At 70.0% G+C, this 57,671-nt stretch carries 49 protein-coding genes and 3 pseudogenes (2 of these 52 cut by a window edge); 34 read left to right on the forward strand and 18 right to left on the reverse strand.

What is annotated here, in order from left to right:
• On the reverse strand, positions 1-168 hold the beginning of the coding sequence (locus tag Rai3103_RS04210; protein WP_153571529.1) for a hypothetical protein. 186 nt of this gene lie to the left of the window's left edge; 168 of the gene's 354 nt are visible here — the first part of the coding sequence; its start codon is at positions 166-168; the stop codon falls past the left edge of the window.
• A 112-nt stretch (positions 169-280) separates the two neighbouring features.
• Between Rai3103_RS04210 and Rai3103_RS18350 the strand changes: the two genes are divergently transcribed.
• Complete coding sequence (locus Rai3103_RS18350; RefSeq protein ID WP_153571530.1) at positions 281-1,876, forward strand: HNH endonuclease signature motif containing protein; 1,596 nt, start codon at positions 281-283, stop codon at positions 1,874-1,876.
• A gap of 23 nt (positions 1,877-1,899) precedes the next feature.
• Here Rai3103_RS18350 and Rai3103_RS04220 read toward each other — a convergent pair.
• The 4 genes and pseudogenes from Rai3103_RS04220 to Rai3103_RS04230 form a co-directional block, all read right to left on the reverse strand.
• A pseudogene (locus Rai3103_RS04220) lies at positions 1,900-3,149 on the reverse strand (IS256 family transposase).
• A 95-nt stretch (positions 3,150-3,244) separates the two neighbouring features.
• Entirely contained in the window at positions 3,245-3,670 is a 426-nt protein-coding gene (locus Rai3103_RS17440) for an NAD-binding protein (RefSeq protein ID WP_239022429.1), read from the reverse strand.
• A 15-nt stretch (positions 3,671-3,685) separates the two neighbouring features.
• A pseudogene (locus Rai3103_RS18955) lies at positions 3,686-4,107 on the reverse strand (NAD(P)-binding domain-containing protein); the annotation flags it as partial.
• A gap of 120 nt (positions 4,108-4,227) precedes the next feature.
• A complete protein-coding gene (locus tag Rai3103_RS04230) occupies positions 4,228-5,706 on the reverse strand; it encodes a DEAD/DEAH box helicase (RefSeq protein ID WP_228489155.1) in 1,479 nt (492 codons plus the stop codon).
• 236 nt (positions 5,707-5,942) lie between these two features.
• Here Rai3103_RS04230 and Rai3103_RS04235 point away from each other — a divergent pair, with 236 nt between their 5' ends.
• The 3 genes from Rai3103_RS04235 (at position 5,943) to Rai3103_RS04245 (ending at position 9,201) form a co-directional block, all read left to right on the forward strand.
• Positions 5,943-6,212 carry a DUF2249 domain-containing protein gene (locus Rai3103_RS04235; RefSeq protein WP_194793259.1) on the forward strand — a complete coding sequence of 90 codons (270 nt, stop codon included), beginning with the start codon at positions 5,943-5,945 and terminating at the stop codon, positions 6,210-6,212.
• Positions 6,213-6,299: 87 nt separating this feature from the next.
• Positions 6,300-7,793 carry an SDR family oxidoreductase gene (locus Rai3103_RS04240; RefSeq protein WP_228489156.1) on the forward strand — a complete coding sequence of 498 codons (1,494 nt, stop codon included), beginning with the start codon at positions 6,300-6,302 and terminating at the stop codon, positions 7,791-7,793.
• Between the two features lie 10 nt (positions 7,794-7,803).
• Positions 7,804-9,201 carry a dihydrolipoyl dehydrogenase family protein gene (locus Rai3103_RS04245; protein ID WP_153571534.1) on the forward strand — a complete coding sequence of 466 codons (1,398 nt, stop codon included), beginning with the start codon at positions 7,804-7,806 and terminating at the stop codon, positions 9,199-9,201.
• A gap of 10 nt (positions 9,202-9,211) precedes the next feature.
• Here Rai3103_RS04245 and glgX read toward each other — a convergent pair whose 3' ends face one another.
• From glgX to Rai3103_RS04260, 4 genes and pseudogenes are all read right to left on the reverse strand, one after another.
• Positions 9,212-11,413, reverse strand: coding sequence for a glycogen debranching protein GlgX (gene glgX, locus Rai3103_RS04250; RefSeq protein WP_153571535.1), 2,202 nt, complete (start codon positions 11,411-11,413; stop codon positions 9,212-9,214).
• Positions 11,414-11,429: 16 nt separating this feature from the next.
• Positions 11,430-12,476: an aldehyde dehydrogenase family protein gene (locus Rai3103_RS18360; protein WP_277873015.1), complete on the reverse strand. Its 1,047-nt coding sequence runs from the start codon at positions 12,474-12,476 to the stop codon at positions 11,430-11,432.
• The gene (locus tag Rai3103_RS18365; protein ID WP_277872996.1) at positions 12,392-14,875 is read right to left on the reverse strand and encodes a bifunctional proline dehydrogenase/L-glutamate gamma-semialdehyde dehydrogenase; all 2,484 of its coding nucleotides are present in this window, start codon (positions 14,873-14,875) and stop codon (positions 12,392-12,394) included. The genes Rai3103_RS18360 and Rai3103_RS18365 overlap by 85 nt, the downstream gene beginning before the upstream one ends.
• A pseudogene (locus Rai3103_RS04260) lies at positions 14,865-16,750 on the reverse strand (glycoside hydrolase family 15 protein). Before Rai3103_RS04260 ends, Rai3103_RS18365 begins: the two are co-directional and overlap by 11 nt.
• Positions 16,751-16,782: 32 nt before the next feature.
• Here Rai3103_RS04260 and Rai3103_RS04265 point away from each other — a divergent pair.
• The 8 genes from Rai3103_RS04265 (at position 16,783) to Rai3103_RS04290 (ending at position 23,240) form a co-directional block, all read left to right on the forward strand.
• On the forward strand, positions 16,783-17,952 hold the full coding sequence (locus tag Rai3103_RS04265) for an amidase family protein (RefSeq protein WP_153571536.1): 1,170 nt from the start codon (positions 16,783-16,785) through the stop codon (positions 17,950-17,952).
• 159 nt (positions 17,953-18,111) lie between these two features.
• The gene (locus tag Rai3103_RS04270) at positions 18,112-19,524 is read left to right on the forward strand and encodes a PTS transporter subunit EIIC (protein WP_228489157.1); all 1,413 of its coding nucleotides are present in this window, start codon (positions 18,112-18,114) and stop codon (positions 19,522-19,524) included.
• Positions 19,521-19,994: a PTS sugar transporter subunit IIA gene (locus Rai3103_RS17450; RefSeq protein WP_228489158.1), complete on the forward strand. Its 474-nt coding sequence runs from the start codon at positions 19,521-19,523 to the stop codon at positions 19,992-19,994. Before Rai3103_RS04270 ends, Rai3103_RS17450 begins: the two co-directional genes overlap by 4 nt.
• A gap of 18 nt (positions 19,995-20,012) precedes the next feature.
• Entirely contained in the window at positions 20,013-20,720 is a 708-nt protein-coding gene (locus tag Rai3103_RS18370) for a glycoside hydrolase family 1 protein (RefSeq protein ID WP_277872997.1), read from the forward strand.
• Positions 20,675-21,442, forward strand: coding sequence for a family 1 glycosylhydrolase (locus tag Rai3103_RS18375; RefSeq protein ID WP_277873016.1), 768 nt, complete (start codon positions 20,675-20,677; stop codon positions 21,440-21,442). The genes Rai3103_RS18370 and Rai3103_RS18375 overlap by 46 nt, the downstream gene beginning before the upstream one ends.
• A gap of 36 nt (positions 21,443-21,478) precedes the next feature.
• Positions 21,479-22,327: a PRD domain-containing protein gene (locus tag Rai3103_RS04280; protein WP_153571537.1), complete on the forward strand. Its 849-nt coding sequence runs from the start codon at positions 21,479-21,481 to the stop codon at positions 22,325-22,327.
• Positions 22,328-22,422: 95 nt separating this feature from the next.
• Entirely contained in the window at positions 22,423-22,647 is a 225-nt protein-coding gene (locus tag Rai3103_RS04285; RefSeq protein WP_153571538.1) for a hypothetical protein, read from the forward strand.
• A 437-nt stretch (positions 22,648-23,084) separates the two neighbouring features.
• Complete coding sequence (locus tag Rai3103_RS04290) at positions 23,085-23,240, forward strand: hypothetical protein (RefSeq protein ID WP_153571539.1); 156 nt, start codon at positions 23,085-23,087, stop codon at positions 23,238-23,240.
• Positions 23,241-23,324: 84 nt separating this feature from the next.
• Here Rai3103_RS04290 and Rai3103_RS04295 read toward each other — a convergent pair whose 3' ends face one another.
• Entirely contained in the window at positions 23,325-23,639 is a 315-nt protein-coding gene (locus tag Rai3103_RS04295; protein ID WP_228489159.1) for a hypothetical protein, read from the reverse strand.
• A gap of 23 nt (positions 23,640-23,662) precedes the next feature.
• A complete protein-coding gene (locus Rai3103_RS04300) occupies positions 23,663-25,372 on the reverse strand; it encodes a sodium:solute symporter family protein (protein ID WP_153571540.1) in 1,710 nt (569 codons plus the stop codon).
• A 243-nt stretch (positions 25,373-25,615) separates the two neighbouring features.
• Between Rai3103_RS04300 and galK the strand changes: the two genes are divergently transcribed.
• Genes galK through Rai3103_RS04320 form a run of 4 tightly spaced genes read left to right on the forward strand, consistent with a single transcriptional unit; the run spans position 25,616 to position 30,186 of the window.
• Positions 25,616-26,812 (forward strand): galactokinase, encoded by a 1,197-nt coding sequence (galK, locus tag Rai3103_RS04305; RefSeq protein ID WP_153571541.1) that lies wholly within the window; start codon positions 25,616-25,618, stop codon positions 26,810-26,812.
• Between the two features lie 37 nt (positions 26,813-26,849).
• Positions 26,850-28,250, forward strand: coding sequence for a UTP--glucose-1-phosphate uridylyltransferase (locus Rai3103_RS04310; RefSeq protein WP_153571542.1), 1,401 nt, complete (start codon positions 26,850-26,852; stop codon positions 28,248-28,250).
• Entirely contained in the window at positions 28,247-29,182 is a 936-nt protein-coding gene (locus Rai3103_RS04315) for an aldose 1-epimerase family protein (RefSeq protein WP_153571543.1), read from the forward strand. Before Rai3103_RS04310 ends, Rai3103_RS04315 begins: the two co-directional genes overlap by 4 nt.
• Positions 29,179-30,186 (forward strand): LacI family DNA-binding transcriptional regulator, encoded by a 1,008-nt coding sequence (locus tag Rai3103_RS04320; RefSeq protein ID WP_228489160.1) that lies wholly within the window; start codon positions 29,179-29,181, stop codon positions 30,184-30,186. The genes Rai3103_RS04315 and Rai3103_RS04320 overlap by 4 nt, the downstream gene beginning before the upstream one ends.
• Before the next feature lie 148 nt (positions 30,187-30,334).
• Here Rai3103_RS04320 and Rai3103_RS04325 read toward each other — a convergent pair whose 3' ends face one another.
• Both Rai3103_RS04325 and Rai3103_RS04330 read right to left on the reverse strand, forming a co-directional pair.
• Entirely contained in the window at positions 30,335-30,733 is a 399-nt protein-coding gene (locus Rai3103_RS04325) for a DUF2237 family protein (RefSeq protein ID WP_153571544.1), read from the reverse strand.
• A 9-nt stretch (positions 30,734-30,742) separates the two neighbouring features.
• Entirely contained in the window at positions 30,743-31,381 is a 639-nt protein-coding gene (locus Rai3103_RS04330; protein ID WP_194793260.1) for a TIGR03085 family metal-binding protein, read from the reverse strand.
• A gap of 126 nt (positions 31,382-31,507) precedes the next feature.
• Here Rai3103_RS04330 and Rai3103_RS04335 point away from each other — a divergent pair, with 126 nt between their 5' ends.
• Positions 31,508-31,954 carry a VOC family protein gene (locus tag Rai3103_RS04335; protein ID WP_153571546.1) on the forward strand — a complete coding sequence of 149 codons (447 nt, stop codon included), beginning with the start codon at positions 31,508-31,510 and terminating at the stop codon, positions 31,952-31,954.
• Here the strand turns inward: Rai3103_RS04335 and Rai3103_RS04340 are convergent.
• Complete coding sequence (locus Rai3103_RS04340) at positions 31,939-32,457, reverse strand: hypothetical protein (protein WP_194793261.1); 519 nt, start codon at positions 32,455-32,457, stop codon at positions 31,939-31,941. The genes Rai3103_RS04335 and Rai3103_RS04340 overlap by 16 nt on opposite strands.
• Positions 32,458-32,566: 109 nt before the next feature.
• Here Rai3103_RS04340 and Rai3103_RS04345 point away from each other — a divergent pair, with 109 nt between their 5' ends.
• Positions 32,567-33,064 (forward strand): methyltransferase family protein, encoded by a 498-nt coding sequence (locus Rai3103_RS04345; protein WP_153571547.1) that lies wholly within the window; start codon positions 32,567-32,569, stop codon positions 33,062-33,064.
• Between the two features lie 52 nt (positions 33,065-33,116).
• Here Rai3103_RS04345 and Rai3103_RS04350 read toward each other — a convergent pair whose 3' ends face one another.
• Positions 33,117-34,043 carry a metallophosphoesterase family protein gene (locus Rai3103_RS04350; RefSeq protein ID WP_153571548.1) on the reverse strand — a complete coding sequence of 309 codons (927 nt, stop codon included), beginning with the start codon at positions 34,041-34,043 and terminating at the stop codon, positions 33,117-33,119.
• Between the two features lie 188 nt (positions 34,044-34,231).
• Here Rai3103_RS04350 and Rai3103_RS04355 point away from each other — a divergent pair, with 188 nt between their 5' ends.
• The 7 genes from Rai3103_RS04355 (at position 34,232) to Rai3103_RS04385 (ending at position 42,998) form a co-directional block, all read left to right on the forward strand.
• Positions 34,232-36,070 (forward strand): AAA family ATPase, encoded by a 1,839-nt coding sequence (locus Rai3103_RS04355; RefSeq protein ID WP_153571549.1) that lies wholly within the window; start codon positions 34,232-34,234, stop codon positions 36,068-36,070.
• Positions 36,071-36,137: 67 nt separating this feature from the next.
• A complete protein-coding gene (locus Rai3103_RS04360; protein WP_153571550.1) occupies positions 36,138-36,998 on the forward strand; it encodes a ParA family protein in 861 nt (286 codons plus the stop codon).
• On the forward strand, positions 36,998-37,723 hold the full coding sequence (locus Rai3103_RS04365; protein WP_153571551.1) for a hypothetical protein: 726 nt from the start codon (positions 36,998-37,000) through the stop codon (positions 37,721-37,723). Before Rai3103_RS04360 ends, Rai3103_RS04365 begins: the two co-directional genes overlap by 1 nt.
• Before the next feature lie 123 nt (positions 37,724-37,846).
• Positions 37,847-38,710, forward strand: coding sequence for a ParA family protein (locus Rai3103_RS04370; RefSeq protein WP_153571552.1), 864 nt, complete (start codon positions 37,847-37,849; stop codon positions 38,708-38,710).
• Positions 38,711-38,814: 104 nt separating this feature from the next.
• Positions 38,815-41,898: a DEAD/DEAH box helicase gene (locus tag Rai3103_RS04375; protein ID WP_153571553.1), complete on the forward strand. Its 3,084-nt coding sequence runs from the start codon at positions 38,815-38,817 to the stop codon at positions 41,896-41,898.
• A 162-nt stretch (positions 41,899-42,060) separates the two neighbouring features.
• Positions 42,061-42,570, forward strand: a complete 510-nt coding sequence (locus Rai3103_RS04380; protein ID WP_153571554.1) for a L,D-transpeptidase — start codon at positions 42,061-42,063, stop codon at positions 42,568-42,570.
• Between the two features lie 47 nt (positions 42,571-42,617).
• Positions 42,618-42,998: a hypothetical protein gene (locus Rai3103_RS04385; protein ID WP_153571555.1), complete on the forward strand. Its 381-nt coding sequence runs from the start codon at positions 42,618-42,620 to the stop codon at positions 42,996-42,998.
• On the opposite strand, the gene ppgK is transcribed toward Rai3103_RS04385, so the two are convergent.
• Complete coding sequence (ppgK, locus tag Rai3103_RS04390; protein WP_153571556.1) at positions 42,980-43,831, reverse strand: polyphosphate--glucose phosphotransferase; 852 nt, start codon at positions 43,829-43,831, stop codon at positions 42,980-42,982. The genes Rai3103_RS04385 and ppgK overlap by 19 nt on opposite strands.
• 172 nt (positions 43,832-44,003) lie before the next feature.
• Between ppgK and Rai3103_RS04395 the strand changes: the two genes are divergently transcribed.
• The 9 genes from Rai3103_RS04395 to Rai3103_RS04430 all read left to right on the forward strand — a co-directional run bounded on the left by Rai3103_RS04395 (position 44,004) and on the right by Rai3103_RS04430 (position 56,341).
• Positions 44,004-45,041, forward strand: coding sequence for a LacI family DNA-binding transcriptional regulator (locus Rai3103_RS04395; RefSeq protein ID WP_153571557.1), 1,038 nt, complete (start codon positions 44,004-44,006; stop codon positions 45,039-45,041).
• The gene (locus Rai3103_RS04400; RefSeq protein WP_153571558.1) at positions 45,038-46,042 is read left to right on the forward strand and encodes a LacI family DNA-binding transcriptional regulator; all 1,005 of its coding nucleotides are present in this window, start codon (positions 45,038-45,040) and stop codon (positions 46,040-46,042) included. Before Rai3103_RS04395 ends, Rai3103_RS04400 begins: the two co-directional genes overlap by 4 nt.
• A 130-nt stretch (positions 46,043-46,172) precedes the next feature.
• The gene (locus Rai3103_RS04405; protein WP_194793262.1) at positions 46,173-47,456 is read left to right on the forward strand and encodes an MFS transporter; all 1,284 of its coding nucleotides are present in this window, start codon (positions 46,173-46,175) and stop codon (positions 47,454-47,456) included.
• Between the two features lie 30 nt (positions 47,457-47,486).
• Positions 47,487-50,150: a glycoside hydrolase family 78 protein gene (locus Rai3103_RS04410; protein ID WP_153571560.1), complete on the forward strand. Its 2,664-nt coding sequence runs from the start codon at positions 47,487-47,489 to the stop codon at positions 50,148-50,150.
• A 30-nt stretch (positions 50,151-50,180) separates the two neighbouring features.
• The gene (locus Rai3103_RS04415) at positions 50,181-52,670 is read left to right on the forward strand and encodes a beta-glucosidase family protein (protein WP_153571561.1); all 2,490 of its coding nucleotides are present in this window, start codon (positions 50,181-50,183) and stop codon (positions 52,668-52,670) included.
• 82 nt (positions 52,671-52,752) lie between these two features.
• A complete protein-coding gene (rhaI, locus tag Rai3103_RS04420; protein WP_153571562.1) occupies positions 52,753-53,937 on the forward strand; it encodes an L-rhamnose isomerase in 1,185 nt (394 codons plus the stop codon).
• Positions 53,938-53,940: 3 nt separating this feature from the next.
• A complete protein-coding gene (locus tag Rai3103_RS17455) occupies positions 53,941-54,663 on the forward strand; it encodes an FGGY family carbohydrate kinase (protein ID WP_228489161.1) in 723 nt (240 codons plus the stop codon).
• Entirely contained in the window at positions 54,660-55,433 is a 774-nt protein-coding gene (locus tag Rai3103_RS17460; protein WP_228489162.1) for an FGGY-family carbohydrate kinase, read from the forward strand. The genes Rai3103_RS17455 and Rai3103_RS17460 overlap by 4 nt, the downstream gene beginning before the upstream one ends.
• Before the next feature lie 74 nt (positions 55,434-55,507).
• A complete protein-coding gene (locus tag Rai3103_RS04430; RefSeq protein WP_228489163.1) occupies positions 55,508-56,341 on the forward strand; it encodes a class II aldolase/adducin family protein in 834 nt (277 codons plus the stop codon).
• Positions 56,342-56,489: 148 nt separating this feature from the next.
• Here the strand turns inward: Rai3103_RS04430 and Rai3103_RS04435 are convergent, their stop codons facing one another.
• Positions 56,490-57,338, reverse strand: coding sequence for a phosphatase PAP2 family protein (locus Rai3103_RS04435; RefSeq protein WP_153571563.1), 849 nt, complete (start codon positions 57,336-57,338; stop codon positions 56,490-56,492).
• Positions 57,335-57,671, reverse strand: the 3' portion of a protein-coding gene (locus tag Rai3103_RS04440) for a GNAT family N-acetyltransferase (RefSeq protein WP_153571564.1). 137 nt of this gene lie beyond the right edge of the window; the window shows 337 of its 474 coding nt (coding positions 138-474); its start codon lies beyond the right edge, outside the window; its stop codon occupies positions 57,335-57,337. The genes Rai3103_RS04435 and Rai3103_RS04440 overlap by 4 nt, the downstream gene beginning before the upstream one ends.

Here is a 57,671-nt window from a genome sequence, read left to right on the forward strand (position 1 = left end):
GAACCACTTCGCGTACTCCAGCTTGCCCTCCTTCTCGAGGAAGCGGCTGAGCTCCTGGGTCGACGGCGCGTCCTCGCTCCAGTCGTCGCGCTGGTCCGCGACGAACTTCCCGTCCCGGATCAACGCCTTGGCGTGGTCGTACGCCCGCTTGTTGAGCTTCACGGTCATGGTCGACTCCTCTCGGGATCGCGATACTTCCACCGTACCCAGCAGACACCCGGCCACCGACAGTCGTACGTGTGATCGGTTGATGTCTGTGGGGTGCCCTAGCGTTGGTTTCATGCAAGGAGAACTGTTCGACGGGCCCGATCCGGGCCCGGAGCGTACGGGCCCGGAGTTGGACACCGGCCCGGTCGACGCGGCCGATCCGACGATGCTGGACGTGGTCACCCCGCTCGCGTTGAGCCCGCAACGGCTGCTGCCCGCCACCATCGACGAGGCGATGGAGGAGATCGACGCCCTACGCACCCTGCAGGCCACCGTGGAAGCCCGCCAGTTCGCGATCACCGCCCACCTCACCGCCCTCGCCCCCACCCCTGCGCCCGAGCAGGCCCTGCTGCCCGGCGGGGAGGGCGTGGTCGACCTCGGCGGGGACGGCTGCCCCCCGGTCGCGGAGTTCGCCGTCCTGGAGATCGCCGCCCTGCTCCACACCACCCACCAGGCCACCCGCGGCCAGATCGCCGACGCCCTCTCCGTGCGCTGGCGCCACCCCCGCCTGTGGCAAGCCGTGATGAACGCCCACCTACCCGTATGGCAGGCCCGCAAGATCGCCCAAGCCGTCCGCTGGGCCGGCCTCGACCGGGCCCAGGCCCTCCGCGTCGACAAAGCCATCGCCCCCGCGCTCGGCGCCCTGTCCTGGACCCGCCTCGAGCAGCTCGTCGAGGGCGAGATCGTCGCCGCCGACCCCGCCCGGGCCGCCCAGGCCGAAGAACGCGCCCGCACCGGCCGCTACGCCCACGTCCACCGCGACGAAACCGGCACCGCCGGCGTCCGCACCGTCCTCGCCCGGATCGCGACCCCCGACGCGACCCAACTCGACGCGACCCTCACCCGCCTCGCCACCCGCCTCGCCACCACCGACGGGAAGGACGAGAGCCTGGACGAGCGCCGCGCCCGCGCCCTGGGCATCCTCGCCACCCCCGAACGCGCCGCCGCCCTCCTCGCCGGCGACACCACCACCGCCGACCGACTCAAAGCCCCCGTCCGCCTCTACGTCCACGTCAACGCCGACCGCCTCGGCCCCGACGGCGTCGCCCGCCTCGAAGGCGAAGGCGCCGTCCCCGTCCAGAGCCTGCGGGCGTTGCTGTCCGACTCGACCGTGCGGGTCACCGGCGTGATCGACCACCGCACCTCCGAGCCCGTCGACGCCTACGAGATCCCCGAACGCATGCGCGAACAAGTCATCCTCGCCAACCCCTACGAAATCTTCCCCTGGGGATCACGCCGGGCCCGCCACACCGACCTCGACCACACCACCCCCCACAGCCACGGCGGAGAAACCAGCCCCGCCAACCTCGGCCCGCTGGGCCGCACCGCCCACCGGGCGAAAACCCACGCCGGCTGGCGCTGCCACCAAACCCGCCCGGCCACTGGCTCTGGCGCACCCCCTACGGACGCACCTACCACGTCGACAACTGGGGCACCCACACCCCGACAACCCCACCACCGACCAGCACTCCACCACCGAACTCGACGCCCTCCTCCACCTCACCCACCCCCAACCACCAGCCCCACAGCCACCCGAGCCCAGGCGACACCGACCGAACCGCCGCAAGAGGCGACGCTGCGGTGCCCGCCGCCCGGGTCGGCGAGCGCGGACCAGGACCCGGACGCGAGCCCGGATGGCCCGGCGGCGCTGATCGGGTGTGTCAGATAAACGGTGTGTGGGGCCGGGCGTTTTCAGTGAGTGGTTCTCTCGAACCGGCCTGCGAAGGTGATCGCGAACGCGTTCAGCGCGGGCTTCCACCTGATTACCCAGCGTGCCTTTCCTCCGCCGGTGGGGTCAAGTGATCGGGTGACGAGATACAGACACTTCAGGGCGGCCGCCTCGTTGGGGAAGTGGCCCCTGGCGCGGACCGCCCGCCGGTAGCGGGCGTTGATCGACTCGATCGCATTCGTCGTGCAGATCACCCGCCGGATCTCCACGTCGTACTCCAGGAAGGGCACGAACTCGGCCCACGCGCTCTCCCACAGCTTGATGATCGCCGGGTACCGGTCACCCCACTCGGCCGCGAAGTCGGCGAAGCGGTCCTTCGCGGCCTGCTCCGACGGGCGGTGTAAACGGGCTTGAGGGCCTTCACGATCCCGTCGCGGTGCTGGCGGCCGGCGTAGCGGAAGCTGTTGCGGATCAGGTGCACGATGCACTGCTGGACGACCGTGTGCTCCCAGGCCGTGGTGATCGCCTCCGGTAGGCCCTTCAACCCGTCACAGACCGCGATGAGCACATCCTGGATGCCGCGGTTCTTCAGCTCCGAGAAGACCTGGAGCCAGAACCTGGCGCCCTCGGCCCCGTCACCGGCCCAGATCCCCAAGATCTCGCGTTCCCCGGACACGGTGACGCCCATGACGACATAGAACGGGGTGTTGCGGACCTGTCCGTCGCGGACCTTGACCACGATCGCATCGACGAAGATCACCGGGTAGAGCGGATCGAGCGGGCGCGACGACCACTCGGCCAGTTCGCCCGCGACCTTCTCGCTGATCCTGGAGATCGTGTCCTTGGAGACCCTGGCGCCGTAGACCTCCTCGAAATGCGCCGCGATCTCCCCGGTCGTCAGCCCCCGCGCGGACAGCGACAACACGATCTGGTCGATCCCGTCCAGGCGTCGCTTCCGCTTGGGGACGATCACCGGCTCGAAGGAGCCGTCGCGGTCGCGGGGAACCTCGATTTGGACCGGGCCGATCTCGGTCAACACGGTCTTCGACCGGGTCCCGTTACGCACGTTGGCCCCGAGCGGGGTCTGTCCGTGTTCGTGGCCGAGATGCTCGGTCAGTTCAGCCTCCAGAGCCGTCTCCAGCACCTGCTTCGTCAGCCCGGACAGGAGGCCTCCTGGCCCGACCAGGCTGATGCCCTGCTCCTTGGCCTGGGCGAGCAGCAGCTCGGCCAGGCCCTTCTGATCGATGATCTCCCCGGTCACGGGATCGATCATCACCTCCGGTGTTGCTCCGGTCGTGTCCGACACGGCCATCTCCTCTCGGATCAGACCGGTCCCCTACACACCGTTAATCTGACAGTCTCCGCTGATCAGCCGAAGACGCGGTAGACCGCGGCGATGTCCTCCTCAGCCCCGCCCTGCTCATCGGCCTTCGCGTAGAGGGCTCGCACGGCGTCGAGGATGGGGAAGGCGCCGGCGTCACCGGTGGCGCTCTGCGCCAGTTCGAGGTCCTTGAGCAGGCCGCGGACCTGGAAACTGGCCGGCTGGTAGGTGTCGGCGAGCATGAGGTCGCCCTTGAGGTGGGCGTAGACGCTGTCGGTCTGGCCGCCAGCGATCGCCTCGAGGAAGAGCTTCTCGTCCAGGCCGAGGCTGCGCATCATGGCGAGGGCCTGTCCGGTGCCCGCGGTGACAAGACCGATCCAGGTGTTGCAGACGAGTTTGAGGCGGGTGCCGTCACCAACGGAGGTGCCCACCGTGAGGCGCTTCTTGCTGACCACGTCGAGCAACGGGTCCACGGCTGCGAGGCGGTCGGGGTCGCCGGCCGTGAGCAGGACGAGCGTCCCTTGCTCGGCCGGCCCGGCTGTTCCCAGCATAATCGCCTCGACGAGCGCGAGGTCGTGCTGGGCCGCGACTGAGGCGACCCGCCGGGTCCCGTCGACCCCGATGGTGGACATCTGCACCCAGGTGGCGCCCGCGGGGCCGCCTCGGCGGCCTCACCCATGACCGACTCCACGGCCTCGGCATCGAAGAGGGTCAACAACACGACATCGGCTCCGGCCACCGCCGCCGCTGGGGTGTCGGCGACCGTGGCACCCAACTCAGCCAGCGGCTGGGCACGCTCGGCCGTACGGTTCCAGACGGTGACCTCGAGGCCCTGGCCGATCAGACGCTCGGCGAGCGCTCTGCCCATGATCCCTGTGCCGAGGATGACGACCTTGCCGAATCCGCTCATCAACTGACCTCCCGACGTCTCGTCGGCGAGCCACGGTGGCCTGCACCGACTCCGCCCACCGTACGCGCCGAGGTGGCGCCGTGACGGTGGGCGGATCGAGGAGTCAGGCTGGGACGGACGTCAGGCTGTGGTGGACGGGCGCTCGGCGTGACGATGACGCCGCCGGCCCTGGCCCTGTCCCTGGCCCTGCTGGCCGGGCTGGCGCTGCCCGGGCTGGCTGGGCTGACGCTGCGAGGCCTGCGGGGAGGCGGCGTGCCCACCCTCGGACCGCTCGCCACGGCCTCGGCCGCCACGGGACCGACCCCCACGCGACCCGCCACGGGACGCGGAGCCCGAGGACTCCTGGCCACGGCCACCGCCGGAACGGCTCCCGTTGCGCTGGGGCGTCACCTGGGCCTGCGGCGGGGCGACGAGTGCGCGGGCCTCGTCGAGGCTGAGCACTACGCGCTCACCCGGGGCGAGCGTCTCGAGGACGGAGCGCTCGGGCTCCGCCACCGCGGGTGTGATCCCCGCCTTGCGCATCATCTGGCGGACCTCCTGGCGCTGGTCCGGCGTCACGAGCGTGACCACCGTGCCGGACTGGCCGGCCCGAGCGGTACGGCCGGAGCGGTGCAGGTAGGCCTTGTGCTCGACCGGCGGGTCGGCGTGCACGACCAGGGCCACGTCGTCGACGTGGATGCCGCGGGCGGCGATGTCGGTCGCCACCAGCGTTTCGACGGTGCCGGACTCGAACGCCGCCAGGTTCCGCGTACGCGCGTTCTGCGACAGGTTGCCATGCAGGTCGACGGCCGGGATGCCCCGGTCGACCAGCTGCTTGGCCAGCTTCTTGGCCCCGTGCTTGGTGCGGGTGAAGAGGATCGTACGACCGGGGGCGGACGCCAGATCGGCCAGGACACGACCACGGCTGTCCTTGTCGACGCGCAGCACGAAGTGCTCCATCGTCGACACCGGTGACTGCGGCGAATCGGCCTCGTGGGTGACCGGGTCATGCAGGTAGCGCTTCACCAGCACGTCGATGCCGTTGTCGAGCGTCGCGGAGAAGAGCAGCCGCTGGCCGGTCGTGGGCGTACGGTCGAGGATCTTGCGGACCATCGGCAGGAAGCCCATGTCGGCCATGTGATCGGCCTCGTCGAGGACCGTGACCTCCACCTCGTCAAGGGAGACGGCGCCCTGGCCCATCAGGTCGAGGAGCCGGCCGGGGCAGGCGACGAGCACGTCGACACCGCGGGCCAGCGCCTGCACCTGCGGGCCCTGTCCGACGCCGCCGAAGACGGTCCGGCTGGACAGGCCGACAGCGGCCTCGAGGGGCTTGAGCGCCTCCTCGATCTGGGTGGCGAGTTCACGGGTGGGGGCCAGCACGAGGGCGCGCGGGCGCTTGGGACGAACCTTGCGCGGGGTGGCGATGAGTCGGGCCACGGTCGGCAGCAGGAAGGCGTACGTCTTCCCGGAGCCGGTGCGGCCCCGGCCGAGGACGTCGCGACCGGCCAGCGAGTCCGGCAGCGTGGCCGCCTGGATCGGGGTGGGCGCGGTGATGTCGCGCTCGGCGAGGACGTCCGAGAGGGACGCGGGCACACCGAGGCGCACGAAAGCTGAAGTCAAGGAGGATTCCTTCGAAAGTGTCTTGCCGGGGGATCGCATCGCCCACAGGGACAGACACGGCGCATCGTCGGGAGGGTTCCCGGGCGCCCAGCGGCCCGAGGCAAGACTCGGCGGGCCGACTCCCTCGAACCTACCCGGTGGGTCGCCCGAACGCCAACTGCCGGACCGCGGTGCGGTCGGCTACCACTCCACCAATAAACATGGTTAGAGTGTGTAAAAACAGATCGGAGGAATCCATGTCCAACTCGACCGGGTGCCGCTGCGGCGAGCACAACGAGACCACCGTCCCGTCGATCAACGTGCTCGACATCCCCCACGCCGTCCGTCACGGCGCGGTCATCGGCGCCATCACCCAGCTGCCCCTCGGCGGCGAACTGGACGTCGTCGCCCCGCACAACCCGCTGCCGATGATGGCCCAGCTCGAGGACGTGGCTCCGGGGCAGTTCGCCCGTACGTACATCACCGAGGGCCCCGAGCAGTGGACGGTGCGCTTCACCCGCCGCTGACCCGGCCCCTCGGCCTTCCTCTCCACTCCATCGCACCCCGGCGACGACATCTCGCGGATGTCTGCACCGGGGTGCGATGCTGTTCCCATGCCTGAGACTCACAGGGTCGGGACACCCGCTCCCCTCGCCCTGGTCACCGGCGCGACGGGCTACATCGGCGGCCGGCTCGTGCCGGAACTCCTGGGGGCCGGTTTCCGGGTCCGCGCGATCGCCCGTCATCCGGAGAACCTGCGCGGCCGCGCCTGGGCCGAGCAGGTCGAGATCGTCCGGGCGGATGCCGGCTCCCCCGACGACCTGACCGCCGCGATGCGCGGCGTCGACGTCGCCTACTACCTCATCCACGCCCTCGGCTCCGGCCCGCGGTTCGAGAGCACCGACCGGCGGACGGCTCTGCTCTTCGGCCGCGCCGCCCGCGAGGCCGGCGTAGGGCGGATCGTCTATCTCGGCGGCCTGCACCCGGATGTGGAGGACCTCTCCCCACACCTCGCCTCACGGCGCGAGGTCGGCGAGATCCTGCTGGCCTCCGGAGTCCCCACCACGGTGCTGCAGGCGGCGGTGATCCTCGGGTCGGGCAGCGCCTCGTTCGAGATGATGCGCCACCTGACCGAGCGCCTGCCCGTCATGGTGACCCCGAAGTGGGTGACCAATCGGATCCAGCCGATCGCGATCCGCGACGTGCTGCGCTACTTGGTCGGCTCCGCCTCGATGCCCCCGGAGGTGAACCGTACGTTCGACATCGGTGGCCCGCAGGTGTTGACGTACGCCGACATGATGCAGGGCTACGCGCGGGTCGCCGGGCTGCCCCGGCGGATCATCGTTCCCCTCCCGGTGCTGACGCCCTGGTTGGCGAGTCACTGGGTCGGCATCGTCACCCCGGTCCCCGCCGGTCTGGCCAAGCCCCTGGTCGGGTCACTGATCCATGAGGTGGTCTGCCGGGAGAACGACATCAGGGCGTACGTCCCCGATCCCCCCGAGGGGCTGCTCGACTTCGAGGCCGCCGTACGCCTCGCCCTGCGCCGGATCGCCGACAAGGACGTCACCACGACCTTCTCCTCCGCCCTCGGCCCGACGGCACCCAGCGACCCGCTTCCCGAGGACCCGGACTGGGCCGGCGGACGCCTGCGGGTGGACGAGCGGGCCTCGGTCGTCACCGCGAGCCGGGAGGAGCTGTGGAGCGTCCTGGAGGGCATCGGCGGGAGCAACGGCTGGTACTCCTGGCGGCTGGGCTGGGTGGCGCGCGGAGTGCTGGACCGCGTCTTCGGCGGCCCGGGGCTGCGGCGGGGCCGGCGCCACAGCTCCCGGCTGCGCGTCGGCGACGAACTCGACTGGTGGCGGGTGGAGGCCGTCGAGGAGGGCCACCTGCTGCGGCTGCGCGCCGAGATGCGGCTGCCTGGCCTGGCGTGGCTCGAGCTGCTGGCCGAGGAGGACGAGGCCGGCCGGACGATCTTCCGGCAGCGGGCGCTCTACCTGCCGCGGGGCTTGCCGGGGCTGCTCTACTGGTGGGCGGTCACACCCTTCCACGGCATCGTCTTCGGCGGGATGCAGCGCAACATCGCCGCCGCGGCCGAGCATCGGCCCTAGGGTTGGCCCCATGACCACGTACGACGTCATCGTCCTCGGCGGTGGCGCCGCCGGGGAGAACGCGGCGGACTACGCCATCCGCGGTAGTTCCCGCACGGCCGCGATCGTCGAGGCGGAGCTCCTCGGCGGTGAGTGCTCCTACTGGGCATGCATCCCCAGCAAGGCGCTGCTGCGCCCCCTCGACGTGGCGGAGACCGCCGCCAATCTCTCCCCGCTGTCGGTCCCGGCCCTGGACCGGGCCGCCCTGCTGACCCGCCGGGACGCCTGGGTCTCGCAGTACGAGGACGCCGGCCAGCTGCGCTGGGCCGAGGGCGCCGGGATCACCGTGATCCGCGGAACCGGGCGGCTGGCCGGGGAACGGGCCGTCGAGGTGGTGGACGAGTCCGGGGCGGCCCGCAGGTTCGAGGCGCGGACCGCCGTGGTGCTCGCGACCGGCAGCGTGCCGACCATCCCGGACGCCTTCGCGTCGGTACGCCCCTGGACCACCCGGGACGTCACGGCCGTGGCCGAGGTGCCGCGGCGGCTGGCCGTCGTCGGTGGCGGGGTCGCCGCGTGCGAGGCGGCCCGGTGGATGACCGCGTTGGGGTCGGCCGTCACCCTGCTGGTCCGCGGCGAACGCCTGCTGACGAAGTTCGAGGATTTCGTCGGGGAGGACGTCCTCGACGGGCTGCGGGCGGCAGGGGTGACCGTACGCCTCGACACCTCGGTCACCCGGGCCGAACGCGAGGGGGCCGATCACGCCCCTGCCGTCGGCAGGATCCATGGTGGCCCGGTCACGCTGACCCTCGACGACGATTCCGACGACCTCGAGGTCGACGAGGTGCTGGTCGCCGCGGGGCGCCGGCCGAACACCGACGACATCGGCCTGGCCTCCCTCGGCCTGGCGGCCGGCGAGCTCAAGGGGCGTACGCACGGAGGCGCCCTGCCGCCCTGGTTGTTCACCGTCGGCGACATCAACGGCGAGGCGATGCTCACCCACTGGGGCAAGCACCAGGGCCGCCTCGTCGGGCGACGGATCGCCGCGCTCGCCGAGGGACGTACGCCGCCGGAGGAGCCGGCAGCGCCGATCCCGCAGGTCGTGTTCAGCGCGCCCCAGGTCGCGTCGGTCGGGCTCAGCTCCGCGCAGGCCGCGACGGCGGGCCACGCGGTCCGGTTGCTCGACGCCGACTACGCGGCGGCCGCCGGGGTGGGTCTGCTGCGCGACGACGCCGCCGGCCGGGCACGGCTGGTCGTCGACGCGCAGACCGATGTGCTGCTGGGCGCCACCTTCGTCGGTCCCGACGTCGCGGACCTGCTCCATGCGGCCACCGTCGCGATCACCGGCGGCCTGGACCTCGACACCCTGCGCCGCGCCGTGCCGAGCTACCCGACGGCGAGCGAGGTGTGGCTGCGGCTGTTGGAGCACTGAGCGCGGACGCCTACCGCTCGACCTCCACCGGGCTGACCCGTCCCACCTCGTCCGAGAGGCGCGGCAGGGTGTCGAAGTCGGTGCAGCGCAGCACGAGCATGGAGCGGCCGGGCAGTTTGAAGGTGTCGCGGGCCGCGAACGACACGCCCGACTCCCCGCGCGGGTGGGTCGTGTCCAGCACGCCGGTCCATGCCGTCCCCAGGTCCGTACCGGGCATGGTGACGAGGACCGCCTGGTCCCAGGCGTTGAACCACAGCAGGAACGAATCGTCCGACGAGGGCCGGCCCCAGGTGTCGAGCCAGTTGAGCCCCCGCCCATTGAGGAACAGCCCGAAGCTGCGGACGAAGGACGTGTCCCGGTCGGCCTCGGTCATCTCCGCACCGTCGATCCGGAGGAAGACCACGTCGCCGGGGGGCTGTCCTGGGCCGGTCGGCAGGCTGGAGCGCTCCCGTTCGTAGTAGCGGCGCCGGAAGACGGGGTGCTCCCGTCGCAGCGTCGCGCACGTTGCGGTGAACGCCTCCAGGTCCTCCGCCTCCGCGTCCTGCCGCTCCCACTCCTGCCAGGTCAGCTCGCTGTCCTGGCAGAAGGCGTTGTTGTTGCCACGCTGGCTGCGGCCCCGTTCATCGCCGCCGAGCAGCATCGGGATCCCCTGGGAGCACAACAGGGTGGCGAGGAGGTTGCGCTGCTGCCGTTCCCGGACGGCGAGGACGGCCGGGTCGTCCGTCTCGCCCTCCACGCCGTAGTTCGCGGAGCGGTTGTCGTCGGTGCCGTCGCGGTTCTGCTGGCCGTTGGCCTCGTTGTGCTTGCTCTCGTACGAGACGACGTCGCGCAGGGTGAAGCCGTCGTGGGCGGTGACGAAGTTGATCGAGGCGACCGGTTCGCGGCCACTGCGGGCGTAGATGTCGCGCGACCCGCTGATCCGGGAGACGAAGTCGTCGACCTCGGCGGGCCGGCCGCGCCAGAAATCCCGGACCACATCGCGGTACTGACCGTTCCACTCCGACCACTGCGGGGGGAAAGCGCCGACCTGGTAGCCGGCCGGACCGACGTCCCAGGGCTCGGCGATGAGCTTCACCTGCCCGAGCACCGGGTCCTGGGCGACCAGCCCGAAGAAGGCGGACAGCCGGTCGACGGCACCCTCCTCCCGCGCCAAGGTCGGCGCCAGATCGAAGCGGAACCCGTCGACATGCATCTCGCTGACCCAGTAGCGCAGCGAGTCCATCACCAGGCGCAACGACATCGGGTGGTGGGAGTTGAGCGAGTTCCCCACCCCGGTGGTGTCGACGTACTGCCGCGGGTTCACCGGGTCCAAGCGGTAGTAGGCGGGATTGTCGATCCCCCGCAGGGAGTACGTGGGCCCGTCGGAGCCGCCCTCGGCGGTGTGGTTGAACACCACGTCGAGGATCACCTCGATGCCGTCCTCGTGCAGCGCACGGACCATCGTCTTGAACTCGCCGACCACGCCCTCCGGGGTCGCCGACGCGCCGTACGCCCGGTTCGGGGCGAAGAAGCCGAAGGTGTTGTAGCCCCAGTAGTTGGTCAGCCCCCGCCGGGACACCGACGCCTCGGTCACCGACTGGTGGACGGGCAGCAGTTCGACGGCGGTCACCCCGATCCGCTTCAGGTGGGACACCGTCGCGGGATGGGCGACGCCGAGGTAGGTGCCGCGCAGGGCCGGGCGCATCCCCGGGTGCCGCATCGTCAGGCCCTTGACGTGGGTCTCGTAGACGAGCGACTCCTCGTACGGCGTCCGCGGCGGCGAGTCGTCGCGCCAGTCGAACGCACCGGAGACGACGATCCCGTGCAACGTGTACGGGGCCGAGTCCCGCAGATCGGGGAAGTCCGGCCGATCCGGGTCGTACGCCAGCAGGGCCGGATGGTCGACGATCGCACCGTCGAACATCAGGGCGTACGGGTCGGCGAGCAGCTTCGCCGGATTGCACCACAGTCCGTGCGCCGGGTCCCAGGGGCCGTGGACGCGATAGCCGTAGCGGGTCCCCGGACCGAGCCCGGCCAGACGGATGTGCCAGACGAAGCCGTCGACCTCCGTCATCCGGATCTTCGTCTCGGCCCCGTCCGGGTCGAAGAGGCACAGGTCGATCGCCTCGGCGACCTCGGAGAAGATCGCGAAGTTGGTGCCGAAGCCGTCGAAGGTCGCGCCGAGCGGGGTCCGGTCTCCGGGGGCGATGAAGTAGGAGGGGTGGACGAGCATCGCGGCTCACCGCCTGTCACAAGTCGGGGGACGTGCGGCCTTCCGCCCAGTCTGTCACCGCCAGACCCGCGGCGTCCGGCAGGTCACTGGGATGCCCGTAGCGGTGCGCGGTGACCGAGACGACCTGTTCGCGGACGTACGGCAGGATGGCCACCCGCCCGGCGTCCACCACCGGCCCCGCGTACACCGCCGTGTCGAGGGAGCCGCTGTCTGACCCGGCCAGAGCTGTCGCGAGGGCCGTCGGGTCCCCGCCGAGCAGCCGGATCCGGCGGTCGAACCGTGCGGGGTCGTCGGCGGCCGGAGGCGCCGCGACCCGGGCGAGGAAGGCGTGGTCCGTCTCGACCACCCACCCGATCTCGACCTCCGCCAGGAAGGTGGCCAGCGCCGCCGGTGGTGGCAACGCCGCGGAGAGGCGGTGACGGCCGCCGGGGACGGCCAGCGCGGCCGACAGCTCACGCAGCAGCTCCAGCCAGGGCCGGCCCTGCCCGAGCCGGATGAGCACCGGGGCGGGCCGGTACCGGAGGATGTTGCGCTCGACGCCGAGCGCGGCCGGGTCGTGACCATGGCCGAACTCCTCGTCCAGTGCCCGCTGGTCGAGCCCGACCGCCACCTCGAGGCGTACGGCGTCCTCCGAGGACAGCACGGTCCGACCGACCTCGAGCACCCGACGCAGCAGCGGCGCGGTGGGTTCGGCGACCAGTTCGGTGACCGGTGCCGGGACCACGTCGCCGAAGCCGTAGAGGTAGTTCGGGCCGCCGGCCTTCGTGCCGGTGCCGACCGAGGAACGTTTCCAGCCACCGAACGGCTGGCGCCGCACAATGGCGCCAGTGATGCCCCGGTTGACGTAGAGGTTGCCCGCCCGGACGTGCTCGACCCAGTAGCGCACCTCGTCCGGATCGAGGGAGTGCAGGCCGGCGGTGAGGCCGTAGTCGGTGCCGTTCTGCAGCGCGACGGCGGTGGCGAGGTCGGGGGCAGTCATCACGCCGAGCACCGGCCCGAAGTACTCCACCCGGTGGAACTCGCTGCCGGGGCGTACGCCGGCCCGGATGCCCGGGGTCCACAGCCGGCCCTCGTCGTCGAGGCGACGGGGCTGGAGGATCCAGTGCTCGCCCTCCCCAGCGTCGTCAGGCCGCGCAGGAGCTTCTCGCCGGGAGGGGTGGTGAGGGGTCCCATCCGCGTGGCGGGATCGGTCGGCGGGCCGACGGTGAGCGAGCGGGTGGCGTCGATCAACTGGTCGCGCAACCGGGTGGAGCGGGCCGCGGCCCCGACGAGGATGAGCAGGGAGGCGGCGGAGCACTTCTGGCCCGCGTGGCCGAAGGCCGAGGCGACGATGTCGTGGACGGCCAGGTCACGGTCGGCCGACGGGGTGACGACGATGGCGTTCTTGCCCGAGGTCTCGGCGAGCAGCCCGAGGTCGGGGCGCCAGCGCCGGAACATCGCGGCGGTGTCGGCCGAGCCGGTCAGCACGACCCGCTCCACCGCCGGATGGGTGATCAGCGCCCGGCCGATGTCCGGGTCGGCAGGGACGACGAGTTGCAGCACGTCGTGCGGCACGCCGGCCCGCCAGCAGGCCTCGGCGAGGAGAGCACCGCAGCGCCGGGCGGCGGTGGCCGGCTTGAGGATGACCGCCGACCCAGCGGCGAGGGCGGCGGCGACCCCACCCAGCGGGATGGAGAGCGGGAAGTTCCACGGTGGAGCCACCACGGTGAGGCGCACCGGGCGGAACGTCCCCCCGACGAGTCCCTCCAGCCGGCGCGACTCGGCCGCGTAGTAGTGGGCGAAGTCGACGGCCTCCGACACCTCGGGATCGGACTGGTCCAGCGTCTTGCCGCACTCGGCCGCGGCGACCTCGAGCAGGTCGGCGCGGAGGGCCTCCAGTTCGTCACCGATCCGGTCGACGATCGCGGCCCGCTCGCCCGGGGTCCGCGCCTGCCAGGTCTGCCCGGCGCGGGAGGTGCGTTCGACCAGGGCGGCCAGCCGGTCCGCGTCCTCGATCCGGGCGCGGTCGACGGCGGTGAGGCCGAGGCGCGACTCCGGCACGCGGGCCAGGATGTCGCGGCCCCCGGCAATGGTGGCCGGCAACGCGGTGTCGCTGTCGGGGGCGTTGCGGAAGCCGCGCTGCAGGTGGTCGACGTCCGGTGGCCCGGGGTGGCGCCGGGGACCGACGGCCTCCGGCCCCTCGCTCTGCCAGCGCCGCACGGCGGCCCGGAAGCGGTCCCGTTCACGCGCCAGGCCGGCCTCCGGATCGGGATCGCCGAGGGAGGCGAGGTAGTGCTCGTCGGCGGCGTTCTCGTCCAGGCGTCGCACCAGGTAGGCGAGGGCGGTGTCGAACTCCTCCGGGTGGACGACGGGGACGTAGAGCCGCAGCGAGCCGGTCTCCGCCCGGACCACCTCGGCCTGGGCGGGGGCCATCCCGGCGAGCATCTCCACCTGGATGCTTTCGCGGACACCCCGCAGCCCGGCCAGCTCCCAGGCCAGGGCCAGAGTGAAGAGGTTGTGCCCGGCGATGCCGAGGTGGACGGCACGGGTGGCCTCCGGGGTGAGGGCCCGGTCGAGGAGACGCAGGTAGTTCGCGTCCGTCGCCTCCTTGGAGCCGGTCGTCACCGGCGCCCAGCCGTGCAGGACGGCGTCGACGGTCTCCAGGGCGAGGTTGGCGCCCTTGACGAGACGTACGCGGATCGGCGCGCCGCCGGCCCGTACTCGGTGGTCGGCCCAGGCGGTCAGTTCCTCGAGGGCGGGGAGGGCGTCGGGCAGGTAGGCCTGCAGCACCACTCCCCCGGACGAGGATTCCAGCCCGGGCAGGTCGAGCAGGCGCCGGAAGACGGTGAGGGTGAGGTGGAGGTCGCGGTACTCCTCCATGTCGAGGTTGAGGAAGACCGGCCGGGGCCGGCCGGCGGCCAGCCGGTACAGCGGCGCCAGCAGGCCGACCGCGCGGTCGACGGCGGCGTCGAACCCCCACGGGTTGTGCGGCCCGAGGACCGAGGAGACCTTGAGGGACACGTACGTCACGTCCTCGCGGCGCACAAGCCGTTCGACGTCGGCCAGCCGTCGGGCCGCCTCGGCATCGCCGAGCACCGCCTCGCCGAGCAGGTTGACGTTCAGGTCTGCGCCGTGGCGGGACAGCCGCTCCAGCGCGGCGCCCAGCCGGTCGTCCGAGGCGTCGACGACGAGGTCCCCGACCAGGGCGCGCAGCATCCGCCGAGCCGGCGGGACGACGACGCCGGGGAGTTCGGGGCCGGTGTGGGCGAGTCGATGCAGGGCGTGCGCGGCGGTCCGGTCGTCCTCGGGGCGGACGACGCCGTCGACGAAGTCCAGCAGGAGTCGCATCCCGGCCGGGTCCGCGACCACCCGCGACATCAGGGTCGAGGCGAGATCGTGGCGACCACCATGGGCCGTGCGCCACCAGCGTTCGGCGGTCGGCACGGCGAGTTCGGCGGCCCGCAGCAGGTCGTCAGCGCTCATCCGTGCCGCCCGGTCCGCCCTTGGCGCGTCGGATGGCGTCCGACGCCTGCACCAGGCCGAGGTGGGTGAACGCCTGCGGGTAGTTCCCGGCCATCCGGCCACGAGTGGCGTCGTACTCCTCGGAGAGCAGGCCGACGTCACTGGCGTACGACACGAGCTTGTCGAACAGGGCCTCCGCCTCGTCCAGGCGCCCGGTCCGGGCGTACTGACTGACCAGCCAGAAGGTGCAGAAGAGGAAGCTCCCCTCGTTGCCCGGCAGACCGTCGGTGCCGGCCTCGGTCCGGTAGCGGCGGAGCAGGCCGTTGTCGTCCATCAGTTCCTTCTCGATCCGGGCGACCGTACGCAGCATCCGCGGATCATCCCAGGCGATGAAGCCACACTGCGGCAGCACCAGCAGGGCCGCATCGACATCGGTGGTCTCGTAGTGCTGCGTGAAGGTGCCGAGGTCCTCCCGATAGCCGCGCGTCTCCACCTCCTCGCGGAGCTGGTCGCGCAGCCGGCGCCATTTGTCGACCGGTCCGCGCATCCCGAACTCCTCGCAGGCCCGGACCCCCGGTCGAAGGCGGCCCACATCATCACCCGCGAGTGGGTGAAGAACTGCGGCTTGCCCCGCACCTCCCAGATCCCCTGGTCGGGCCGGTCGAGGTGTTCCACGGCGTACTCCAACAGGTTGTGCTGCAGGCTCCAGGAGAACCTGTCCTCGGCTTCCCCCGCATGCCGCAGACGGGCCAGCGCCATCATCACCTCGCCGACCACGTCGGCCTGGTACTGATCCGAGGCACCGTTGCCCACCCGGACCGGACGGGAGCCGGCGTACCCGGAGAGGTGGTCGAGCTCGAGCTCGGGGCCGAGGTGCTCCCCGGCCAGCCCGTACATGATCCGCAGGTCCTTGCGGTCACCGGCGATCGCTCGCAGCAGCCAGTCCCGCCACTCGTGGTGCGCCGCCCCGTGGGTGATCATCGTCTGGATGGTCAGTGCGGAGTCCCGCAGCCAGCAGTAGCGGTAGTCCCAGTTGCGGACCCCACCGAAGTCCTCGGGCAGCGAGGTGGTGGCGGCCGCGGCGATGCCGCCGGTGTCGCGGTCGGTGAGAGCGCGCAGCACCAGGAGGGAACGCCGCACCTCGGGCCGGCACCCTTCGAGGTCGATCGTCCTGGCCCACTCCCGCCAGGACTCGATGGTGCGCTCCCGTTGGGCATCGGGGTCGAGCGGCTCGGGCATCTGGCGGTAGCTGGGGAACCAGGTCAGGGTCCAGGTCTCCCGTTCTCCGGCCCGGAGCGGAAAGCTGCCCCGGTGGTGGTGGTTGATCGCCCGCGGCAACGGCCCGTCCAGGCACACCGCGCTGGGCCCGGAGATGGCGACCAGCCTCTCCCCCCTGGGTCCGTCGACCCGGCGTACCCACGGAATGCTCGACCCGTAGTCGAACCGCATCACCAGGTCCATCTCGACGGTGACCTCGCCCGAGACGCACTCCACCATCCGGATCAGGTCGGAGCGTTCGTCGTTCTCGGCCATGAAATCGGTGCAGAGCGCCTCACCGGTGGGCGTACGCCACCTGGTCCGCAGCACGAACGTCTCCTCGACGTAGGAACGCTCCAGCACCGTGCCGTCGGCCGGCGCGATGCGCCAGTGGCCGTTGCCGGGTTCCCCGAGCAACGAGGCGAAGACGGCCTCGTCGTCGAACCGCGGCAGGCAGAGCCAGTCGACGCTGCCCTCCCGGGATACCAGCGGGCCGGTCCGCCGATCCGCCAGCAGCGCGTAGTCCTCCAGTCGTGGCTGCGTCATATCCCCATCGTGCCCCGGTGTGCGCCACCGCGACAGGATTCGCGCCGATCCGGGGCCGCTCGGTGTTGCCGTGGCGTAACCGCAGCTACACATGCCTGGAACGAGGCTTCCCTACCGTCACGAGCATGACCACCACCAGCAGCTTCGACCCGACCATCTGGCGGCTGGCCGACGACGACCTGATGCCCCAGGTGTCCAGCGGCCCGTTGGGGGGCGCACGCGTGGCGGTCAAGGACCTGTTCGCCGTGGCCGGTCAGCCCATCGGTGCGGGCAATCCGACGTTCCTCGCCGGCGCGCCGCTGCAGGATCGCAACGCGCGGGTGGTGGACGACCTGATGCGCGCGGGCGCCACGGTGGTCGGGATCACCAGGACCGACGAGTTCGCCTTCTCCCTCGCCGGGACCAATCCCCATTACGGCACACCACCGAATGCCCTGTGCCCGGACCGGATCCCGGGCGGCTCGAGCTCCGGATCGGCGGCCGCGGTGGCGCTCGGGTTGGCCGACATCGGGCTGGGGACGGACACCGGGGGGTCCATCAGGGTGCCGGCCGCCTACCAGGGTCTGTGGGGCATCCGGACCACGTACGGCGCCGTCTCCCACGAGGGCGTCCACGGACTGGCGCCCAGCTTCGACACGGTCGGCTGGCTGACGGCGGGCCCGGACCTGCTGGAGACCGTCGGCAAGGTGCTGCTGCCGCTCGCGGCCGGACGGCACTTCGACGCGGTCCTCGTCGACGACGCCCTGCTCGACGCCGCGGACGCCGATGTCGCCGAAGCCGCCCGTAAGTTCCTGCACGGGCCGATTCCCCTCGAGGTCCGTACGCTGCCCCTGGGCTGGCCGTTGGGGCAGTGGCGGGAGGTCTTCGTCACCATCCAGGGGCATGAGGCGTGGGCGGAGCACGGCGCATGGGTGAGCGCTCACCCCGGGGCGCTCGGGGCCGCGGTGGCGGAGCGGTTCCGGCAGGCCGCGACGATCACCGACACCCAGCGGGACGAGGCGCTGGCCGCGCGGCGGCGGATCGCCCGGGCCGTCCGCCGCGCCATCGGCGACGACCTCCTGGCGGTGCCGAGCGCCGCCTCCGTCCCGCCGCTGCGCTCCGGGGAGGATCCGGCGGCGGGGCCGGCCCGGACGGCCACCCTGGAACTCACCTGCATCGCGGGGCTGTCGGGACTGCCCGCCCTGGCGATCCCGCTGCGGACGGCGGAGGGGTTGCCCTGCGGGCTGTCGCTGGTGGGTCCGCCGGGCAGCGACCGGGACTTGTTGGCGCTGGGACGGCGGATCGGCGTCGCCTGACCCGCAACTTGCGTTCCACTTCCGCGTCCTCTAGAGTTCACTTCACAGCGGGTTACCGCTGACCAGGATTGTTACTCCGCGGAGGCAAGACCTGAAGTGCACATCATGTGCGCTTCAGGTCTTTTTTTGTTTCCGCGACAGAGTCAAGGAGGACTCCCGATGGGGACCGTGAACTACGCCGATCTGGCACATCAGATCGTCGACAAGGTCGGCGGCGAGGCGAACATCGCCACCGGCACCCACTGCGCCACCCGGCTGCGCCTGACGCTGAAGGACACCGGGAAGGCCGACACCGCCGCCGTCCAGAAGCTGCCCGGTGTCATCACCGTCATGCAGGCCGGCGGTCAGTACCAGATCGTCATCGGCAACAACGTGCCGAAGGTCTACGAGGAGCTCACCCGCTTCACCCGGATCGGCGGCGACGACGCCGCTCCGGCGGACGCCCCCAAGGGCAACCTCCTCAACCGGTTCATCCAGCTGATCAGCGCGATCATCCAGCCCATCCTGTGGCCGCTGGCCGGCGCCGGTCTGTTCAAGGCCTTCCTGTCGCTGTCCACCAACCTGCACTGGCTGGACGCGAAGTCCACGACGTACACGATCCTCAACGCGTCGGCCGACGCGATCTTCTACTTCCTGCCGATCTTCCTGGCCCTCACGGCCGCGAAGCGCTTCCGCGCCAACCACATGACCGCGATGGCCATCGCCGGCGCGCTGGTCTACCCGGCGATCGTCGCCCTGGCCTCCGCCACCACTCCGGTGACGTTCTTCGGCCTGCCCGTTGTGATGATGAGCTACACCAGCTCGGTCATCCCGATCATCATCGCCGTCTGGCTGCAGGGCTACGTCGAGCGGTTCCTCGGCAGGATCCTGCCGGACTCGATCCGCAACTTCACCACCCCGCTGCTCACCCTCGCCGTGATGGTCCCGCTCATCCTGCTGACCGTCGGCCCGCTGACCACGTACGCGGCCGAGGGCATCTCCGGTGGCGTCAACGCGATCTTCCACTTCGCCCCGTGGCTCGGCGGCGCGATCATGGGCGGCTTCTGGCAGGTCTTCGTCCTCTTCGGCCTGCACTGGGGCTTCGTCCCGATCATGATGAACGACCTGGCCGTCCACGGCTACACGCTGCTCGGCGGGCCCCTGGTCGCCGCCGTTCTCGCCCAGGCCGCCGCCACCCTCGCCGTCTTCATCCGCACCCGCAGCGCCAAGCGTCGTGAGGTCGCCGGCCCCGCCGCCCTGTCCGGCATGCTCGCCGGCGTCACCGAGCCGGCGATCTACGGCGTGAACCTCCCGCTCAAGCTCCCCTTCTACTTCGGCATCGCCGGTGGTGCCGTCGGTGGCGCGATCGCCGCGGCCGGTGGCAGCGCCAACAACGCCTTCGTCTTCCCCTCGCTGCTCGGTCTGCCCGCCTACATGGCCGTCGGCAACTTCACCCTCCAGTTGATCGGCTCCGGTCTGGCCGTGGCCATCGCCTTCCTGCTCACCCTCTTCTTCGGCCCCGTGAGGAGAAGGACGTCGAGGCCGAGGTCACCCAGACGGGCGGCACCGCCCTCGCGGCCAACGGTGACGTGATCGTCGCCGCCCCGGTCGCCGGTACCACCGTGCCGCTGGCGGAGGTCAACGACAAGGTCTTCGCCTCCGGTGCCATGGGCCAGGGTGTGGGCATCCTCCCGGACAACGGCCGGATCGTCGCGCCGGTCGCCGGCACCGTGATCGCCGCGACCCGGACCGGGCACGCCTTCGGGATCAAGTCTGACGACGGCGTCGAGGTCCTCGTCCACGTCGGCATCGACACGGTCCAGATGAAGGGCGAGGGTTTCAGCCCGAAAGTGACCCGCGGCCAGCGGGTCGAGCAGGGCGACCTGCTCGCCGAGGTCGACCTCGACGCGGTCCAGAAGGCCGGCTTCGACCCGACCGTGGTGACGATCGTGACCAACTCCGCCTCGCTCGGCGCGGTCGACGCGGTCACCGGCCGCAGCCTCGCCGCCGGCGACGCGGCGCTGCTGATCATGGCCGGCGCCCCCCAGCCCGTCAACGCCTGACCACCTGAAGGAGAACAGATGACCACCGCTCAGCCGACGACAACCGGAGCGTTCCCGCAGGGCTTCCTGTGGGGCGGGGCCACCGCCGCCAACCAGCTCGAAGGGGCGTACGACCAGGGCGGCAAGGGCCTCTCGATCCAGGACGTGATGCCTCGCGGCATCGTCGGCGCCCCGACCGAGCAGCCGACCGCCGACAACCTCAAGCTCGAGGGCATCGACTTCTACCACCGCTACGCCGAGGACATCGCGCTCTTCGCCGAGATGGGGTTCACCACCTTCCGCTTCTCCATCGCGTGGAGCCGGATCTTCCCCTGCGGCGACGAGGAGACCCCGAACGAGGAGGGCCTGGCCTTCTACGATCGGGTGCTGGACGAGCTGGAGAAGTACGGCATCGAGCCGCTGGTCACGATCAGCCACTACGAGACCCCGCTGCACCTGGCCCGGACGTACGACGGCTGGCGGTCGCGGGAACTCATCGGGTTCTACGAGCGCTACTGCCGGGTGCTGTTCGAGCGCTACGGCAAGCGGGTGCGGTACTGGCTGACGTTCAACGAGATCAACTCGATCCTGCACGCCCCGCTGCTGTCCGGTGGCATCTGGACCCCAAGGAGGAGCTCGCCGAGCAGGACCTCTACCAGGCGATCCACCATGAACTGGTCGCCTCGGCGTCGGTCACCAAGCTGGCGCACGAGATCATGCCGCAGGCCAAGATCGGCTGCATGCTGATCGCCATCCCGATCTACCCGCTCACCCCGGACCCGGCCGACGTGCTGAAGGTGATGCATGCCGACCACGCCAACTACGCCTTCGGCGACGTGCACTGCCGCGGCGCCTACCCCGGCTACTTCCTGCGTACGCTCCGGGAGAAGGGCATCGAGCTCGAGATCACGGATGAGGACCGCGAGATCCTGACCAACACCGTCGACTTCGTCTCGTTCAGTTACTACATGAGCATCTGCGAGACGAGCGATCCGGCCAAGCAGGTCCCCGGCGAGGGCAACATCATGGGCGGCGTGCCGAACCCGACCCTGCCGGCCTCCGAGTGGGGCTGGCAGATCGACCCGACCGGCCTGCGGATCATCCTCAACGCCTACTGGGACCGCTGGCGCAAGCCGCTCTTCATCGTGGAGAACGGTCTGGGCGCCAAGGATCAGCTGGTCGAGGTCGACGGCCGGCTGACGGTCGAGGACGACTACCGGATCGCCTACCTCAACGACCACCTGCTCGCCGCCCGGGAGGCGGTCGAGGACGGGGTCGAACTGCTCGGTTACACCAGCTGGGGCTGCATCGACCTGGTCAGCGCCTCCACCGCCCAGCTGAGCAAGCGGTACGGTTTCATCTACGTCGACCGCAACGACGACGGCAGCGGGACCCTGGCCCGCTACCGGAAGAAGTCCTTCGACTGGTACCGCGAGCTGATCGCCTCCAACGGCGCGACGCTGCGCTGAGCCCTCCCCGAGAACAGCAGGACGGAGAACCTCACCGTGGAGATCCTCCGCGTGTTCAACAACAACGTCGTGCTGTCGCGGGACGCGTCCGGTCGGGAGATCATCCTGACCGGGCGCGGCCTGGGGTTCCAGGCCCGCCCCGGCGACAGCATCGACACGGCCCGGATCGTCCGGACGTTCGTCCCCGACGACGGCCGGGACCCGGACAACATGGGCGCCCAGATCGCCGCGATCCCACCGGAGCACGTGCTGCTCGCGGACGAGGCGCTGGCCATCGCCGCTCGCGAGCTGGACACCGACCTGCCCTCGCACGTCGTGGTGGCGCTGGCGGACCACCTCAGCTTCGCGATCAAGCGGGTGCACTCCGGGATCGCCCTCGACTACCCACTGCGCTCGGAGGTGTCCCACCTCTACCCCAAGGAGCTCGCCGCGGCGGCGCACATCGTGGCGTACGTGAACGCCCGGCTGGACGAGCCGATCCCCGACGACGAGGCGATCGCCATCGCCCTGCACCTGGTCAACGCCGGATTCGCCACCGGCGACCTGTCGGAGACCTACCGGATCACCGGCCTGTTCCGGCAGCTCTTCGACGTCCTCGAGCAGGCGTACGGTCGCCCGTTCGACCGGGACACCGTGAGTGCGGCCCGTTTCATCACGCACCTGCGGTATTTCTTCATCCGGATGAAGAAGGGCGAGCAGCTCTCCGAAGGCCACGAGATCCTCGCCGCCGCGATCCAGCAGGCCTACCCCGAGGCGTACGCGTGCGCCCTCAAGCTCACCGCGGTGCTGGAACTGCGACTCGGTGACGAGATCACCGACAACGAGGTGCTCTACCTGACGATGCATGTCGCCCGGCTGGCCAGCGAGCCGGCCACGGCCTGCTGACACCCGTACGTCACGATCCTGCAACCTCTGTTGCTCCGCGGGCCGGGCGGGTATGTGCTTGAAGTGCGACGTGCCCATCGGAAGCGGTAGCAGCCATGACCACGCAGACCTACCAGAGCATCGCCGAGACCGACAGCCAGGAGGGGAGCCACCAGGGCCTCCTCCAGGCCGGCTCCGCCTTTCTCACCATCGCTCTCATCGGGGTCCTCCTCGGCGCCCTTGCCGCCAACAGCGTCCTGATGTCGGTGGGCGCCCTGATCGGAGTGGTGGGGGCATTCATCCTGTCCTGCCGGGAGCTCCCTCTGCGCCGCACCGAGTGACGCGTACATGAACACTGGGTGAACATCCCCTGAACACTTCCGGTCCGGGGTGATAAGGCCCGCGCCGACGCGGCACACATGTCTGTGAATGACCGGTGAGCCCCCCATGGTGCCGGGACGATGGTCGATCCGGGTCCGCATCGTGTGGTCAGATAGACATGGCTCCAGGGACGACCGCTCCCCTCCTGCGCAGCGCCGCGCCGAGCTCCGACCTGGCGCCGCCGTACCCTTGCGTACGGTTTCACGGAGCCCACGGCCTCCGAGCAGCCCCCCTGCTCGCGCCAGGAAGCAGGAAGTATGTCGACCTCGACACTCGACCAGCAGACCGCCACCACACCCGTCTCCACCCCACCACCGCCGCCTCGGCGGCGCGGCCGCCGGCTGCGCCCCGGCGGCGCAGGTGGTTCCGGATCGCCTCGTTCCGGGTCGCCGGCCTGATGCTGGGAGCCTCGGGGGTCCTGGCCGCGGTCGGCCTCGCCTCCGGCACCGGTGCCGCGACGGTCACCGGCGTCGTGCTGGCGGTGGCCACCGCATTCGTGCTGGCGAGTCGCGAGATGGGCGACAAGCGCGCGGACGTGTCCGGCGATCAGTAGTCCACCCGCAGCAGACAGGGATCGGGGGCGTAGGCCCGGCTCTTCGCCGGGCCTACGCCCCCGATGTCGTTCGGTCGGGTCCCACTAGACCGCCGGTTCGCCACCGGCTTCCTCGGCGGCACCCTCCGGGACGTACGTGGGCCGGAATCTAGCCCACAGCAGCATCACCGCGGAGACGATGAGCAGGACGATCGCCGCCCACAGGTTCGCGTTGACACCTCCCGTACGATCGAGGGACTTGTCCCCGAAGATCCCCATGAAGAGCAGGATCAGGCCGTAGATCCCCAGCAGCAGGCCGATGACGTTGCGGATGTCGAACAGGCCGGCAACGTGCTTGCGACCTCGGGCTTCGGTGGGCCGGTCCTCGCGCGCCCGGCCTTCACTAGGCATGTTTGCCATGGTGGCTCCTCAAAGATGCGATGTCAGAAGATGGCGTTGAGCACGATGACCATGACCAGCGCGAGCCCGGCGAGCGGGAGCGGCCTGGCCATCACGGGCATGTCCTTCAGCTTCGGGTCATGGAAGTGCGACTTCGGGGTCTCCGAGTAGACGAAACCGAGCAACTCCTCGGAGGGCTTGGGTTTCGTCACCAGCGAGACCAGGATGCTGACCACGATGTCCAGCACGAACCCGGCTGAGGCGGCCACGAACGCCGTCCCCTGCCCCGACAGGGTGAAGACGCCGTTCTGGGCCAGGGCCCAGACGAAGATGGCCGAACCGGTACCGACGACCAGACCGACCCAACCGGCGGTGGCCGTCATCCGTTTCCAGAACATGCCGAGGATGAACGTCGCGAACAGCGGAGCGTTGAAGAATCCGAACAGCGTCTGCAGGTAGTCCATGATGTTCGAGAACTGGGCCGCGATCAGGGCGGTGAAGATGGCGACGACCACGCCGACCAACGTCGCGATGCGTCCGACACCGACGTAGTAGTGGTCCCGGCGCTCCTTCACGATGTACGTCTGCCAGATGTCCACCGAGAACACGGTGTTGAACGCCGAGACGTTGGCCGCCATACCGGCCATGAAGGCGGCCAGCAGACCGGCGATGGCCAGGCCGAGCAGGCCGTTGGGCAGGAGGTCGCGCATCAGGAACAGCAGGGCGTCGTTGAACTTCACGCCGCTGCCCGCAGCGCCTCCCGGCACCTTGATGCCCATCTTGGTCTGGGCGATCTCGTTGACCAGGACGGCGGCGAGCATGCCGGGCAGGATGGTGAAGAACGGGACGAACATCTTGGGGAAGGCACCGATGATCGGGGTCTTGCGGGACGCGGTCAGCGATTCCGAGGCCATGGCCCGCTGGACCTCGACGAAGTTGGTCGTCCAGTAGCCGAAGGAGAGCACGAAGCCCAGGCCGAAGACGATGCCGATCACCGACAGGACCGGATCCTGGAAGCCGGAGAGTGACTGCCCGGGCCAGGAGTGCAGCTGCTGGGCCGCCGGCGCCACCTTGGCGCTGGCCGGTGCGGCGGCAGCGGCCTCGGTGATCTTCTGCGTGAGACCGGCCCATCCACCGACCTTGTGCAGGCCGAGCAGGGAGAGCGGCAGCAGCGAGGCGACGATCACGAAGAACTGCAGCACCTCGTTGTAGATAGCCGCGGACAGACCGCCCAGGGTGATGTACGCGAGGACGATGACGGCCGCCGCGATCAGGGTCACCCACTGCGACCAACCCAGCAGCGCATGGATGATCGAGCCCAACAGGTAGAGGTTGATGCCGGCGATGAGCAACTGCGCCAGGGCGAACGAGATCGAGTTGACCAGGTGGGCGCCGGTGCCGAACCGCTTGCGCATGAACTCCGGGACCGACCGGACCTTGGACCCGTAGTAGAAGGGCATCATCACGACACCCAGGAAGAGCATGGCGGGGATGGCGCCGATCCAGAAGTAGTGGACCGTCGGCATCCCGAGCTGGGCGCCGTTCGCCGACATGCCCATGATCTCGACCGCACCGAGGTTCGCCGAGATGAAGGCCAGACCGGTCACCCAGGCGGGCAACGACCGACCGGACAGGAAGAAGCCGATGGCATCGGAGGCCTGGCGGCGCGCCATCAACCCGATGCCGAGCACCGCGACGAAGTAGATCACGATGATCAGGTAATCGACCCACTGCGCATGGATGAGTGTGTTCATCCTCGTTGATGTCCTCTCAGACGTGACGGACCCGACCCTCCGGCGGACCCGGGGGACCAATGTTTACGTCAACATTGTGGGAATGGAACGATGTTGACAAAGATCCTGGCCAGTGTCAACAAACTTGCACGACAGTAATGTTTACGTCACCATTGCTGAAGGTACGGGGCACAGACGCCCAGGGTCGCGGTTCCGACGCGAGCCGGGCACCGATGACCGCCCCGCTCTGGGAGGAACAGGACAATGACGACGGGTATCCCCAGCTGGTCCGGCGAGGAGGGCGCACGACGCGCCCGTGAACTCTTCCGCGAGGCGTTCGGCACCCCACCCGACGGGGTCTGGGGCGCCCCCGGCCGGGTCAACCTGATCGGCGAGCACGTCGATTACAACGGCGGCACCTGCCTGCCGATCGCGCTGCCCCACCGTACGTACGTGGCACTGCGCCGACGCGAGGACCGGGTCGTCCGGCTCGTCTCGGCCGACGCTGACCCGTCCCGCTGGGAGGGCAGCCTCGACGACGTCCGTCCCGACGGGGACATCCCCTCCTGGGTCGGGTACGCCGCCGGCCCGGCGTGGAGCCTCGGGCAGGAGGGGGCCTACCTGGGCGGCTTCGATGCGGCGATCTCCTCCTGCGTGCCGTGGGGGGCGGGGCTCTCCTCGTCCGCGGCGATCGAGTGCGCGATGGCGCTGGCCCTCGACGAGACGTACGACCTGGGTCTCGGCGGCGACACCGAGGGCCGCTCCCGCCTCAGCGCCGCCTGCGTCCGGGCGGAGAACGACGTGGTCGGAGCCCCAACCGGCGGGATGGACCAGGCGGCGGCGCTGCTCACCGAGGAGGGGCACGCCCTGCTCCTCGACACGCTAGACGGCTCGCTGACCCAGGTGCCCTTCGACCTCGGCGCGGTCGGGCTGGCGCTGCTGGTGATGGACACCCGCGCCAAGCACGCCCTGAACGACGGGCAGTACGCCGCCCGCCGAGCGACGTGTGAGGCGGTGGCAGCGCGGGAGGGCGTCGCCACCCTGCGGGAACTGGACGACCCGGCGGCGGTGCTGGCCCGGCTGACCGATCCGGTGGAGCAGCAGCGGGTGCGCCACGTGGTGAGTGAGATCGAGCGCGTCGCGACGTTCGTGGACCTGCTCAAGGCCGGGGAGTACGACGCGCTCGGGCCGGTGCTCGACGCCTCGCACACCTCGCTGCGCGACGACTACGAGGTCAGCTGCGACGAGTTGGACGTCGCGGTGGAGACCGCCCGGGCCACCGGGGCACTGGGCGCCCGGATGACCGGCGGTGGTTTCGGCGGGTCGGCGATCGCGCTCACCCCGGTCGACAAGGTCGACGCGATCACCGCGGCGGTGGCGGCGGCGTTCGACGAGCGCGGCTGGAACCCGCCGCAGTTCCTGGTCGCCCTGGCCGCCGCGCCGGGTGGCCGGGTCGACTGACCGACGACAGACACCGACGAGAGGAACGACAGGACCGATGAGTGCCGCAGGACTCCAGCACGCGACCGACCGGATGCGCCGGGCCGGCGTACCCGACCTCGCCATCGAGGTGTTCGCCCACTACTACGCCCAACTGGAGGAGGGCCACACCGGCCTGATCCCGGAGGACTCCATCGACCCGGTGCTCGACGTCACCGACATCGCCGAGGTGGAGGTCTCCCCCGAGCAGCAGCGCGAGGCGCTCTCCAAGACGGTGATGATCAAGCTCAACGGCGGGCTCGGCACGTCGATGGGGATGGACCGGGCGAAATCCCTGTTGCCGGTCCGGGACGGGTTGAGCTTCCTCGACATCATCGCCCGGCAGATCCGGCACACCCGTACGGCGGGAGACATCGGGCTGCCGCTGCTGCTGATGGACAGCTTCCGCACCCAGGAGGATTCGCTGGCGGCCCTGGCCGCCTACCCGGAGCTGGCCCACGAGGGTCTCCCGTTGGACTTCGTCCAGCACCAGGAGCCGAAGCTGCTGGTCGACTCGCTGGAGCCGGTGGACTGGCCGGCCGATCCGTCGCTCGAGTGGTGCCCGCCGGGCCACGGCGACATCTACGTCGCACTGCTCACCACCGGCCTGCTCGACGAGTTGATCGCCCGCGGCTATCGCTACGCGAACACCTCCAACGCCGACAACCTCGGCGCCGCCCCGGACGGCCGGCTGGCCGGCTGGTTCGCGGCGAGCGGGGCGCCGTACGCTCCGGAGGTGTGCCGCCGGACCCCCGCCGACCGCAAGGGTGGCCACCTCGGCCGGCGCAAGAGCGACGGGCGGATGATCCTGCGCGACACGGCGCAGACCCCCGAGGAAGACATGAAGTGGTTCACCGACGAGGAGCGGCACCCCTACTTCCACACCAACAACCTGTGGTTCGACCTCGTCGCGCTGCGGGACGCACTGGCCGCCCGCGGCGGGGTGCCGGGCCTGCCGCTGATCCGCAATCGCAAGCACGTCGACCCCCGTGACCCGGACTCCCCGGAGGTCTACCAGATCGAGTGCGCGCTGGGTGCGGTGGTCGAGCTGTTCGACGACCCTCAGCCGGTGCTGGTCGAGCGCGGGCGGTTCCTGCCGGTGAAGACGACCGACGACCTGCTGCTGCTGCGCTCCGACGCGTACGAGATGGGTGAGGACTTCCGGCTGCGGCTGGTGCCCGAGCAGGCCTGCCTGGTCAAGCTCGACTCCCGCCACTACAAGCGGATCGCGGACTTCGACGCCCACTTCCCGCAGGGCGCCCCGTCGCTGCGCGACGCCGACTCCCTCACGGTGGAAGGCGACTGGACGTTCGGCGCGGACGTGGTCGCCACGGGCGACGTACGACTGACCGACCCGGGCGAGCCGCGGACCATCCCCGACGGCACCGACCTGGCAACCTTTGATGGGAGAGACGCATGACCCCGAGCAGCCCCACCGGGCGCCAGTACACCATCCGGCTCGGCGAGCAGGAGGCCGTGATCACCGAGCGGGGCGCGGCGCTGCGTTCCTATCGGGTCGGTGAACGCGACGTCATCGTCCCCTTCGGTGCCGACGAGTTGCCGCCCGCTATGCACGGCTCGATCCTCCTGCCGTGGCCCAACCGTCTCGCCGACGGCCGCTACGACTTCGACGGCGAGACCTACCAGTTGCCGATCAACGAGCCGGCGCGCCGGGTGGCGAACCACGGGCTGGTGTTTCCGCTCTTCTGGCGGGTCCTGGAGCAGACCGACGCGTCAGTGGACTTCGCCCTGACGCTGGTGCCCGAGCCCGGCTATCCGTTCCGGCTCGAGGTCCGCGTCCGGTACGCGCTCGACGAGGACGGCCTGACCGTCCGGCTGGCGACGACGAACACCAGCGAGAAGCGGGCGCCGTACGGGGTGGGGTTCCATCCGTGGCTGTCGCCCGGCGAGGCGAGCGTCGACGACTGCCGGCTCAAGGTGGACGCCGGTGAGTGGTTGCGGACGAACGAGCGGCTGCTGCCGGTGGCGACCGAACCCCTGCCGGCCGAGAAGGACTTCTCCACCGCCCGCGAGATCAGCGACACGTCACTGGACGACGGCTTCGCCTCGGCGAGCTACCAGGACGGGCGCTCCTGGGTGCGGCTCAGCGCGCCCGACGGCCGGACCGCCGCCACCTGGATGGAGCCTCCGCTGGGGTACTGGCAGGTCTGCACGGGTGACTTCCCCGAGACCGGACCGTACGAGCGCACCGGCGTCGCAGCCGAGCCGATGTCGTGCCCGGCGAACGCCTTCGTCAGCGGCCAGGACCTGGCCGTCATCGAACCGTCCGCCACGCACACCGTGGTCTGGGGGCTGCGCCTGGAGGACGACACCCGGAGGGCCGAGGCGTGACCGGGGCGCGGGCCACGGTTTCGCTGGCGGACGTCGCCCTGCTCGCCGGGGTGTCCTCCCAGACCGTGTCCCGCGTCGCCCGCGGCGAGTTGTCCGTCAAGCCCGCGACCGCCGAGAAGGTCCGCGCCGCCATGCGCGAGCTCGGCTACCTGCCCAACCGCGCCGCCAGGGCGCTGCGGTACGGATCGTTCGGGACCATCGGTGTGGTCGGCCACCAGCTGTCGCGGACGGGCGAGGCCCACATCACCGAGGCGGTGATCGAGGCGTTGCGCGAGCGGGACTATTCCGTGATGCTGATCGACACCCCGACGACGAGTGCGGCGGACCTGCTCGACGCCTTCACCAAGCTCGGCCAGTCGGTCGACGGGATGGTCGTCCTGCGGCTCGAGACGCAGAAGCCGGCCCGGGTGGAGTTGCCGGCCCGGATGCCGATCGTGGTGGGCGACTTCCGCTACGCCGACAGCCACACGGCGGTCGGCACCGACCAGGCCGGTGGCACCCGGCTGGCCGTGGACCACCTCCTCGGGCTCGGGCACCGGACCATCCACCACGTCTCCGGACCGAGGAGCTCGGTCCAGGCGACCGCCCGTGAGGAGGCCTGGACCGCTGCGCTACGGGAGGCCGGCCGCGAGGTGCCGCAGGTGCTGCGTGGGGACTGGACTCCCCGGTCGGGCTATGCCGCGGGGCTGAGGCTCGTGGCCGACCCGGCGGTGACGGCGGTGTTCTGCGCGAACGACGAGATGGCCCAAGGCGTGCTGCGGGCGCTCCACGAGGCGGGCCGGCGGGTGCCGGAGGACGTCTCGGTGGTCGGTTTCGACGACCTGATGGCCGAATGGTTGTGGCCACCGCTGACGACGATCGCCCAGGACTTCACCACGATCGGCCGCGAACTGGTCTCGGCCCTGATCGAGCAACTGGGGGCGCCGGATCGGGTCGCGACGAAGCGGATCCTGGTGTCGGCACGGCTGGTGGTGCGGAAGAGCACGGGGCCGGCGCGGGGCTGAGGCTCAGAGCCGCTCCCGCTGACTCTCCATCAGCCAACCAAGGCCTCGCGGACGTTACTGGCTTCCCGCTGCCGTCCTGCGGTCCGCGAGGACGCGGATCATCCGCGAGGGCGCGCATGATCCGCGAGCGCCGCGCAATGCCCGCGGGCTACACGTCCGGAGCGATCGAGCGGATGTCGTCCGGCACGTCGGCCGCGCAGCCCGCCAACTCCTCCAGGGTCACGTACTCGAGGGCGCCCTCGTGGGTCGCCGCCAGGATCACCGGCGCGACGATGCCGGCCCGGTACGCCTGCACCCACCGGGAGGCGACCACGCACCAGGCGTCGCCGGGCCGCAGGCCGGGGAAGCGGAACTGCGGCACCGGGGTCGAGAGGTCGTTGCCGGTGCGCTGCTGGAACTCGAGGAATTCCTTGGTCATCAGGGCACAGATCGTGTGGCTGCCGACGTCATCGGAGGACGTGGCGCAGTACCCGTCCCGGAAGAAGCCCGTGACGGGATCAGTGCCGCAGGGTTGGAGAGGTTCGCCGAGAACGTTACGGGCGTCCATGGCGCAACCCTAGGGCCGAGAGGGTCCGCCGCGCAGGTGTCCGCCCGCAGGGGTGCGGACCACCTGGACGTGGGCAGCCCGGCCGCGCCCCGACGCGTACAGGGCCAGCTCGGTCGGGGGCCCGGTCACCGTGTCCACGGCACTCCCCCGGCCCACCATGACGGTGCCGCCACCGATCGCGTCGACGAGCACCGTACGTACGCTCCGCGACCGCAGTCGCAGACGGGCCAGGGCGGGGAGGTGCTTCATGATCGTGCCACGGTCGGCGGCGGAGAACTCCCGCTCCGGCACGTCACTCGTGACGCCGCGGCGCAGGTCTTCGTGGTGGATCAGGAACTCGAGCGTGTTCGCGGCCGCGTCGAACTCCCGCAGCGGCGACAGAACGCCGGGGCCCCGGCGGACGCGCTCGACGAGGTCTGGGTACGTGTGCCGGCGCCGGGCTCGGGCGATCCGGGCCTGCTGCACCCCGTCGAGCGCCGGGATCGCGATGCCGAGGCCTGCCAGCAGGTCCGTCTCCCGCACCCAGAGGTGGGCGGCGAGGTCGTAGGCGACCCAGCCCTCGTCGAGGGTCGGGGCATGCGGCCCGACCTCCAGGAACAGGTCACACAGGGCGTGGCGCTCGCGCTGGGCGAGGGAGTTCGGGTCCACGATCGGTCCTCTCGGAGGCTGTCTCCAGATGTCTCCAGCGTAGGAACCATAGCCAGCGAGTGGCCCACCAGGCAGGATGGGAGCGACGCGCCGGCGGGTCCGTCGGCCCTGACGACAGGACGATCCATGCCCCTCACCTCCTGGCCCTACCTGGCCTTCCCCGGCACCGCCCGCGAGGCGATGACCTTCTACCACGAGGTCTTCGGCGGCGAGCTGACCCTGACGACATACGGGCAGATCCCCACCGAGGGCATGCCGTTCACCCCGGACCCGGAGGCCGTGGCGCACGCACAGCTCGAGTCGGCGGACCTGCGGTTGGCGGGCGGCGATGACCCGAGCATCGAGGGTGCCTCGATGGAGAGTCGCGTCTACTCGCTGCTCGTCGGGGTCGACACCGTCGATGACGGTCGGGCGCTGATCGACCGGTTCGTGGCCGGTGGTGGGGAGATCGTGATGCCGTTCGCGCTGGCGCCGTGGGGCGACACGTACGGGCAGGTCAAGGACCGGTTCGGGGTGATCTGGTCCTTCGTCGCGCCGGGTGAGCGACGTGAGGAGAGTCAGCTCCTGGGCTGATCCACCTCGGGATCACCCGCGTGGGGCCGTCGCCGCGGACGCGACGAGGGCCCGCGGAAGAAGAGGGTCACCGACACGATCACGCCGATGATCGAGCCGATGATGCCCACCGCGAGGATCCAGCGCGCGAGGCGTGCCCAGTCGAAGGTGATGCCGAGGACGTCGACCGCCCCCTCGGGGAAAGCGAACGGGAAGACCCGCCAGATCGCGAACAGCGCGACCAGGGCCACCGCCGACGTCGCCACGCCGCCCAGGGCCCGCAACCACCGCAGATCCGCCACCAGGTAGATCGCATTGGCGACCAAGGTGGTGATGATCGAGGCATTGACGATGCCGAGCACCATCGTGGTGTCCGGCGTCAGGAACGGCACCGCCTGCCACCCCGGTCGTACGTTGATCAGGTAGTAGAGGGCCGCGTTGATCAGGATGCTGGCGGCATACCCACCGGAGGTCGGGCGGGGCCGGGCGCGTTCGGGACGGGGTGGACGATCGTTCGCTGACATGGGCACTCCAGTGGCTGCGACGGTGGTCCCCTCCAGCCTAGGGCGAAGCCGGGGGACGCGTCTGTGCCTACGATGGTGCACAGGAGCCCGTCTGGGAAGAAGGCGTCCGATGAAGAGGACCTCCGCGACAGTCATCAGCATCGCGTTCTTCGTCGCTGGTCCGGGGACGTTCGTGGGACTCGTGCCCTGGGCGATCACCCGGTGGACGTTCCGTACGCCCGCACCCGGGTGGATCGTGATGCGTGTCCTCGGCGCGGGAATGATCATCGCCGGCATCGTCCCCACCGCGTCTGCCTTCGCCGAGTTCGTGAAGGCCGGTGGCACGCCGGTGCCGCTGGCGCCGACCGACCGCCTCGTCGTCTCCGGCTTCAACCGTTACGTACGCAACCCGATGTACGTCGGACTCATCACGTCCATCCTCGGACAGGTCCTCCTGTTCGGGAACTTGCGGCTGCTGGGGTACGCGGCGGTCGCGGCGGCGGCACCCGCGGCGTTCGTGCACTGGTACGAGGAGCCGACGCTGGCGAAGAGGTTCGGGGCGCAGTACGAGGTCTACCGCCGCGCGGTTCCCGGGTGGATCCCGCGGCTGCGCCCGTGGCAGGCGTGATCGAGAACGCCCCCGCGCTGGCGTACGATCCGGGATCCCCGTCCCGCCGGGATCACCATCGCGGCCCCGGCCGGTACGGCTGGCCCGGCTCGTGCGGCGACTGGTAGACCGAGATCGGCTCGGGCCCGGCCAGGACCCGGCGCTTGACGTGCAGGTAGCGGTGCTCGTCGGGCTCGATACGCCAGCCGATCAGCTGGATCTGGTCGCCCACCAGTTCGATGCCGGTGATGTAGGCCGGGAACGTGCAGCATCCGGTGTTGAAGTACGGGACGCCGTCGCGGGGGAACTTCTGCCGGTGGGTGTGACCGCAGATCAACGCCGTCTGGTGCTCGATAATCCACTTGCGGTAGTTCCGCTCGACCTTGTGGCGCTTGAACATGTTCCGCGTCGGGCTGGAAGGGCTGCGGATGCCGAACGCGTGCATGTACTTCCAGAAGACGCGGAAGGTCCACATCGTGAAGGGCCAGAGCTGGTCGTTGGCCATGTCGCCCTGGTGGCCGTGCACGACGAGGATCTCCTGGCCGGTGTCACGGTGCCGCAGCACCAGGGACCCCAGAGGCTCCAGCCCCGGCATGAACGGCGTGGGGCGGCCCAGGTCGTCGGGGATGGTGTCGAAGCAGGCGCGGGCGAACGCCGGATCCTGCAACTGGATGTTGTGGTTGCCGTAGAGGAAGATCAGCCGGCCGTCGTCGAAGAACCGCTTGAGCCGCCGGTAGGGCGAGCCGTTGGCCCACAGGATGTGCTTCCAGTCGCGGTTCTCCCACAGCTCGTCGCCGTCGCCGACCTCGACGTACGTGTAGCCCTCGGCGTGGTACCACTCCAGCGCGGCGACGTAGATGTTCTTGTTCTTGGCGAATTCGTCGGCGATGCTGCCGTCGCCCCGGTGGATGTCGCTGAGGAAGACGTACTTGGTGTCTGCGCCGAACTCCTCGACGCGGGCATGCCGGTAGGCCTCGGTGAGGCGTCCCATGGTCTGCATGTCGGACTGACTCCTTTCGCACTCGGCGGTGGGCGGCCTGGAGGTCCGGAAGACCCGCCGCCCGTCGAACGCGCTGGCACTCAGCCTAGGCCGCAGCGCGCGGAAGCGGCAGAGGCAGGGCTCGAACGGGGCGCGAGGGGGCGTCCATGGCCGGCCGATGTCACCGACCCCTCCTAGACTGACGGCCGGTGGTCGCCACGACGGCGGCCGTCGACGTCTGCACAGGGGGAGAAGTGGCCGAACAGGATCCGTCCGTCCTGGAGTACGAGCGGGACATGAACACCGCGTACCTGGCCAACCTGGAACGCCGCTCCGGCGGTTACGAGATCGACGACCGCACCCGCTGGACTCCCAGGATCACCATCGGCTCACTGATCGGGCGGGTCCGGATGCGCTATGACGGCGACGACGCGGACGAGGAGTTCTACGTCGCCGAGACATCGGCCGATCTCGACGGCGTCGAGGTGATCAGTTGGGCCGCCCCGGCCGCCGCGGCGTACTACGGCAAGCGGTACGGCGAGGAGTCCGGGCTGAAGATCCGCCGGCGCTTCACCAAGGGCCCGCAGCACGGCATCGAGACGTACGCCGACGAGTGGATCATCGCCCCGGACGGGGCGGAGTTCAGCACGCCCTCCGCGGGCCTGACGGCGCGGGAGGAGCCCCAGGCGGCCCAGGCCGAGCTGCCCCGGGTCGTCCCCGGCACGGAGGAGCAGTTGCGCAAGCCGCGGACATCACTCAAGGCGCTGCTGCGGACCCTCCAGCCCGAGCAGTACGACCTGGTCGCCGCCTCCCCCACCGAGTCGCTGACGATCCAGGGCTACGCGGGAACGGGCAAGACGGTGGTCGCGACGCATCGCGCCGCCTGGCTCACCCACACCGACCGCGAGACGCCGCTACGCAGGGTGGCGCTGATCGGGCCGACGCAGACCTGGGCGCGCCACATCAGCCCCGTGGTCGACGAACTCGCCACCCCCGGCACGGTGACGATCACCTCGCTGCCGGAGGTGATGCGGACCATCATCGGCGCCCCCGAACGGCACGCCTCCAGCGACGACTTCCTCGACGCCTACTCCGCACAGCTGGGAAAGACGCTGGACAGGCTCGTCACCAAGCAGCGCAAGGCGGACCCCGCGCTGACTCCCGCCCGGGCGTACGAGGTCTTCCTGCACACCAACGACCTGTCGATCCCTGCCTCCCGCAGACCCGAGTTCCTCCTCTGGCGGGAGACGCTGCCCCAGACGTACGAGAACGCCCTGGGCGACCGGACGCTGTGGCCGCTACTCACCTACCTCACCGTGCTGTTGAGCCCGCAGGCGCGCTACGACCACATCATCGTCGACGAGGCGCAGGACCTGCGGCCGCTGGAGTGGCTGATCCTCACCCACCTGAACAGCGGCGCCTGGACGCTGGTCGGCGACACCCACCAGCGCCGGACCAGCCACACACCCCGTGGCTGGAAGGAGATCCGCACGCTGCTGGGGCTGTCGACCTGGGACGAGGAGTCGCTGCTCGGTGGCTACCGGACCACCAAGGCGATCATCGACTTCGCGGCGTGTCTCCTCGAGGGGTCCGCCGGCCATCGGGCGTACGACGTGCTGGGCGAGGGCGAGCCGCCGCTGATCATCCATGCCCGCACCGTCGACGAGCTCGAGGCGATCACCCTCGAGCAGGCCGACCGGCTCTCCGCGGATCATCCGAAGGGCAAGGTCGCGGTGATCACCCCGCTGGTGCGCCCCGTCGGCTCGTACGCGCACCGGCATGGCTGGACCGAAGGTGCTGACCACTACTGGTCCAACGAGGACGGCCGCCGGTTCACCCTGCTGACCTCGGAGGAGGCGCGGGGTCTGGAGTTCGACGCGGTCGTGGTGGTCGAGCCCTCGGCCTTCAAGGCGCTGCCCGGCGACAACGGCCCCCTCTACACGGCGCTGACCCGGGCCAATCTGGAACTGGTCATCGTGCACGAGCGCGTGCTGCCGCCGAAGATGGTCCGCCACCTGCGGACGCACCGGCCTGCTGTCCTCGCCTGATCGTCCCCGTCCACACCTCGTCTTGGTCCCCGCCGTAGGGCCGTCACCGAAGGAGCATCGCCGCCGCATGACACATGTCATCTCAGTCGTGAACATGAAGGGTGGAGTCGGCAAGACCACTACCACGGTGATGCTGGGCGAGTTCCTGGCCGCGGAGTACGGCAAGAGGGTGCTGCTGGTCGACATGGACCCGCAGGTCAGCCTCTCGATCACCATGCTCGGTGAACTGCAGTGGAGACTGGTCAGGGACGCCGGCCACACGGCGGTCGCCATGTTCAGTGATGCCCTGGACACGGCCGAGGTGCCGAGGTTCGACATCGCCAGGGCCGTCTACCGCAACGCCTCGAACGTGAAGGCCATCCACGACGTCGACCTGCTGCCGCTGGCCCCGGACATCATCGATCTGCAGCCCCACCTCGCCGCGCTGAGCGTCGCCAAGCGCAGCTCGGTCAGGGTCTGGGACATCCTGCACGGGGCGCTCGCCCCGATCCTGCCGCGCTACGACTACGTCCTGATCGACTGCCCGCCGAGCCTGGACGTGATGACGAAGAACGCTCTGCGCGCGTCCTCGGGCTACCTCATCCCGACGATCCCGGACGTCATGTCGACGTACGGCATCACGCTGCTGCAGCAGAAGGTGGGCGAGTTCGCCGAGCAGGCGGGCATACAGCGGCCGGCCGAGCTCGGCGTGATCGTCACCAAACACAAGCTGAACTCCAGCGTGCACACCGGGCAGGTCGCCCGGTTGCGCAACCACCCGACGTGGCCGCCGATGCTGACCCCGACCGTGCCGGAAGCCAACCAGATCGCCGGGGCGGCCGAGTACCAGCAGTACTCGACCCTGCGCATGAAGTACGGGCAGGCGCACTACGCGGACCTGGCCGAACTGACCGAGACGTTCCGCCAGCGGGTGGAGGAGGGCGAGTGATGACCGAGACCAGCCAGCTGACCGATCCCGACCGCAGCACCGTAACCGACGACGTCGGCGCAGCCGCGGAAGCGCTGCGGGCGTTGGCCGCCGCCGAGGGCGGCGACGTGCTCGCCGGCCAGCTCTCGCGACTCGTCGCCGTGATCGCACAGGAAGCGATCCGAACGAAGCGGTTCCGCTCCGACCTGGTGGCCGCGGTGGTCCCGGAGCCGGCGCCCTCAGCGCCGAACGCCGCGCCGGGCGCGGGCTCGGGCTCGGCCTCCCCCGTGACCCGCAGCCGGCTCGAAAGAATGACGAAGCCTGACCTGAAGCGGCTGATCGATCAGGAGGGCATGGATCCGGACCGTACGCTCCGGTCCAAGGCGACCAAGCCCGCCATGATCGACCTGATCCTGGCCTTCCGGGCCACGGGCTCTGGGGCTCCCACAGCGAACGCCACCCCTGTAGCCGCGCCCGAGGCTGCATCCCCGGCGAAACCGCCGAAGCGTCGCCGGCGCCCCAGCCCTCTCAACCCCTATGCGGTCGCTGCGGAGGACGGGGCGGAGGGCCTGCGCGAGCAGCTCCAGCAACTCGACGTCGAAGAACTCAAGGACATCGTCACCGAGTACGGCATGAACCACGACCGCCGCGCGATGAGCTGGACCGACCACGACCGGTTCGTGGAGCGGATCCTGGCGAAGACCGACTTCGGCGCCTCGCAGGGCAGCGCGTTCCGGAGTTCGTGATGACGCGCCGGCCGGTCGTATCAGGGACCGGGTTCGTCGGCCCGGTTACTTAGACTGGCCAAGTTGGGCCAGCCATCGCCGGCCCGACCACCTGGTCGACATCGTGAAGGAGAACACCGCCGAATGACTCACGTCATCTCCGTCCTCAACATGAAGGGTGGGGTCGGCAAGACCACCACCACGGTGATGCTCGGCGAGTTCCTGGCGGGAGAGTTCGGCAAGAAGGTGCTCCTGGTCGACATGGATCCACAGATCAGCATGTCGATCGCGATGCTCGGGGAGTTCCACTGGTCCCGGGTCAATGAGGCCAACGCCACCCTGGTCCCCCTCTTCCTCGACGCGTTGATCGAGGGTCGCCGCTCGACCCCGCAGTTCGACGTACACAAGACGCTCCAGCGCAACGCGTCCGACGTGCAGACGATCACCGGGGTGGATCTGCTGCCGTCCTCCTACGACGTCATCCCCCTGCAGCGTCACCTGGCGGTGATGACCGTCGCCCGCCACAGCCCCGTGAAGGCCTGGGACATCCTCGGCCCGGGGATCGCGCCGATCATGGACGACTACGACTACGTCCTGATCGACTGCCCGCCCAGCCTCGAAGTGATGACGATGAACGCGCTGCGGATCTCCGAGGGCTACGTGATCCCGACCATCCCCGACGTGCTGTCGACGTACGGGGTCCCGCTGGTCCAGGAACAGGTCGGGGTGTTCGCCGAGGAGGTGGGGATGGAGTGTCCGCGAGAACTCGGGATCATCGTCACCAAGTACCGCATGCTGTCGTCGGTCCACCGGGCGCAGGTCAACCGGATGCGCAACGATGCGACGCTGCCGCAGCTGATGGAGCCCTGGATCCCCGAGACAAATCGGATCGCCGCCTCCGCCGCGGACGAGGGCTTCCCGTCGCTGCAGGTGAAGTACGGGCGCGAGCACTTCCGGGCGCTGCGGCAGCTGACGGATGCGTTCAGGCGACGCGTCGAGGGCAACTGAATCATCGAGGGAGACGCTGTCACAGCTTCCTCCTAGAGTGACTGCCGTGACACCAGCGGCAGTCGGTACTCAATCATGAGCGGGCAGAGCCACTGCCCGAGGGGATGTACGACGCGCTCCTCACCCGCGCGCTGCAACGTCGCCTCACGACGAGCTCTCTCGAGGCGGAACTCATCAAGCTCTCGGAGGCTGACCTGCCAACACGATTGGCCGATCATGTCGGGCGCGCCTTGAGTCGGCGTCTCGATGACGAGGGCGTCGAAGCTCAGGTAGCACTCGTCAATGACATGTTGAACCAGCTGGGCTTCGACGATGACGGGATTGCCCCTGAGCCTCAGATTCTCACCGCGCTTCTTCACACTCCCGAGCCGGGCGCTCCTCCTCGCTACACCGGGCGCCCCCGCACGCCGCTGTCCGAAGCCGACCTGCTGACGAATGGCACCGGCGAACCGTCGTTGGCTGCCGAGCTGATCTCGGAGCTCGCCAGCGCCGACGAAGTGCTCCTCCTGTCAGCCTTCATCAAGTGGTCGGGGCTGCGGACGATGCGTAAAGCTCTTGCTGACGCTGCCAGCCGTGCGATTCCCCTGCGCATCATCACCACGACGTATATGGGCGCGACTGAGCGCGGGGCCTTGGACCGACTGGTGCGCGAGTTTGGTGCTGAGATCCAAGTGTCGTACGAAACCCGCCGTACTCGACTGCACGCGAAGGCCTGGCTCTTCAAACGCCTCACTGGCTTCGACACGGCGTACGTGGGCTCGTCGAACTTGTCCGCCCCCGCATTGCTTGACGGCTTGGAATGGAATGTGCGGCTGTCGACCCGGGCAACGCCTCAACTCCTCCGGAAGTTCGAGGCGACCTTCGCGCAGTACTGGAATGACTCGTCCTTCGAACCGTACGACCCGGATCGCGACGCGGAGCGACTGGATGAGGCTCTTGCGGTGGCCGGGGGACGGCGAGCGCCTGCGGGCCAGGTGATCAGCGTCTCCGGATTGCAGGTCCGCCCCTTCCCCTATCAAGCAGAAATGCTGGAGGCGCTCGAGGCTGAGCGCGAAGTCCACGACCGGCACCAAAATCTCGTCGTTGCCGCGACCGGAACGGGTAAGACGGTCGTGGCCGCGCTGGATTACCGCAACCTCTGCGACACCCTAGGCACAGGCTCTTCGCGACCCACGTTGCTCTTCGTGGCCCACCGCAAGGAGATCCTCACCCAGTCGCTGAGGACCTTCCGCGAGGTGCTAAAGGACGGCAGTTTCGGTGAGCTCTGGGTGGATGGCGAGAGGCCGCGGGAATGGCGGCACGTGTTCGCTTCGATCCAGTCACTCCATGCAGCCGATATCCACCAAATGGGCTCGAACGCCTTCGACGTGGTGATCATCGACGAGTTCCACCATGCCGCTGCCCCAAGCTACGACGCACTCCTGAACCACCTCCAGCCACGCGAACTCGTCGGGCTGACCGCTACGCCGGAACGAGCTGATGGGCTGGACGTACGGGCCTACTTCGGTGGGCACATTTCGGTGGAGATGCGGCTCTGGGAGGCGCTCGATGCCGAGCTTCTCAGTCCCTTCCACTATTTCGTCATCTCCGACAACACCGATCTGTCACAGCTCTCCTGGAAGCGGGGCAGCTATGACGTCCGCGAGTTGGAGAAGCTCTACACGGGAAACCATGCTCGGGCAGCTCTCATCCTGGACCAGGTCCGTGACCTCATCGAGGACCCGCTGCGCATGCGGGCCATCGGGTTCTGTGTCGGCATCGGCCACGCGCAATGGATGGCGGAAGTCTTCACTGCGGCAGGGATCCCCTCCACAGCCGTGGCTGGCACCATCTCAAGCGAGGAGCGAGCACAGGCACTCAGCGATCTGCAGGAGCGGCGGATCAACGCCATGTTCGCCGTCGACATGTTCAACGAGGGCGTCGATCTGCCTGACGTCGACACTGTGCTGTTCCTCCGTCCGACCGAATCGGCCACCGTCTTCCTCCAGCAACTGGGCCGAGGCCTGCGACGTACGAAAGACAAGGCGGTATTGACCGCCCTCGACTTCGTCGGCCACCAGCACAGAGAGTTCCGATTCGACCAGCGATTCCGAGCCATCACCGGCTCGAGCACCGCGCGCCTTCGCCGCGACATCGAGGAGGGGTTCCCCTACCTGCCTTCGGGCTGCCAGATCGTTATGGATCGGACCTCCCAGGAACGCGTTCTCAATAGTCTCAAGCGTCAGATCGGCGGGCGGTGGAATGACATCGTCGCCCAGCTTCGTCGCATCGGAGACGTTCCCTTGGAGACCTTCCTTGAGGAGTCGCAGATCCCCCTCGCGGAGATCGTCGGCAAGGCCGGCCGAAGTTGGACGGGAGCACGACGCGAAGCTGGCTTCACTGTTCCGGCGGGCGGACCGAATGAAGAAGCGCTCTTGAGGCGAACCCGCGCGTTCGTCCACGTCGATGATCCTCAACGGGCGGCCGCCTATCTGAATCTACTGTCCGATGCGACGCAGCCCTACTCGGACCTCTCAGAGGCTGATCAGCGGTGGGCTCGCATGCTCTACTTCTCGCTGTGGCCGGGCCAGAACGCCTGGCCGTCATATGACGCCGGGCTACAAGCCCTCGCCGCGGAGCCCGCAGTACGCCAGGAAATCTCCGAGCTGGTACGACTCGGCGTCGTCCGAGCCGAGCACCGTACCCGCCGATTGGAGGGGGCGCTCGGAGCCACGGGGCTTCAATCACACGCCCGATACACCCGGGAAGAACTGGCTGCGGCCCTCGACTACGCCACCCTTACGCGCACGCCGAACACCCTTCGCCAGGGCGTCTTCTACTCCGCGGACTTCAACACCGACGGATTATTGGTCACCCTGCAGAAGTCCGAACGCGATTACTCGCCGACGACGATGTATCGCGACTACGCCATCAGTCCCGAGCTCTTCCATTGGGAAAGCCAGTCCATGACGAAGGTGGACTCGCCAACCGGACAGCGCTACGTCCAACAGAGGGAAAACGGCAATCACGTCCTGCTGTTCGTGCGGACTGGCAAGAGCTGGGAGTTCGGGAAAGGGGTGCCGTACATGCTGTTGGGCGAAGCCAATTACGTGGAGCATCGAGGCGAGCAGCCGATCGCCGTCACATGGCGGCTACGGCGGCCGATGCCTGCCGAGGAATTCCGTACTGCCAGCGTCGCAGCCGGCTAGTGCGTGGTCCGGTGCTAGCCGGTATGCGAGCCACTGCCAGACTGCCACTTCGTCAAGCCAGTTGAGACGCGCATCTCCTCCATAACAGGCTTCCAACCGCGCGGGGGGGTGCAAGAGTGATTGTCAGCGCGGAACCGCCGCGCCGATGAACTGGAGGCCACAGTGCGCCGTCGCCGACTCTTCACTCTGCTGGCCGCTGTGGCGCTGCTACCCCTTGGGCAGGTCCCCTCTGCCGAAGCTGCCACCAGCACGACCGCCACGATCACCTGGCGATCGGACTGCTACAAAGGCGCTCGCGTGCTGTGTGCCGACCAGACCAACAACAAGATGGCGTACTTCAAGAATGGGGTGCTGGTCTACGAGCTCGATGCGCGGTTCGGGCCGACCGGCTCAGTCGACATCAGTCCGACCCGCAACGGCGACTTCACCATCTTCCGCAAGGTCAAGAACGACTGGTCGACGCTCTACAACTCCCCCATGCCGGACGCGATGTACTTCTCTGGGGGGGAGGCCGTCCACTACTCCGACGATTTCGCCACGAACGGCTGGACCGACACCAGCCATGGCTGCATCAACATCCGTGACCGCCCCGCCTTGGACGTCATCTACAAGGAGATCAAGCTGGGAGACCCGATCCACATCTGGGGCACTCCCCCACCACCGGTGATCTGACAAGCGCTCCGGGCTGTGTCACGACTTGGCGCGCCTACCGTTGGAGCATGAAGGTGCCCATCGGCTCGACGCGGATCCCTGACACGGTGCCACGGCCCATCCTGGTCGTCGCCCGAACCCGCCTGCCATTCGGTCGGCGCCGTGCCGGCGCGGTGCGGGGCGTCGTCACCCTGGCACACTCCCGCCCCTGGTACCTCACGGCGGTCCAGCTGGTCTCGGCGCCCGGTTCGTTCCCGGTCGTCGGACGCGATCATCGGCGTGACCTGAAGACCATCGACCGGGTCACCGCAACGTGGCCCGACCGGGAACGGCTCGACACTCTCCAGCGCGCCGGCAGGGACCCGCGCTGGGCCCGATGGACCGCTGACGGCATGCGGGAACGTCACGAGGATGACCGTAGGGTGCCTCGTCACGGGGCCCAGCGGTGACCTAGCGTGGACGCCGTGGCCACCCCCGCCATCCGCGCCGCCCCGATGATTCCCGCGGAGTTCTGCAGGGCCGCCGGCACCACCGGGCAGTTCAGGCGCAACTGCGGCAGGAACTTCTCGCTGTGCTCACTCACCCCGCCACCCACGACGATCAGGTCGGGCGAGAAGAGGAAGTCCAGCGCCCCGAAGTACCGCTGCAGCCGCGGCACGTACGCCTCGAAGCTCAGGTTCTCCCGGGCACGGGCAGAGGCTGCGGCGAGGACTTCGGCGTCCAGGCCGTCGAGTTCGAGGTGGCCCAGCTCGGTGTTCGGGATGAGGACGCCGTCGTGGATCAGTGCGCTGCCGATGCCGGTGCCCAGAGTGGTCACGATGACCATGCCGGACGCGTTCCTCGCCGCGCCGTAGGTCACCTCGGCCACACCCGCGGCGTCGGCGTCGTTGACCAGGGTCACCTCTCGCCCCAGCGCCAGTTGGAAGGTCTGCTGGGCCGGTGCGTCGATCCAGGAGCTGTCGATGTTCGCGGCAGAGCAGGTGACACCGTGCCGTACGATCGCCGGGATCGTCACCCCGACGGGCCCGTCACCCAACTCCGCGGAGAGGCGCTCGGCGATCTGCGCCACGACCTCGGCGACGTTGCGCGGCGTGGACGGCGACGGGGTCGGGATCTGCAGGAAGTCCGACGCGTACTCTCCGCGCCGTACGTCCACCACGGCACCCTTGATCCCCGAGCCGCCGATATCGATGCCGAGGGCGGACGAGGTCCTCGGGACAACGGGGACGGGCTGGGAGACGGGAATCGTCGGGGTCTCGATGAGGTCGACCAGTGCGGCCATGGGGACGTCCCTTCATTGCGACGGTGATATGCGCGGCGGAGACAGGAACCGCTAACTTGAAACGATTCACATGCTAAATGGCGGACCTCCCTGCGGCAAGCCCATCCACGACCGCCAGTCTCCTGTGAAACGATTCGAAAGACAGCTGCACACCAACGACGAGGAGCAGAGCATGGCCGGCGCCCGATCGAACCGAGGGCCCCTGCTGCGGGACGTCGCCCAACGGGCGGGCGTGTCCGTCGGCACCGTGTCGAACGTGCTCAACAACCCCGAGAAGGTCTCCCCCGAGACGCTGACACGGGTCCAGGCGGCGATCACCGAACTCGGCTTCGTCCCGAACGCCGCCGCCCGTCAGCTCCGGGCCGGTCGCAGCGCGTCCGTCGGTCTGCTCGTCCTCGACGTCCGCAACCCGTTCTTCACCGACCTCGCGGCCGGTGTCGAGGAGGCGGCGATCGACAGCGGGCTGGCCGTGATCCTCGCCACCAGCTCCGGGCGACCCGACCGCGAGGCGATGTACCTGGAGCGGTTCGAGCAGAGTCGCGTCGACGGCGTGCTGGTCACTCCCGTCGGTTCCTCGGTCGAGCCGCTCGTCGCGCTGCGTGACCGTGGCACCCCCGTCATCCTGCTCGACCGGCTCACGCAGACGCCCGGCTTCAGCTCGATCGCCGTGGACGACGCGGAGGGTGGCCGGCTGGGCGGTCAGCACCTGGTCGACATCGGGTGCCGCCACATCGCCTTCGTCGGGGGCCCCCGGACCCTCGAGCAGGTCCGCAACCGAGCCGCCGGCGCCCGCAGGGTCGCCGAGGCCGCCGGCGTGGACCTCACCGAGATCCTCACCACCGACATGTCCGCCGACGAGGGACACCGCGTCGGCACCGAGATCGCCGCCCTACCCCCGGACGAGAGGCCCGACGGCATCTTCGCCGGCAACGACCTGATCGCTCTGGCAGTCCTCCAGGCCCTGCTCAGCGCCGGGATCCGGGTCCCGGAGGAGGTGGCCGTCCTCGGCTACGACGACATCCCGTTCGCCGCCCTGGCCACCGTCCCCCTGTCCTCGATCCGCCAGCCCAGCCACCTGATGGGGCAACGGGCCATGGCGCTGCTCACCGCCCATCTCCGCGGCGACACCGCGCACTCCGACCACGAGGTGTTCACCCCCGAGTTGATCGTCCGGGGGACAACGGCGGGTCACCGGCGAGACGACGCATGACGTCACCGAGTGCCGGACGCCCCTCGGTGAAGGACGTGGCCGAACGCGCGGGTGTATCGGTCGGCACGGTCTCCCACGTGCTCAACCACCCCGATCGGGTCAGTGACGCCACACTCCAGCGTGTCCGTACGGCGATCGACGACCTGGGCTTCATTCCGTCGGGGGCCGCCCGGCACCTGCGGCAGGGCACCTCTCAGGCCGTCGGACTCGTCGTGGCCGACATCGCCAACCCGTACTACATCGAGGCTGCCCGGGCGGTGGAGGACAGCCTGGTCCAGCGGGGGATGGCGATGATGATGAGTTCCACCGATGGCGACCCCGAACGAGAGCGGCGCATCCTCGAGATGCTCGCCGCCCAGCAGGTGCGCGGGATCATCCTGACCCCCTCGGAGCGAAGCCCGGAGAACCTGGCACTCGTCCGCCGCCGAGGCATCCCCACGGTTCTGCTCGACGGAGGGTCGAGCCGCTCCGCGTTCTCCACGGTGGGCGTCGACGACGTCGCCGGCGGACGGATGGCGGTGGCGCACCTGCTGGCCTCCGGCCACCGCTCGATCGCGGTCATCTCCGGCCCCCTCGAGGTGCGACAGGCCGCGGATCGATGGGAGGGCGCGCGTCAGGCCGTACGCGATGCGGGGCTCAACCCCAGGACGACGCTCGTCCATCTCGTGGCCGACTCGTTCAGCGCCGAGGCCGGAGCCGAGGCAATGTCCCTGCTCCTGGAGGGGCCGGTGCGCCCCACCGCCGCCTTCACCGTCAACGACGTGATGGCCATCGGCGCGATGCGGACGCTGCGCCGGGAGGGACTCCGCATCCCCGAGGAGATGGCGCTGGTCGGCTACGACGACATCCCCGTCGCCGCCGAACTCATCACCCCGTTGACGACCGTACGGCAACCGATGGCCAGCCTCGGACGGCGTGCGGCCGAACTGCTCCTCGAGGGCCGGGGCGTCGAGCACGTGCTCTTCCGGCCCCACCTCGCGGTGCGCGCCTCCGCCCCGTAGCGCCCGACACCATCGGCGTTGACACGTTTCAATGGATGTGTCACACTCATTGCATGAAACGATTCAACGACGAATTGGAGTGCCTGCGATGACTGCCACCGCGACTGCCCCGACGGTAGACTCCGTCAAGGTGCGTATCCCCAAGAACGCGTGGAAGGTCGCCGTCCTCGCGGGCATGGCGTCCTACCTCGACGCCGGCGTCCTCGTCACGAACGGCGGCGCGCTGGTCCTCTACAAGGGCCTCGGCGTCACCAACCAGCACATCAGCCAGCTGTCGGCGATCCTGACCTTCCTCTTCGCCTTCGGAGCGCTTTTCGGCGGGCGACTGGGTGACCGCTTCGGCCGCCGGAAGGTCTTCACCGCCACGATGATCGGCCTCGCGGCCGGCATCGCGATCATGGCCTTCGCCCCGAGCATCGCCTTCCTCTATGTCGGCATCCCGATCCTGGGCTTCTCGATCGGCGCCGACCTCCCCGTCTCGATGTCGATGATCGCCGAGGAGGCCCCGGAGGGCGCCAAGGGCAAGCTCGTCGCGTTCAGCCACGTGCTGTGGATGGTCGCCATCGGGACCGTCTCGCTGGTCCAGGTGTTCGCCGGTGGGCTGGGCGTGCTCGGTGGCCGCATCATGTGGATCCACCTGCTCATCGTCGCCGTCGTCGTGCTGGTCCTCCGCTCGACGATGCCCGAGTCCTCCGAGTGGCAGCGCGCCCACGACCGCGCGGTCCGGTCCGCGACCTCCGCCCAGGGCGGGGAGATCAAGGCCGTCACCCTCAAGCAGCTCTTCTCGAAGCCGTTCATCTTCCCGCTCGTCGGACTCGCCCTCTTCTACGGCATCGTCAACCTGTCCGCGAACACCGGCGGCCAGTTCGCCACCCTCCTCTACACCGAGTTCGCCGGCATGTCTGTCTCCCAGGCCGGTCTGGTGGGCGTCGTCGGCCTGGCCGTCGGCGTCGGCATGTCGCTCGTCTTCATGCGGGTCATCGACACCAAGTACCGCTACGCGGCCTTCGCGATCGGCGCCGTCATCTACACCTTCTCCCAGGCCCTGCCGCTGATCTTCGGCGTGCACGCCTGGACCCTGATCGGCTGGCAGCTGCTCGGTGGCGTCGGCGGCCTGGTGGCCGGTGAGCCGATGTGGAAGATCTGGAGCCAGGAGCTCTTCCCGACCCTGCTGCGCAGCTCGGGCCAGGGCTTCACCACCTTCTTCACCCGCATCCTCGCCGCCCTGATGGCCCTGATCACCGCCTCGCTGATGGCCACCGGCCCGGCGACCCTGTTCATCATCCTCACCGTCGCCGTCGCCTTCACCAGCGTTCTGGGCTGGTTCTGGCTGCGCCGGATGCCCAAGGGCGAGGACGTCGAAGCCGCGCTGGAGGCGGGCGCCACGCCCGAGCAGGCCTTCCAGCTCAAGTGATCGCCTGACACCCCCGAAAGGAGAGAAGCGATGAACGTCACCGGCCTCCGCGCTGAGTACACCCCCGACGCCCTCGGTCTGGGCACGACCATACCCCGGCTGTCCTGGCAGATCACCGACGCACCCACCGGCTGGGCCCAGGCCTCCGCCACGATCGAGATCACCGACGCCACCGGAACGCCGGCGACGTTCACCGCCGAGGGGCCCGACCAGGTCCTGGTGGCCTGGCCGGGCATCCCGCTCGCCTCCCGAGAGCGTCGTACGATCCGGGTCCGGACGACGGGTGCGGATGGCAGCGCCTCCGACTGGAGCGAACCCCTCGCGGTCGAGGCGGGCCTGCTGGACAGCAGCGACTGGACCGCCCGGCTCGTCCACCCCGCACCCGATGCCGCCGGCCCGACCCCGCACCCGGCGATGCTGCTCCGCCGCGAGATCACCCTCCGCGAGACTCCCGTCTCCGCCCGCCTCTACCTCACCGCCCAGGGCCTGTTCGAGGCCGAACTCAACGGCCGCCGCCTCGGCGACGTCGAACTCGCCCCGGGCTGGACCAGCTACCACCACCGCCTCCAGTACCTGACGTTCGACGTCACCGACCAGCTCACCGCCGGCCCCAACGTCCTCGGCGCCTGGCTCGCCGACGGGTGGTACCGCGGCTACGTCGGCTTCGACGGCGGCGTCCGCAACCTCTACGGCGACCGCACGGGCCTGCTCGCCCAGCTAGAGGTGACGTACGCCGACGGCTCCGCCCAGACCGTCAGCACCGACGAGTCCTGGCGCAGCACCCCGAGCCCGATCACCGCCACCGGCCTCTACGAAGGCGAGACGTACGACGCCCGGGCCCTGCCCGCCGGCTGGTCCGGCCCCGGCTTCGACGACACCCGCTGGGGTGGCGTCACGCTGGGTGAGCTGGACACCGCTACCCTCGTCGCCCCGCTGGGCCCGCCCGTCCGGTGCACCGACGAGCTCCCGGTCCTCGAGGTCATCACGACACCCTCGGGACGTACGATCCTCGACTTCGGCCAGAACGCCTCCGGCCGCCTGCGGATCCGCGTCACCGGCCGCGCCGGCGACGTCGTGACGGTGCGTCACGCCGAGGTCCTCGAGAACGGCGAACTGGGCGTGCGCCCGCTGCGCCGCGCCGCTGCCACCGACCGCTACGTGCTGACCGGCGACAGCGAGGAGGTCTGGGAACCGCGCTTCACCATCCACGGCTTCCGCTACGCCGAGATCGACGGCTGGCCCGAGGAGGCCGGCCCGCTGGCGGAGTCGATCACCTACCGCGTCCTGCACTCCGACCTCGAGCGCACCGGCTGGTGGTCGAGCAGCGACGAACTCCTCAACCGCCTGCACGAGAACGTCCTGTGGGGCCTGCGCAGCAACTTCGTCAGCATCCCCACCGACTGCCCGCAGCGCGACGAGCGCCTCGGCTGGACGGGCGACATCGGCGTCTTCGCCCCCACCGCGAGCTACCTCTACGACACCGCCGGCTTCCTCGGCGGCTGGCTGCACGACCTGGCGGCCGAACAGGCCGACTTCGGCGGGATGACGCCCATCTACGTCCCCTACCTGACCCTCGGCTTCCCGAACATGCCGCTGGCCGCCTGGGGCGACGCCGCCACCCTGGTGCCGTGGGCCGTCTACCAACGGTGCGGCGACCACGAGGTGCTGGCCCGGCAGTTCGACAGCATGACCTCCTGGGTGGACCTCGTGGCCCAGCGCGCCGGGGAGTCCCTGATCTGGGACGGCGACGTACAGCTCGGCGATTGGCTCGACCCGACAGCCCCGCCGGACAACCCCGCCGAGGCCCGTACCGCCCCCGAACTCGTCGCCACCGCCTACTTCGCCCTGTCGGCGCGGATCACCGGCCGGGCGGCCGAGGTCCTGGGACGCACCGAGCTGGCCCGGCACTACACGGAGCTGTCGGAGCGGGTGGCCGAGGCGTTCCGCCACGAGTTCACGACTCCCCACGGCCGGCTCGCCAGCGACAGCCAGACCGCGTACGCGGTGGCCCTGGAGTTCGACCTGCTGACCGAGCCCGAGGCTCGTCGACGCGCCGCGGACCATCTGGCCGAGATCGTCGTGGCGAACAACCACCGCGTCGGCACCGGTTTCGTCGGCACCCCGCTGATCTGCGATGCCCTGGCGAACAACGGCCACCTCGACACCGCCTACCACCTGCTCACCAACGACGCCTGCCCGTCGTGGCTCTACACCGTGAGCATGGGCGCGACGACGATGTGGGAACGCTGGGACTCGATGCTCCCCGACGGGTCGATCAACCCGGGCGACATGACCTCGTTCAACCACTACGCCCTCGGTGCCGTGGCCGACTTCCTGCACCGCGTCCTCGGCGGGCTGGAGCCCGTGGCGCCGGGCTACCGCCGGGTCCGGATCGCCCCGCGGCCGGGCGCCGGCCTGACCTGCGCGAGCGCCACCCACCGGTCACCGTACGGAGAGGTGGCGGTCAGCTGGCGTCGCGAGGGCGAACAGCTCACCCTCGACGTCACCGTCCCGGTCGGCGTCACCGCGGTGATCGACCTGCCGGAGCTCGCGACCGAGGTCGGCCACGGCCAGCACAGCTTCACCACGCACTACCGCGCCCCGGAGGCCGACCCGCCCCGCCCGCCCGCGATGTCCCTCTTCGAGCGCGCCATGGCTGCCGCCCGTGAGGCCACCGGCGCGACCCTCGCCTGACCTTCCCCACGCCCCAAGGAACCTGCCCCGATGAACGCCGTGAACCTCGACACCACTCCCGACACCCTGGACACCCTCGATACCCTCCGTGACCGGGTGGCCCGCCTCACCCTCGAGCAGAAGGTCGCCCTGCTGACCGGCGCCGACTTCTGGTCGGTCGGCCCCGAGCCGGACGCCGGCCTCCGCCGCCTCGTCGTCTCCGACGGTCCCGTCGGGGTCCGCGGCGAGTTCTGGGACGACCGGGACTGGTCCGCCAACTCCCCCTCCCCCAGCGCGCTCGCCGCGACCTGGGACCCCGCCCTGCTCGACGATCTCGGCCGGCTGATGGCCGGCGAGGCGCGCCGCAAGGGCGTCGACACGATCCTCGCGCCGACGGTCAACCTGCACCGTACGCCCGTCGGTGGCCGCCACTTCGAGTGCTACTCGGAGGACCCGGTGCTCTCGGGCGAGCTCGGCAGCGCCTGGGTGAAGGGGGTCCAGGCCGAGGGGGTCGGCGCCTGCGTGAAGCACTTCGTCGGCAACGACCAGGAGACCGACCGGATGACGGCCGACTGCCTGATCGACGAGCAGACACTGCGCGAGCTCTACCTGGCCCCCTTCGAGATCATCGAGGACCGGGCCCGGCCGTGGGCGTACATGGCCGCCTACAACAAGGTCAACGGCGTCACCGGCACCGAGTCCCCGCTGATCGACCAGGTCCTCAAGGGAGAGTGGGGCTCCGACGCGCTGATCATGTCCGACTGGACGGCGGCGCGCTCCACCGAGGCCTCCGCCAATGCGGGTCTCGACCTGGTGATGCCCGGCCCCGCCGGTCCGTGGGGCGACGCCCTCGTGACGGCCGTCCGTGAGGGGCGGGTCCCCGAGGCGACGATCGACGACAAGGTGGCACGCCTCCTGCTGCTCGCCGCCCGCTGCGGAGCCCTCGACACGAGCAATCAGGGCGTCGCGGCCCCGCTCGACCCCGAGCAGGTCGCCGCGGCCATGCGCCGGTTCGCAGCCGCCGGCTTCGTCCTGGTGAAGAACGATCGCCGGGCTTCCGGTGACGGCGCCGTCCTGCCGGTGTCGGGCGACGTACGATCGATCGCCGTCGTCGGCCCCAACGCGGTGCACGGCCGGACCGCAGGCGGAGGATCCGCCTCCGTGCTGCCCGAGCGGGTCGTCCACCCGGCCGCCGGCATCGCCGCGGCCCTCCCCCAGGCGGAGGTGCGCACCGCCCTCGGCGTCCACAGCACCGATCGGGTGCCGAGCCTCGAGGCCGGCGAGACTGATCTCCCCGACGGGTCCGGCCCGGGCCTGCAGGTCGAGTACCTCGACGCGACCGGCGCGGTCCTCGCGGCTGAACAGCGCCGCTACGGCAACTTCAACTGGATCGGCACGTTCGGCACGGACATCGACGACGACCGCGTCGCGTCGGTACGGGTGAGCACCCTCATCACCGCCCGTACGTGCGGCGATCATCGCCTCGGCGCCTCCGGGGTGGGCCATCTGGTGCTGACCCTCGACGGCGAGATCGTCGCCGATGACAACGTCACCACCCGGCCCGGTGCCGACGTGGTCGAGGGGATGATGCGGCCGCCGCAACTCCTCGTCACCCGCCACCTCGACGCCGGCGAGACCACCCTGCTGACCGTCGAATACGCCGCAGCGACCGGTGGACCCCTCGACCTCTGGGTGCTGCAGGTCAATCTGGAGGCCCCGCACGGCACCGACGACGAGGAGATCGCGGCCGCCAGCGCACTGGCCCGGGCCTCCGACGCCACCGTGGTCGTGGTCGGCACCACCGAGGAGGTCGAGTCCGAGGGTTTCGACCGCACCTCGCTAGCCCTCCCCGGCCGCCAGGACGACCTCGTCAACGCCGTCCTCGACGCCGACCCGGACGCCGTGATCGTGGTGAACGCCGGCGCCCCGGTGGAGATGCCGTGGCTCGACCGCGCCAGGGCTGTGCTGATCGTCTGGTTCCCCGGCCAGCAGTTCGGCGAGGCACTCGCGGACGTCCTGACCGGCATCACCGAGCCCGGCGGCCGGATGCCGACGACCTGGGGTCGCCCCGGCACCGCGATCATCCCGCAGAACGTCCCCGACGCCGACGGCACCGTGACGTACGCCGAGGGCCTGACGATCGGCTACCGGGCGTACGAGGAGCAGGGCGTCCAGCCGGCGGTCTGGTTCGGCCACGGGATGGGCTACACCAGTTGGGTCCTGTCGGAGGCCGGCGCAACCGAGCACGGCGTTCGCGTCACGGTGACCAACACCGGCGACCGGCCCGGCTCGACCGTCGCGCAGGTCTACCTGTCCCGCCCCGACACCGCCGTACGTCGTCCCGCGCGCTGGCTGGCCGCCTTCGGGCGCGTCTCCCTGGCACCCGGCGACAGCCGGACGCTCGACATCACCCTGCCCGAGCGGGCGTTCCGGCACTGGGACGTCGACCAGCACCACTGGGCCGTCGAACCGGGCGAGTTCCGGGTGCACGTCGGTCTCTCGGCCGCCGACACCCTGCCGGCACTCCCGATCGTCCGCTGACCTCCCGCGGGTTCATCCCGCACGACACCCCGCACTGATCTCCGACAACGACGTCGCTCATCACCCCTCGAAAGGCCCCCTCATGTCCACCCCGACCCTGTCCTCCCTCACCCCCGAAGCCCGTCGGCTGCTGGAATCGCAGAACATCGAGCTCCCCTCGTGGGCGTTCGGCAACTCCGGCACCCGCTTCAAGGTGTTCGGCACCCCCGGCACGCCCCGCGACCCGTACGAGAAGCTGGCCGACGCCGCCCAGGTGCACCAGTACACCGGCGCGGCGAGCAAGGTCTCGCTGCACATCCCGTGGGACCTGGTCGACGACTGGGCGGATCTCCGCCGTTACGCCGAGGACCTGGGCATCGAGATCGGGGCGATCAACTCCAACGTCTTCCAGGACGACGACTACAAGTACGGCTCGCTGTGCAACCCCGACAAGGCGATCCGGCGCAAGGCCGTCGACGCCCACCGCCGCTGCCTCGACATCATGTCGGCGACGGGTTCGACGGACCTGAAGATCTGGCTCGCCGACGGCACCAACTACCCGGGCCAGGACTCCATCCGCGAGCGCCAGGACCGGCTCGCCGAGTCGCTGCAGCAGATCTACGCCGACCTCGGCCCCGACCAGCGGCTGATCCTGGAGTACAAGTTCTTCGAGCCGGCGATGTATCACACCGACGTCCCGGACTGGGGCACCAGCCTGCTGCACTGCCTCGCCCTCGGCGACAAGGCCTCGGTCGTCCTCGACACCGGCCACCACGCCCCCGGCACCAACATCGAGTTCATCGTCGCCCAGTTGCTGCGCGTCGGACGGCTCGGCGCGTTCGACTTCAACTCGCGGTTCTACGCCGATGACGACCTGATCGTCGGCGCGGCGGACCCGTTCCAGCTGTTCCGGATCATGAACGAGATCGTCGCCGGTGGCGCGCTCGACCCGGACTCCGGCGTCGCCTTCGTCCTCGACCAGTGCCACAACCTCGAGGCGAAGATCCCCGGCGAGATCCGCTCCATCACGAACGTCCAAGAGGCCACCGCCAAGGCCCTGCTGGTCGACCGCGTCGCGCTGGCCCAGGCGCAGCGCAACGGTGACGTGCTCGGCGCGAACGGCATCCTGATGGACGCATACAACACCGACGTGCGCCCGCTGCTCGGCGAACTGCGCGAGAGCCAGGGCCTCGCCCCCGACCCGATGGCCGCCTTCCTGGCCTCCGGCTACCTCGAGCGGATCTCCGCCGAGCGCGTCGGCGGCCAGCAGGCCAGCTGGGCCGCCTGAGCCATGACGACTGTCGCCGCCGTCGACCTCGGCGCTACCAGCGGGCGGGTCCTCACCGGCATTCTGGGCCCCGACGACGTCCTCCACCTCGAGGAGACGGGTCGTTTCCCCAACGGCGCGGTCCGCACCCGGACCCGCCGCGGGGCCGACCTGCAGTGGGACGCGCTGGCGCTGTGGCAGGGCGTCCAGGACGGCCTGCGGTGCGCGGGACGCCGAGGCCCGGTCGAGGCGGTCGGCATCGACACCTGGGGTGTCGACTACGGGCTGCTCGACCGGGACGGCCGCCTGCTGGCCAACCCGACCAGCTACCGCTCGGAGCGTACGGAGCCGATGCCGGAACGCTTCTTCGCCCATCTGCCCGCGGCCGACCTCTACGCCGTCAACGGCCTGCAGGTGCAGCCGTTCAACACGCTCTTCCAGCTGCTGGCCGACCGTGACCTCGCCGGCGCCTCGCTGGCCAAGCGACTGCTGTTGATGCCGGACCTGCTCGGCTACTGGTTGACCGGCCGCGAGGTCGCCGAGGTCACCAACGCCTCGACGACGGGCCTGCTCGACGTGGCCGCGCGTCGCTGGTCGGCCGACCTGCTGGGCCTGCTCCGCGACCGCTTCCACATGGATGCCCGACGCCTGCTGCCCGAACTGGTCGAGCCGGGGACGGTCCTCGGCCCCATCGATGTCCCTCACCTCGAGCTCACCACGTCGTCCGGTGCCGCCACCCCCTGGTGACGGTCGGCAGCCATGACACCGCCTCGGCAGTGGTGGCGGTCCCGGCGGTCGACGAGCACTTCGCGTACATCTCCTGCGGCACCTGGTCGCTGGTCGGTGTCGAGCTCGACCGGCCGATCCGTACGCCGGAGAGTCTGGAGGCCAACTTCACCAACGAGCTCGGCATCGACGGCACGGTCCGCTACCTCAAGAACGTGATGGGCCTGTGGGTGCTGACCGAGTGCCTCAACCACTGGCGCTACGAGGGCCAGACCGACCTCGCCTGGGATCGGCTGCTGCCCGAGGCGGCCGCCGCCCCGGCGCTGCGCAGTCTGATCGACATCAACGACCCCCGGCTCCTCGCCCCCGGGGGGATGCCCACCCGGGTCGCCGGGCTGTGCCGGGAGGCCGGCGAACCCGCGCCGCGGACCCGCGGTGAGTTCCTCCGCTGCATCATCGACTCCCTCGCCCTCGCCTACCGCCGAGCGCTCGAGGACGCCGCCCGGCTCTCCGGCACGGAGATCCGGACGGTCCACCTCCTGGGGGGCGGCAGCCGCAACGCCCTGCTATGCCAGCTCACCGCCGACGCGACGGGGCTGCCGGTCGAGGCGGGCCCCGTCGAGGGCACCGGCATTGGCAACCTGGTCGTCCAGCTGCGGGCCATCGGGCGTGCCCCCGGCGATCTCACCGCCCTGCGTCGGATCATCCGGCGTTCCTTCCCGACCACCCGCTACCTGCCGTGCAGTGGCCCGACCTGGGCTGCCGCCGACGCCCGGGTGCCGCGACTCTGACCGCGCTCCTGACCGTCCGCCCGACCCCTGACCGCACCCACGAACCACCCTTCCACCTGACACGAGGACCCGAGATGACCACCATCATGACCATGACCACCCACACCACCGTCGAGCAGATCTTGGCCTCCATGGGTGCCGCCGGCAGCCGCATCGACCACCTCGGCGCCTGCGAGGCCGGCGCCGGCAACATCTCCGTCTGCACCACCGCCGAGCTCGAGCTGGGCGGCCTCTTCCCACACACCGAGGCGATCGACCTGCCGTGGGTGGTGCCGCACCTCGCCGGCCGTACGGTCTTCGTCACCGGCTCCGGCTGCCGTCTGCGGGACGTCGCCGCAGCCCCCACCGCGAACGTCGCCGCGATCACCATCGACGAGGGCGGGCGCACCGGCATGCTGCACTTCGCCGACGATCGGGCGTACGCCCGGCCCACCTCGGAGTTCAACAGCCACCTCGCCGTCCACGAGGACCAGGTCGCCCGCCGCGGCGTCGACTACCAGGCCGTCATCCACGCCCAGCCGCCGTATCTGGTCAGCCTCTCCCACATGAAGGAGATCCGGACCACCGCCGCGTTCAACCGGCGCATCCTGCGCTGGGAGCCGGAGACGATCGTCCAGCTACCGGCCGGCATCGGTGTGCTCGACTTCATGGTCCCGGGCAGCCAGGAGCTGATGGAGAACAACGTCGCGGGGCTGCGCGAGCACCAGATCGTGCTGTGGTCGAAGCACGGCATCATGGTCCGCTCCGACGACTCGCCGCTGGCCGCCATCGACAAGGTGGAGTACGCCGAGGCCGGGGCCATGTACGAGTACCGCAACATCGCTGCCGGCGGGGTCGGCGAAGGCCTCAGCGATGAGGAACTGCACCGCGTAGTCGTCGCGTTCGACGTGCCGACGACGCTGTTCTGAGCTCGCAGAGCCATCGCTCCCGGAACACGTGAGCGGATTCTGGCGGCTGGGCCCACCGATCGTCACACCCCGACCACGCCAATGGCGCCGAACCGTGCGTCCGTTCACGAGGAGCAACCACCCCGCGCGCTGAGCCGCCAGAATCCGCTCACCCGCCTCCGGGCAATTCCGTATCGACAGGCCCCTCAGTGATGCGGCGGGTGGCGCTGAGGTACAGCCGGTGGGTCATGATCACCACGGAGAGCCAGGCGACGCCCAGGAACCAGGCGGCCAGGACGTCAGTCAGCCAGTGATGCCCCAGGAACACCCGGCTGACCCCGATCGTGAAGGCGAAGAGCGCCGCCACCCCAACGGTGAGGACGCGGTCGCGGCGGCGGCGCTGGCGCAGGACCAACAGATAGGCCACGACGCCGGCGATCACCAGCGAGTTCAGCGTGTGCCCGGACGGGAAGGACGGGGAGTACTCATAGGGCGGCACCGCGTCCACCAGGGCCGGGCGGGCACGCCCGGTGAGTTCCTTCCCCGCGATCGTCATCAGCAGGGACCCGACCCCGGCTGCGGTGATCAGGATGACCGGTGTCCACGAGCGCCGTCGCAGTGCCAGGATCACCATGATCACCGTGGCCAGGATCGGCATCCCGATCACACCGCCGAGGTTGGTGTAGTCGGTGGCGAAAGCGTCCAGCCAGGGAGAACGCAGACGCTTCATGGCCTCCAGCACCGGATGATCCAACAGCGCGACCCCGTCGGTCTCGATCACCGCCTCGTAGATCTCGGAAGCCACCCAGGTCATCGTCGCGCTGATCGCAGCACCGAGCGCCAGGATCAGGACCAGAGCCTTCTTCGGACCGAGGGTCAGGCTGATCCGATGCATGATCCGGGCCGACCAGCGCCCCAAGGGTGATCTCCAGCAGGTCAGGTCCCGGTCGCCGACGGTGCGGTCCTCCCGCACCTCGCCCCCGGTGCCCCGGTCCGCGTCCTCGCCCGGCTGGCTCATAGCAGGACGCGCATCGCCGGGAACAGTTCGTCGGCCCGCAGGTCGAAGCCGAACCGCCGGTAGACCTCGACCGCGCCCGGTGTCGCGTCCAGCCGGGCCGACTGGGCTCCGTGCTGTCGGCACCAGTCCAGCGCGGCCTGCATCAGCGCCCGGCCGAGGCCTTGGCCGCGATACGGCTCGTCGGTGCACATATCGGCGATGTACGCATGCCGCGCACCCCATTCGGGCCCGGGCACGTGATGGGTGATGCCGGCGCTGATGCAGCCGGCCAGCCGGCCCGGCTCCTCGTCGATGACGAAGAACGTGTAGTCGGGGTGCTCGAGCATGTCGGTG

Origin of the sequence: Raineyella fluvialis (assembly GCF_009646095.1) — a bacterium.
GTDB lineage: Bacteria > Actinomycetota > Actinomycetes > Propionibacteriales > Propionibacteriaceae > Raineyella > Raineyella fluvialis.

What these genes read in the sequence shown, in the direction of transcription:
- Rai3103_RS18350 (WP_153571530.1), top strand. Translation starts at nt 281, where the DNA reads ATGCAAGGAGAACTGTTCGACGGGCCCGATCCGGGCCCGGAGCGTACG.
- Rai3103_RS04235 (WP_194793259.1), top strand. Translation starts at nt 5,943, where the DNA reads ATGTCCAACTCGACCGGGTGCCGCTGCGGCGAGCACAACGAGACCACC.
- Rai3103_RS04240 (WP_228489156.1), top strand. Translation starts at nt 6,300, where the DNA reads ATGCCTGAGACTCACAGGGTCGGGACACCCGCTCCCCTCGCCCTGGTC.
- Rai3103_RS04245 (WP_153571534.1), top strand. Translation starts at nt 7,804, where the DNA reads ATGACCACGTACGACGTCATCGTCCTCGGCGGTGGCGCCGCCGGGGAG.
- glgX (WP_153571535.1), bottom strand. Translation starts at nt 11,413, where the DNA reads ATGCTCGTCCACCCCTCCTACTTCATCGCCCCCGGAGACCGGACCCCG.
- Rai3103_RS18365 (WP_277872996.1), bottom strand. Translation starts at nt 14,875, where the DNA reads ATGAGCGCTGACGACCTGCTGCGGGCCGCCGAACTCGCCGTGCCGACC.
- Rai3103_RS04265 (WP_153571536.1), top strand. Translation starts at nt 16,783, where the DNA reads ATGACCACCACCAGCAGCTTCGACCCGACCATCTGGCGGCTGGCCGAC.
- Rai3103_RS04270 (WP_228489157.1), top strand. Translation starts at nt 18,112, where the DNA reads ATGGGGACCGTGAACTACGCCGATCTGGCACATCAGATCGTCGACAAG.
- Rai3103_RS18370 (WP_277872997.1), top strand. Translation starts at nt 20,013, where the DNA reads ATGACCACCGCTCAGCCGACGACAACCGGAGCGTTCCCGCAGGGCTTC.
- Rai3103_RS04285 (WP_153571538.1), top strand. Translation starts at nt 22,423, where the DNA reads ATGACCACGCAGACCTACCAGAGCATCGCCGAGACCGACAGCCAGGAG.
- Rai3103_RS04290 (WP_153571539.1), top strand. Translation starts at nt 23,085, where the DNA reads ATGCTGGGAGCCTCGGGGGTCCTGGCCGCGGTCGGCCTCGCCTCCGGC.
- Rai3103_RS04295 (WP_228489159.1), bottom strand. Translation starts at nt 23,639, where the DNA reads ATGGCAAACATGCCTAGTGAAGGCCGGGCGCGCGAGGACCGGCCCACC.
- Rai3103_RS04300 (WP_153571540.1), bottom strand. Translation starts at nt 25,372, where the DNA reads ATGAACACACTCATCCATGCGCAGTGGGTCGATTACCTGATCATCGTG.
- galK (WP_153571541.1), top strand. Translation starts at nt 25,616, where the DNA reads ATGACGACGGGTATCCCCAGCTGGTCCGGCGAGGAGGGCGCACGACGC.
- Rai3103_RS04310 (WP_153571542.1), top strand. Translation starts at nt 26,850, where the DNA reads ATGAGTGCCGCAGGACTCCAGCACGCGACCGACCGGATGCGCCGGGCC.
- Rai3103_RS04315 (WP_153571543.1), top strand. Translation starts at nt 28,247, where the DNA reads ATGACCCCGAGCAGCCCCACCGGGCGCCAGTACACCATCCGGCTCGGC.
- Rai3103_RS04325 (WP_153571544.1), bottom strand. Translation starts at nt 30,733, where the DNA reads ATGGACGCCCGTAACGTTCTCGGCGAACCTCTCCAACCCTGCGGCACT.
- Rai3103_RS04335 (WP_153571546.1), top strand. Translation starts at nt 31,508, where the DNA reads ATGCCCCTCACCTCCTGGCCCTACCTGGCCTTCCCCGGCACCGCCCGC.
- Rai3103_RS04340 (WP_194793261.1), bottom strand. Translation starts at nt 32,457, where the DNA reads ATGTCAGCGAACGATCGTCCACCCCGTCCCGAACGCGCCCGGCCCCGC.
- Rai3103_RS04345 (WP_153571547.1), top strand. Translation starts at nt 32,567, where the DNA reads ATGAAGAGGACCTCCGCGACAGTCATCAGCATCGCGTTCTTCGTCGCT.
- Rai3103_RS04350 (WP_153571548.1), bottom strand. Translation starts at nt 34,043, where the DNA reads ATGCAGACCATGGGACGCCTCACCGAGGCCTACCGGCATGCCCGCGTC.
- Rai3103_RS04360 (WP_153571550.1), top strand. Translation starts at nt 36,138, where the DNA reads ATGACACATGTCATCTCAGTCGTGAACATGAAGGGTGGAGTCGGCAAG.
- Rai3103_RS04365 (WP_153571551.1), top strand. Translation starts at nt 36,998, where the DNA reads ATGACCGAGACCAGCCAGCTGACCGATCCCGACCGCAGCACCGTAACC.
- Rai3103_RS04370 (WP_153571552.1), top strand. Translation starts at nt 37,847, where the DNA reads ATGACTCACGTCATCTCCGTCCTCAACATGAAGGGTGGGGTCGGCAAG.
- Rai3103_RS04375 (WP_153571553.1), top strand. Translation starts at nt 38,815, where the DNA reads ATGTACGACGCGCTCCTCACCCGCGCGCTGCAACGTCGCCTCACGACG.
- Rai3103_RS04385 (WP_153571555.1), top strand. Translation starts at nt 42,618, where the DNA reads ATGAAGGTGCCCATCGGCTCGACGCGGATCCCTGACACGGTGCCACGG.
- ppgK (WP_153571556.1), bottom strand. Translation starts at nt 43,831, where the DNA reads ATGGCCGCACTGGTCGACCTCATCGAGACCCCGACGATTCCCGTCTCC.
- Rai3103_RS04395 (WP_153571557.1), top strand. Translation starts at nt 44,004, where the DNA reads ATGGCCGGCGCCCGATCGAACCGAGGGCCCCTGCTGCGGGACGTCGCC.
- Rai3103_RS04400 (WP_153571558.1), top strand. Translation starts at nt 45,038, where the DNA reads ATGACGTCACCGAGTGCCGGACGCCCCTCGGTGAAGGACGTGGCCGAA.
- Rai3103_RS04410 (WP_153571560.1), top strand. Translation starts at nt 47,487, where the DNA reads ATGAACGTCACCGGCCTCCGCGCTGAGTACACCCCCGACGCCCTCGGT.
- Rai3103_RS04415 (WP_153571561.1), top strand. Translation starts at nt 50,181, where the DNA reads ATGAACGCCGTGAACCTCGACACCACTCCCGACACCCTGGACACCCTC.
- rhaI (WP_153571562.1), top strand. Translation starts at nt 52,753, where the DNA reads ATGTCCACCCCGACCCTGTCCTCCCTCACCCCCGAAGCCCGTCGGCTG.
- Rai3103_RS17455 (WP_228489161.1), top strand. Translation starts at nt 53,941, where the DNA reads ATGACGACTGTCGCCGCCGTCGACCTCGGCGCTACCAGCGGGCGGGTC.
- Rai3103_RS04430 (WP_228489163.1), top strand. Translation starts at nt 55,508, where the DNA reads ATGACCACCATCATGACCATGACCACCCACACCACCGTCGAGCAGATC.
- Rai3103_RS04435 (WP_153571563.1), bottom strand. Translation starts at nt 57,338, where the DNA reads ATGAGCCAGCCGGGCGAGGACGCGGACCGGGGCACCGGGGGCGAGGTG.